Genomic DNA, 57376 nt, shown 5'->3' on the forward strand with positions numbered 1-57376 from the left:
CATCGGCTCGTTTCGGTGGTTCTGGTATAAGCGGTTTGATTACTTTCCATTGTTCGTCTGTAAGGTCCATCGGCTCGTTCCTCGTGAGGATTTGAGCCTGAGTTTACCATTTTTGAGATAGCTTCTAATCAACGCCATAAGAGATATTATTTTACCAGCCCAAATGGGTTGGCAGGCAAAAATGGATGGTAATAAATAAAGGGGAAAATTAAAATTGAACCAGTGTAAAAAATCCCAGGTTCCATTCCATAATGCAATTGCGCCCGGCGCGTTTAGCGGCATACATGGCCTGGTCGGCGTGTTCGATCAATTGCTCCAGATCGTCCTCTGCTTGCCGGCTCGCCAGCCCAACGCTAAGATTAATCTCGATAAACTGGCGGTCAATCTGGAAAGGGTGTTTTGAGACGCGCTCGAAAAGGCGCTGGGCAATGGCGGATGTTTGCGCAGGGGTGGCGCCAGGCAGCAAAATGATGAATTCTTCGCCGCCAAAGCGGCAGACCACATCCATCTCGCGCACTGCTTCGGCCACCCTCGCCGCGCATAGCTTGAGCACCTGGTCGCCCACCAAGTGCCCGTAGGTGTCGTTGATTTGCTTGAAATGATCGAGGTCGAACAGAATCACCGAGATGGGCAGTTGCTGCGCGCGCGCATTATCAATTTCTATCTGGGCTATCTCGTAAAAGAAACGCCGGTTCGTGATCCCGGTCAGCGGATCGAGCTGTGCCTGGCGGCGATAGAGATCTTCGCTTTTGCGCAGCGCGTCTTCCACTCTACGGCGCTCGATTATCTCGCGTTCCAACTGTAGATTCTTGAATTGCACAATTTCCGCTTCTTTTCGCGCGTTCTGGGCTCGAAACAAGGCTTCATTCGTGCGCAGGCGGTGAGCAGTGATTTCGGCAGTGATTTCGGCATCCAACCGGTGAAACTGGCGGTGATGTTCGAGCGCCAGCTGATATTGCTGCATTTGATCGTAAATCTGCGAGAACAGGTCGTGCAGTATCCGTAAATGCATCTTGTACTGCGTATCTTTGATTAACGTGTAGGCTTCTTTCACGCACTGCAAGGCAGCCTGTACCTGGCCAATAGCCAGCAAAGAGCGCGACTTCAACTGCAACAATTCCACTTTTTCGTCCTGCAAGCCCTCGGCCTCGGCAATGCGCAAGCCAATATCATAATGGTCTATCGCGGCGGTATGATTTGACTGCCTGGCTTCACACGCTCCATTGGCTAAATGGCTGTGCAATTCCATGATGGGCGCGAGCTGTGTGTGGCTCACCTGCTGGAATTGGGCCAGATATTCGAGCGCCAAAGGGTAATCTTCAATATCTAATGCGGTTTGGACTAAATTCATGAACGACATTCCATACCACAATGTATTTTGTGTTCGTTCAAACACCGCGGCGCTGCTTTTGAAAAAACGGGTGGCTTCTTCATGCTCTTTCAGGTACAGGTATAACCCCCCCAGATTAATGAGGATATAGCCTTGCAAGTCAGCATCGTCGAGCTGAATGGCCAGGTTTTGAGCGTGAATCAGGGTTTCCATCGCCAGGCCGTATTGGTCCTGGCAGATATAGGCGCCGCCCAACCCGCACAGGGCGTGCGAAAGCAGCCAGGAGTGATCCAGTTGGCGGGCAATTTCAAGTGAAGTGAGGTATTTCTCCTGTGCTTCTGCAAAAAGGCCCTGCCGCAGCAGGATATTGCCCTGCAGCATCAGCCCGCGCCCGGTTTCAAAGATCAATTGAGGGTCGTTCGCGATCCACGCCAACGCCTGCTCAACCCACTGGTTGCTCACTTTGGGATGAGAGTCTTGCAAGCGATCGGCCAGGTCTAAAGCCAGCCTGACTTTGTCGGGAATTTCTGTCGCCTGGTCAATCTTCCGTTCGAGAACTTGGTATTCATCCGATAAAGACATTTTCACCTATGTACAGGCATTTTCATTATTATCGGTAAATATGTTGAAAACTTCAACCCAATTTACATCCACCGGGTTTGGCCAGGATTCTTCTTTCTATTCAATGTTCAAGAAACAGATCAAGAAATGAATATCCTTCTTGTTCGCATTTACCATGAAGCGCCGAACGAAGAATGAGGGGGAATATCATGAAGGAGAACAAAGCGAACCGGATTATGTCCCAACGAATTTAGGCGAATGCCTTTTTGCCTGAAAGTAAAAAATACCAAAGCTTAAGGACGTACACTTCCTATTCCCAATCGTCCGAATGATAGTGGCGCAGGTGTTTGATTTCGCCGTGCTGTTTTTTGCTTGCCAGCCGCCGCGCTTTGGCAATGATGGTGGGATGGGTGGCCTTGCGCGCGCGGTTTTTTGGCGGCCTGGCCCAGCAATTTAGCCAGCCGATGCAGGGGTCGAAGTGGTTCTGCTCCTGGGTGCGGTACTGCGCTGCGCGGATCACCAGCTCACCGGTCTGTTGGCACGGTGGAACTACCCGGCCGGCCGGCAGTCTTTCATCTGCGAGATCAAAAACAGACTGATGAGCAGCAAAGCGGCGGCCAGCAACAGCGCCGGGGTGAACGCGCCATTTTCGGTTTTGAGCATTTCCATAATATAGACAAAGACCACCGAAGCCTGGCCAAACAACTGAATCAGGCCGTTTGAGGTGCCCTCAGGGGTGGGGTGAGTGATCTCCGCGGCGTACTGCATGCCGATGGGATTGGCGCTGACCAGGAAGAACCCGAAGGCAAAAGCGCAGGCGAACAGCAACCAGCGGTCAGCGGCGAAGGTGATTCCCAGCAGGAAGGGGATGGACAGCGCGAACCCCAGCAGAATGTAAGGCTGGCGCTTGTGCTGGCGGTCTGAGAAGGGGGGAATGATGACCGCGCCCAGCACACCGCCCACCAGCATTAGCGCGCCTAAAATGCCCGCGTCGTTGGGAGTAAAGCCGCGCGGGCGGATGATATTCTCGACCCAGGTGGTAACGCCGTTGAAGATGCCCAGGCCGATGAAAGAGACAAACAAATACAGCCAGAAGTTCTTCACCTTCAGGGCGTGTTTCAGCCCGTCCAGCATTAAGGCGCGAGTCTCCAGCCCGGCCGGGCAGGGCGGGGTCGCCGGTTTTTCACGGGCGAAGAGAACAAACAGCACGGCAGAGAAAGCGGCAATGCCGCCGTAAATCAGTTGAACGTTGGGAATGCTGATGGTTTCGCTCAATATCGGGGTCAGCACCATGCCCAGGGCGGTGCCTACCAGGTTGGCCAGCGTGACCAGCCCAACCGCCGTGGCGCGCTCTTCGATGCTGAACCACTGCGCGGGGACCTTGGTCCAGGCGTTGAGCAGGAAGGGCTGGGCGGCGGCGATACCAACCGTGGACCATAACACCAGGCTGTAATTGGCGCCTGCCAGCCCGCGCAAAATGCCAAAAACTCCCATCAGCACCGCGCCAATGCTCACCGTCAGGCGAAAGCCGTACGTGTCTATGGCCCACGAGACGGGAATGGAAAGGGGAATAAAGGCGATCATGAAACTCATCGCCAGAAAGCCGATTTGCAGATCGGTTACCCCGTAGAATTGCGCGGCAATGCCGGTGATCGGCGCGTACCCAATCCACAATACCTGAATGGTGAGATTGATGAACATGAACACCGCCAGTACAACCCAGCGGTAAGGATACAGGCGGAACGATTGGTCTGCAGGTTTATCCATTGGTTCACCCATTGAGCTGCTGATAAATGCTTTTCATCTGGCGGTAGGTGCGGGTAAAAATTTCAAAGCGCTGATTGTAAAGCGCGTGGTTGGCTGGGTCAGGTTCATAGACTTGCTTGAAGCGCATCAGAGAAGGCACATCCCGGAAGGTGATTTCTCCCAGGCCCGCTGCGCCGATCCACGCCGCGCCGACAGCGTTGGCGTAGATGGGATCGGCCACCTGCTTGATTTGCAGGCCCAGCACATCGCTGATGATCTGGCACCAGATGTCTGACTGCGCCCCACCCCCTACGATGTGAATGGCGGGGATGGGATGGCCGATGAATTTTTCCACGGGGGCCATTAACCAGCGTGTGTTGAACGCGACGCCCTCTAAAAAGGCACGGATGATGTCTTCGCGGTTATTGTGCAAAGACAGGTTGAAAAGACCGGCGCGCAGGTTTTTATCCTCCACCGGGGCGCGCTCGCCCCAAATCCAGGGGGTGTACAGCACACCGTTGGCCCCGGCCGGCACGCGCGCGGCGATTTTATCGAGGTATTTGAAAATATCCGGGATGTTCTCTTCTTGCAGGAGCTCGTCTTTGTTGTAGATGATTTTGTCGCGCAGGAAGGTGAGGTTGCCGCCAGCGGTGGCCTGCAGCGCGGTGAGCAGGTATCGCCCTGGCACGGCGCAGGGCAGCGAAGCGAGTGAGGCGACCACGTCGGTTTTTTTGTAGGGCACATGCGCCGCGATCCATGATGAAGTGCCCAGATAAAGGTGTGGAACGCCATCTTCCACCGCGCCAGAGCCAATTGCCGCGGCGGTGGTGTCGATGGCGCCGGCCACCACCTGCACCCGCGACGAAAGCCCCAACTCGGCGGCCACCGCCGGCAGCAGCGGCCCCAGCACGGTGGTGCAAGGCACAATTTCGGGCAGTTTTTCGGCCTCCACCCCGCAGCGGCGCACTAAAGCGGGGTGATAATGGATCTGATCGGGGCGGCGGTTGTCGGTAACCCACGATGTCATGATCGAATCGAAGGTGGCGGTAAAGCGCCCGGTCAGGCGCAGATTCAAATAGTCGAGCACGTTCAGGAATTTATAGGTGCGTTCGTAAATGTGGGGGTAGCGGTCGCAAATCAGGAGCATGTGGGCGGCGGGGTCTTTGCCCGTCATCGAGGGCATCCCGCCGGTCAGGTAGATCCAGCGGATGGTGTTCAGCAGGCCCGCGCCGGTCGGGTTCACCAGCCCTTTGAACTGCTTTTTCAGCGAGGCGGCCCCGCGCATATCCATCCACAGCACGCAGTTCATCAGCGCGTTGCCATTTTGATCGACCGGCACGGTGCCTTCGCCCTGGGTGGAACAGCAAATGGCTTGCACATTGTCTGCCGAGGCCAGCCCGCGGCTCATGAGCCGTTTGGCGGCTGTCAGAAAGGCCTGCCACCATTCCACCGGCGACTGCTCCACCCCGCCATCAGGGGTGAGGTAGAGTTGAACGGGGACGCTTTCCCAGCCCAGCACCTGCCCGCCAAGGGTGATCAGGGCCACTTTCATGCTTGAAGTACCAAAATCAACCGCCAGAAAAACGCGCTCAGAGGGCTGTTTCAAGGGCACGGCTCCTTGTGTATGTGGATTGTATCGAAAAGGGCGGCTTACTGCACGCCCTCAACACTGGAAAGCACCTGTTCAAAACGCGCCAGGGCGTCATCGATCACTTCGTCGGTATCGGCCATGCTGGTGTACATGCGGCTGCCCGCCAGGGTGATCAGGCCGTTAGCCATATAGGCCGCGCCCATTTCTTCCATCATGTGTTTGCGCGTCTTTAATTCGCGCGCCAGACGCACCGGGTTGCGCAAATCCAGCAGCATCACACCCGAGGTTTCCAGATGCACAATCGAACCCTGGTTGAAGACCACAAACGGCAGGTTATATTTGTCAATGATGGCTTGCAGGCCTTTGGTCAGGCGGTCACCGGCGCGCCCGGCGATCACCGCCGCGTTGGTGCGCTCCATCTCCAGCAGGGCGTGATAGCCCGCCACGCAAGAGATGGGGTTGGCTGACAACGTGCCGCCGATATAAGCGCGCTCGCCCGTACCGCCAATGCCCGCGGCAAAGCGCTGAATAACTTCCGCCCGCCCGCCAACACCGCCTGCCATGGGGTAGCCGCCCGTGAGGCATTTGCCGAAGACGGTCAGGTCGGGTTTTACGCCGAAATAACCCTGCGCGCCGCCCAGCCCCACCCGAAAGCCGGTTACCACCTCGTCAAAGATCAGCAGCGCGCCAAACTCATCGCACAGCTCGCGCACCTTCTGGTTGAAATCAAACGGCACAGGCCGGGTGCCGCTTTCAGGGCCGAGCGGTTCCACGATCACCGCGGCGGTGCCGCCGGTCAATTGATTCAGGAATAAGCGCCGGCGCAGCGCGCCCAGCGCGTTGGGGAAAAACTCCTGCGTATTGGCGCTGGCCCCCGCCGGAATGCCTTTGGCTTCCAGGCGGCCGGTGCCGGGGATGTGCAGGCCGTAGACCATTGAATCGGACCAGCCGTGATACGCGCCGCCGACCTTGATCACCTTGCGCCGCCCGGTGAAGGCGCGCGCCGCGCGGATGGCGGCCATCACCCCTTCGGTGCCGGAACCCAGCATGCGGAACATCTCAATGGAGGGCATGAATTTCTGGATCAATTGGGCAAGTTTTAATTCATATTCATGAAACAAACCGGTAACCGGCCCGCAGGATTGCAGCATTTCGATCACCTTCTCGCGCACCGGCAGGTAATTGCTGCCCAATATGGTGGGGCCGCCGGCCTGTAAAAAGTCGATGTAGCGGTTGCCGTCCACGTCCCACAGGTGGGCTTCGTCGGCGCGCTCAATGGCAATGGGAAAGGGGTAGTTAAACGCCAGGTTATGCTGAACACCGCCGGGGATGACCTTTTTGGCCTCATCGATCAGCGCTTTGGAGCGCGCGCAGCGGGTGTCAAAGTATTGCAGGTAGGCTTGCATGCGGTCGCGTCTCACCGGGCGCAGCGGCTGGCTGACGAGCCGGTTAAGCTGGCGGTAAACTTGATCTACATCTGGGTACTGCAAAATCGCGTAGGATTGGGTGTCTGACATACTTCCTCCATCAGGGGCTGGTTATTCTCCGCCGGTTTCAAAGTCTCCACGCTCGACCTTTTGCTGGTCTTTGCGCAGTTTGGCAAAGGCCACCTCACGCACCCACAGAGGTACTTTGCTGGCTTTCTTTTCTGCGCACAGGGAAAGCAAGTAGGCCAGGGCGCATTTTTCCAGCAGGGCCACATTGTGCATGGCGCGCTCCAGGTTGTGGCCCAACAGCAGCGCGCCGTGGTTGGCCATCATAAAGGCGTTGTGGTGGTTTTTTACATGGCGGGCGATGTTATTTTTCAGCATGGGGGTGCCCGATGGGGCGTAGGGAATGATCTCCACACTGCGGCCCAAAAAGCGCACCTGCTCATCGAAGAGCGCGGGGATGGGCGCGTTGATGATCGCCAGCGTGCTGGGGTATACCTGGTGGGTGTGGATGACGGCGTTCACATCGCCGCGCGCCTGGTAAATGGCAGCGTGCATGGCGCTTTCCACCGAGGGCTTGTGCGGCTCTTCCAGCGGGTTGAGGTCAAACTGCAGCACGCAAATATCGGCGGGGGTCATTTTCAAATAATCGAAATTGGAAGGGGTAATGGCCAGGGCGTTCTGGCCGGGAACGCGCACCGAAAGGTTGCCCCCGGTGGTGCTCAGATATCCGTCGTGAGTGAGCTGGCGCACAGCGGCAACCACCTTGCTTTTGACTTCCTCAAAAGGCGACATAAGGCAGGTCCTCCTTATTATCTTGACACTGTAAAGATTATAGAATCGAATCTTGACAGTGTCAAGATGCAGACTTAAAATGAATTCATGCCTGCCAAAGCGTATCACCACGGAGACTTAAAAAACGCGCTGATCAAAGCCGGGATTGAGATTCTCTCCACGGAAGGGATTGAAGCCCTTTCACTGCGCCGGGTGGCCGGCAAAGCGGGCGTCAGCCATTCGGCCCCCTACGCTCACTTCAAAGATAAGCTGGAGCTGCTCGCCACCATTTCGACCGAAGGATTTCGCCAACTGTACGAAGTTCTGGAGCAGGCCCACAAGACCCATTTCGATCAGCCCGACAGCCTGTTAAAAGAAGTGGCCTACGCCTATGTGCAGTTCGCTTTGGAATCCCCCGCTTGTTTTAAGTTAATGTTTTCTGGAATTTTGGAACAGGAAAAAGCCTTCCCCGAATTGTTGGAAATCTCGCGCAAAAATGTCGCGTTGCTCTCGGCCACTGTAACGCGATGTCAGGAAACCGGGCTGCTGCGCGAAGGCCCACAGGACACGCTGGCGCTCAGCATCTGGAGCCTGGTGCACGGCTTTACCATGCTGCTGCTGGAACAGCAAATTTCCCACGAATTGCTGGACCAGTATTCCCTTCGCGATCTGCTGAGCCAAACGCTCAACCAGGTAACCGCGCGTAATCTGGCCTAACCAACCCTCTTATTCCCAATCGTCCGGACGATAGCGGCGCAGGCGTTTAATTTCGCCGTGCTGTTTTTTGCTTGCCAGCCGCCGCGCTTTGGCGGTGACGGTGGGACGGGTGGCCTTGCGCGCGCGCGGCTTTTCGGCGGCCTGGCGCAGCAATTCCGCCAGCCGATCCAGAGCGTCGAAGCGGTTCTGCTCCTGGGTACGGTACTGCGCCGCGCGGATCACCAGCTCGCCGGCCTGGTTGACGCGCCGCCCGGCCAGCTTCAGCAGGCGCTGGCGCACGTCTTCGGGCAGGGAGGGCGATTCTTGGATGTTAAAGCGCAATTGCACCGCGCTGGAGACCTTGTTCACATTCTGGCCTCCCGGCCCGGCGGCGCGAATGAAGTCGAAATGCAGTTCGCTTTCGTCAATGGCGAGGGTGGGGGTGATGGGCAGCATAGGCTAAGTATATCAATAATTGAATTTCTTATCATCAAAGCTTGACTTGAAGGACGCAGTCAGTCAGCGAATGGTATCCAATCAGGGTTGATATTGGATGAATTATATAGGATAATAGACTCAAAGCGTCTATTATGTTATATGAAATCAATCATTCTTTCTTCTTTTGATTCCTTGCCCTACTTCACCATGGAAGCGGTGAAACAGCTTCTCGGCGTTGAATCCGTTGCCGCCGGAACCATTCAAACCGCGCTGTATCGCTGGATGAAAGCTGGACAAATCATCCAGTTGAAAAAAGGCGTTTACATGACGCGCCGCTTTTTCGAACAGCACCGCGCGATCGTTGATTTTGCGCCCATGGTCAGTGCGATTTTGATCCCCCAGTCCTATCTATCTCTGGAATATATTTTGCAGCGAAATGGCATATTAACCGAAATGACGTATCCGGTCACGGCGGTCACCCTCAAGCAGACCCGTGTGTTCGAAAACACACTGGGGACTTTTGCTTACCGTAATATCAAAGCAGACCTCTATCGGGGCTTTCTTTTTTCCGAATACATGGGGATTCCAATCGCCCAGGCAACAGTGGCCAAGGCTCTTTTTGATTTTCTCTATTTCCGCCCCTGGAAGAGCAGCCGGCGGCTGGCCGGTTATGACCTGGCAGAAGATTTGCGTCTTAACCTTGACGACTTCTCAGAAAATGACCAGGTTGAATTTGAATCCTTTGTGGAGATCAGCAAAAGCAAAAAGATGGAGCAGATATTGAAAGCACTGAGGAAAACCGTATGGCAACCTTAATCCAGTTAATGCAAAACGTCCTGTCAAAAAAAGACCCGTTACTGCCCAATGAAACCAAACGGGTAATCCTCAAGGAGTTTCTGCAGGCCTATACCCTCGATTTTCTCTACAATCACCCGGTCTACCGCAAGCTCAATTTTTATGGCGGCACCTGTTTGCATGTGATCTACAACCTGAACCGGCTTTCGGAAGATATTGACCTGGATAACAGCAGTGGAATTGATCTCAGTGTGCTTGAAAACGACCTGCTGACATTCTACCGCTCTACCATTGGGTATGCCGATGTGACCGCCAAAACCCAGATTGGGGAGTGGGGCGTGCGGCGCACTACCTTGAAGCTCCCGATTCTCTATGCTCTGGGCTTAACTTCGCATGCCAACGAACCACTGCATCTAAAAGTAGAGGTCAGCCAGCACAGGCAAATATCGATCATTCGCAAAACGCCGGTACTGTTATTTGGCAGAAGTTTTGTGGCTGCCCATTTTTCGCTGGAAACGATGATGGCCGGGAAGATGCTGGCCTGCCTGGAGCGTAACTTTCAGAAGGGCGAAGGATCTGCGATCAAAGGCCGCGATTTTTACGACCTGCTGTGGTTCATGCAGCAGAAAATCATGCCACTGGAGGAAAAGCTGGCCAAAGACGGCCGCCAGTCCTACACCATTCCATCCGCAATGGAATTACTGGGCGAAAAGGTTGCTGAAATGAAGCTCTCGGACCTGGCGGAGGATTTGCTGCCTTTATTTGAACAGCGGTCTTTCATCGAAGCCTGGCTGGAAGGGTTCAAGGAGAATTTTAGAGCATATGTAAAGAGTTATTATTGAGTATTCTTGTGAATCAAAATTAACAGCAAAAAAATGCTCTCAATAATTCGGTTGGGTTTTGATCATGTAATTCTTGGGCGATTTGAGCCGGCGGCGCGGATGAAGTTGAAATGCAGTTCGCTTTCGTCTCTGGTTCTTTCCTCAATACCAACATTGCAGGGATAAAAACGAGCTGTGTGCCGGACGCCAGCATTCCTTTTGGCGCTCACTCCTTCCCTCTTCACTTCCCTCCTTGGCCGGCTGGTGATTCTAGTATAATAAAACTATGCCCAAAGCAAACACGCTGTTAAAAGTATCCAATCTAACCAGGGTGTACGGAAGCCTGGCGGCGCTGGCTAACCTGAGCTTCACGCTGCAGCCGGGAGAAGTGTTGGGGGTGGTGGGGCAGCGTGGTTCGGGCAAATCCACCCTTTTTCGCCTGCTGAGCGGGGTGGAAATGCCCACGCACGGCGAGATCTGGCTGGCGGGCAGCCCGGTTATGCTCAGAACGCCTGCCGAGGCGCAAAGCCTGGGGATTGAAACGGTTCACCAACTGCCTGAGATCGCTGAAAACCTGAGCGTGCTGGAGAATGTTTTTCTGGGGCGCGAGATCAGCAAGCCGAAGGCGGTTCAAGTGCTGCCCAACATTGCAGAAATGTTGGAAGAGGCGCGAGAGCTGTTCAACGCGCTGGGCGCTGAGGACGACTTGATCTACGCGCGCTCGGCGAATCTCTCAGACGAGCAGCGCCAGATTGTGGCCCTGGCCAGGGCAATGATCCGCCCGGGGCGCGTGCTGCTGCTGGATGATCCGCTGCCGGTGCTGAGTTACGAGCGCCAGCTTAAGCTGCTGGAGTGCATCCGTGATTTCTCTGACAAGAATATTTCCGTGGTGCTCAGCAGCGATGATCTAAACCATATTTTCGCCGTGACCGACCGCATTCTGGTGTTGTATAAAGGCACGCCGGTGAAGTTCTGCCGCACATCAGAGACTACCCCGCGCGAAATTGTGGAATTGATTGTTGGCTCTAACCGCCAGGCGCAGGTTACGCCGGTGATTTGGGCCTTTGAGAACTATCACATCGCCCAGCAGCAGGCCGAAGAGTTGCGCCTGGCGCAGAATACACTGCGCCAGAATCTGGAGGAGCAAGATTCGCTCAACCGCCAGTTGATTGAAAAACTGCACGATCAGGTGGAAGCCGCCGACCGGCTGGCGCGCGCGCTGCAAGAGGCCAACCGCCGCCTGATCACCGAACGCGAGGCCGAGCGCAAGGCTCTGGCGCGCGATCTGCACGATCAGGTGATTCAAGACCTGCTCAGTTACAACTACCAGTTGGAAGAACTGGAAAATGAGACAGCCGAAACCCCGCAGCGTGAAGAGCTGGTGAAGATCCGCGACGGCATTCGCCAGGTGGTCAGCAGTCTGCGCGATGTGTGCAGCAATCTGCGCCCGCCCACCATCGACAGCCACGGCTTATCCGCGGCCATTCGCTCGCTGGCGCACCAATGGAGCGTGCAGACCGGCATTGAGGTGCATTTGAAAATTGACCCGGCGCTGGGGCGCCTGCCCGAGCCGATTGAGCTTTCGGTTTTTCGCATTTTGCAAGAGGGGTTAAACAATGTGCGCAAGCATGCCAACGCCACCCAGGTAAAGCTCTCGCTGCGGCGCACGCCCACCGCCAGCCTGGTGGTGCAGCTTTCAGATAACGGGCAGGGCATTTCCAAGCCGATCAACCTGGCCACGTTTTCAGAGGAAAAACATTTTGGTCTGGTGGGCATCAGCGAGCGCGTTTCGCTGCTGAGCGGCACCATGAAGGTCAACACCCAGTCCAACGGTGGCCTGGAGCTGTATATCGAAATTCCCAGCCCTTATCCTTCCATCAACAATTAATTTCCAGCGAGTCTTCAATGAGCTGCCGAAAGGTAGCTGCGTCGAGGTCTTTCTTGTCCAGAAAGGCAATCGCGCCGGCATCCAGCCCAATGCGCCGAAATTCGCGGTCGGGGTAGGCGCTGATTAGAATGATGCGCGTGGTTGGCGAAACCTGCTTGAGCTTGCGCACACAGCGAATGCCATCGTCTTCGCGCAACACCACATCTACAAACGCCAGCCGGGGAGCGATCTGGCGCGCCAGGCGCAAGGCCTCGGTGGTGTCTTCAGCTTCATACAGGCTGGCCGAGGGGTGAGTTTTCTTGAGCATGCGGCTCATTTGGGCGCGGTAGCGCGGATTGTCGTCAACCACCAGCACAGTCAGATCTTCCGAAGGAGCGATTTCTTCGCCCACGGCGGTTTTTTCCTGCGCGGGAATGGCCAGCAGCTCGGGGTGGTGGCTGGCGTAATTGTTGGCTTCCAGGCGGCTTTCAACCCCCAGAGCGCGGTACAACGCGGTGAGATGATTCTCCACCGTTTTAACACTCAACTCCATCACATGGGCGATCTTGTGATTGTTGTACCCCAGGGTGAGCAGGTAAAGCAGCTCGCGCTGGCGGCGGGTGAGGCTGGGCGCGGGAGAATCGTTGATCATGGTCTGGTGGTTAACCAGGCGGTTGACCAGCGGGTCAGAAATCCAGCGCCCGCCGTCGAGGACGCGCTGGACGGCCAGCAGCAGGTCAGAGAGGGGCTGGTCCTTCAGATGGTAACCGTTCACCCCTGCCGAGAGCAGGCCAATCACATACGACTGGTCGTCATAGGCGCTGACCACCAGAATTTTCAGGTCGGGGTAAAGCAGGCGGATGCGCTCCACGGCCTCGACCGGTTCAAAGTCCGGCATGTTGACATCCATCACCAGCAGATCGGGGGTCAGCGTTTTAATCGCCTGCATTAACTCCCGGCCGCTGCCCACTTCACCTACAATTTCAAGGTTAGAGAGGCCTGTCAGCGCGTCGCGCAATCCGGCCCGGATTAAGACATGGTCATCAGCGAGTAAGATTCGGTAGGTTTGCATGGGTCCATTAAGAGATGATTAAAAATTAGGGGGAATCCCCTAAAAAAAATTAAGGGATTAACCTGTTGTTAATTTAGGGAGGCAAGGGTTGTTTAGCCATCCGCGATATGGTTTCATTTAAATTATAGTGTATGCTTCTTGTCTGGTAAAGAAAGGAGGTTGGCTGACCACGGCTTTTTTCCAAACCCGTTCCAGGATTTGAGGAGACCCCGTAGGCAACACTAGCGCTTCTCATATCACCACGGGCAGCAAGCACACCTGGAGTGTTCCCCTCGTTGATGGAAAGCAGAGTGGTCCGCATGGTATCAGAAAAGCAGAAACCGGTTGTCGTCAAGATTTGACTCAATGTGTTTCAAAAAATTCTCAGGAGGATTGAACATGTTTAAGAAGAGATCGTTGTTTGTTGTGATGGCTATCATGATGATTGCCGCCACTGTTCTCGCGGCCTGCCAGCCGGCCCCGGCTCCCGAGGCTGCCCAGCCACAAGAAGGTGAAAAACTGGCTGTCGGTATTGTGCTGCCGACCAAAGACGAGCCGCGCTGGATTCAGGATGAAACCCGCTTCAAGGAAGCTCTTAACGCCGCTGGCTATGATGTTGAGATTCTGTTCAGCCAGGGTTCTTCGGCCAAAGAGAAAGAGAACGTAGAAGCCTTGATCACCAAGGGTGTCAAAGTTCTCATCATCTGCCCGCAGGACGGAACCGCAGCCGCTGCCGCTGCTGAAGCCGCTGGCGAAGCTGGCGTGAAAGTGATCTCTTACGACCGCCTGATCCGCGACACCGCCGCGGTGGACTACTATGTGACCTTCGACAGCCTGGCTGTGGGCGCGCAGCAGGCGCAGTACCTGGTGGACAACGCCACCGGCACCGGCAACCCGCTGTACCTGTATGCTGGCGCCGCGTCGGACAACAACGCCTTCATTTTCTTCCAGGGCGCGTGGGAAGTGCTGCAGCCCAAGATTGCTGACGGCACGTTCGTGATCAAGAACTCCAGCGAGGCTGTTGCTCTGCAAGACAAACTGGAACTGACCCGCGACGAACAGGCCAAGATCATCGGCCAAATCACCACCAACTGGGACTTCAACACCGCCAAGAACCTGGCCGAAGCCAACCTGACCACCGCCACCGCCGCCGACAAGGGCAAGGTCTTCATCCTGGCCCCGAATGACGGCACCGCCCGCGCCATCGCGGATGTGTTCGGAGCCGATCCCGACGTGACCGAGTACTTCGTTTCTGGTCAGGACGCCGAAAAAGCCTCGGTGCAGTACATCATCGATGGCAAGCAGTCGATGACCGTCTTCAAAGACGTGCGCACTCTGGTGAATGACGCCATCGCCGCCGCTGTGGCGCTGCTCGAGGGCAAAGAACCGGCCGCCAAAGGCTCTTACAACAACGGCGCCAAAGACGTTCCCGCCATTCAGTCGCCTGTGGTGACGGTGGACAAAGCCAACGTCAAAGCCGAATTGATCGACTCTGGTTACTACAGCGCAGCAGACTTCACTGGCCTTGAAGAAGGCGCCGCGGCCCCCGTTGAGGGTGGCAAGCTGGCTGTCGGTATTGTGCTGCCGACCAAAGACGAGCCGCGCTGGATTCAGGACGAAACCCGCTTCAAGGAAGCTCTGGATGCCGCTGGCTACGATGTAGAAATTCTGTTCAGCCAGGGTTCTTCGGCCAAAGAGAAAGAGAACGTAGAAGCCTTGATCACCAAGGGCGTCAAAGTTCTCATCATCTGCCCGCAGGACGGAACCGCAGCCGCTGCCGCCGCTGAAGCCGCTGGCGAAGCTGGCGTGAAAGTGATCTCTTACGACCGCCTGATCCGCGACACCGCCGCGGTGGACTACTATGTGACCTTCGACAGCCTGGCTGTGGGCGCGCAGCAGGCGCAGTACCTGGTGGACAACGCCACCGGCACCGGCAACCCGCTGTACCTGTATGCTGGCGCCGCGTCGGACAACAACGCCTTCATTTTCTTCCAGGGCGCGTGGGAAGTGCTGCAGCCCAAGATTGCTGACGGCACGTTCGTGATCAAGAACTCCAGCGAGGCTGTTGCTCTGCAAGACAAACTGGAACTGACCCGCGACGAACAGGCCAAGATCATTGGCCAAATCACCACCAACTGGGACTTCAACACCGCCAAGAACCTGGCCGAAGCCAACCTGACGGTTGCCACCGCCGCCGACAAGGGCAAGGTCTTCATCCTGGCCCCGAATGACGGCACCGCCCGCGCCATCGCCGACGCCTTCCTGGCTGACCCCGACGTGACCGAGTACTTTGTTTCCGGTCAGGACGCTGAAAAAGCCTCGGTGCAGTACATCATCGATGGCAAACAGTCGATGACCGTCTTCAAAGACGTGCGCACTCTGGTGAATGACGCCATCGCCGCCGCTGTGGCTCTGCTCGAGGGTACCGAACCGGCCGCCAAAGGCTCTTACAACAACGGCGTCAAAGATGTTCCCGCCATTCAGTCGCCTGTGGTGACGGTGGACAAAGCCAACGTCAAAGCCGAATTGATCGACTCTGGCTACTACAGCGCAGCAGACTTCACTGGCTTAGAGTAAACTTAATGTAGTCCAATCTGGATCGTGATGGCTCCGGCCATCACGATCCATCCCATGCTTTTTTTACAACCGGAGCTTCTATGAAACCTCCCATTTTAGAGATGAAGAATATTACAAAAGAATTTCCCGGTGTGAAAGCCCTGAGCGATGTGAGCTTTGCGGTAACCGAAGGGGAAATTCACTGCCTGGTCGGGGAGAACGGGGCAGGAAAATCGACCCTGATGAAGGTGTTAAGTGGGGTTTACCCGCATGGAGAATACTCCGGTGAAATTACCTTCAACGGCCAGGTGCAGAAGTTCTCAAGAATCAACGACAGTGAAAAAGTGGGCATTGCCATTATTTACCAGGAACTGGCGTTGATCCCCGAGTTGACGGTTTATGAGAACATCTTTCTGGGCAACGAAATTCGCAAAGGCATGATGGTGGACTGGAACGAGACCATCAAGCGCGCCACCGAAATGCTGAAGAAAGTCAAGCTGGATATCAACCCCGCCGTCAAAGTTAAAGACCTGGGGGTTGGGCAGCAGCAGTTGGTGGAAATTGCCAAGGCGCTCAGCCGCGAAGTGAAATTGCTGATCCTGGATGAGCCGACATCCGCCCTGAATGAAGATGACAGCCAAAATCTGCTGCAGCTTCTGCGTGATTTGAAAGAACAGGGCGTTACCTGTATTATGATCTCGCATAAGCTCAAAGAAGTCATCCAGATCGCGGATACTGTGACCGTGCTGCGGGATGGAAAGACCATCTGTACGCTGGACGCGCACAAGGGTGAAGTTAACGAAAACGTGCTGATCAAACACATGGTCGGGCGCGAAATTGAGAACATCTACCCGCCTAAAGAGCACCAGGTCTTTGATGAGGTTGTTTTTGAAGCGCGAAACTGGAACGCTTATAACCCCGTTCTGGGCCGTAAAGTGGTGAAAAATGCAAACTTCAAGGTCAAGAAGGGAGAAATTGTTGGTTTTGCCGGGCTGATGGGTTCTGGGCGCACTGAATTGGCCTTGAGCCTTTTCGGCAACCCAGAAGGTTACCATGTGGAAGGCGAAGTGTACTTGAAGGGCAAAAAGCAGCACTTCACCCACCCGCAGCAGGCCATCAATGCCGGCATTGCCTACCTGAGTGAAGACCGCAAAGCCAAGGGTCTGGTCTTGATTCAAGACGTCAAAGAGAACATCAGCCTTTCCAACCTGGCCGAAATTGCCAAACGCGGTGTGGTTGATAAAAACGCGGAAATTGTGGTCGCCAATGAGTATAAGAACTCGCTCAACATTAAAACGCCGACTGTTGCGCAAAAAGTTCAAAACTTGAGCGGCGGCAACCAGCAAAAGGTTTGCCTGGGAAAATGGCTGTTTGTAAAGCCGGACGTATTGATTTTGGATGAGCCGACGCGCGGCATTGACGTGGGTGCGAAGTACGAAATTTATACCATCATGACGCAACTGGTGCGCCAGGGAATGAGCATCATCATGATTTCGTCAGAGCTGCCCGAAATTCTCGGGATGAGCGATCGCATTTACGTTGTATCCTCCGGCAAGATCGCCGGCGAAATGCCGGTTCACGAAGCAACCCAAGAAAAAATTATGGAACTGGCAACAGAGTATTAATTGAGGAGGTCCAGATGTCGCTTTTCCAAAACGCCCAAAAAGTACTGCGCGAAAATATTCGCGAATACGGTATGTATATCGCCCTTTTCGTGATCATGGCCATCTTCACGGTCACCACCAAAGGGGTATTTGTCTCGTCCCGTAACATCAGCAATCTGCTTAACCAGACCGGTTACATCGCTGTGCTGGCGGTGGGCATGACCCTGGTAATCGTCATCCGCCACATTGATCTTTCGGTTGGGTTTCTGGCCGGTTTTCTGGGCGCCGTGGCAGCCATTGCCCTCGTCTTCTGGAAGCTGCCCACCATTGTGGTCATTCCCCTGGTGCTGGCATTGGGTGTGGTGGCCGGTATGATCACCGGTTTCCTGGTCGCTCAATTAAAAATCCCTTCCTTTGTGGCTTCGCTGGCGGGCTGGCTGATCTACCGTGGGGCGATCCTGCTGGTAACCGCCGGGACGGGCACCATTATTATTCCCGATAAAATCTTCAATGCGATTGGCAATGGGTATATTCCGGATATCAAGGTCATTCCTGGCGTGCACAATCTTACCCTGTTGTTAGGTGTTGCCGCCATTATTCTCTTCATTGTCAGCGAGATCAGTGACCGGCAGAAGAAACAAAGCTACAATTTCGAAGTTCTCACCATGGATATGTTTGTGTTCAAGCTGGTTTTCGTCTCCGCACTGATTGGCGCGATTACCTGGATTCTGGCGGGTTACAACGGCCTGTCTTGGACGGTAGTGGTGATGCTGGTGGTGGTGGCCATTTATCACTTTATCACCACCCAAACCGTGCTAGGCCGTCACATTTACGCCATCGGCGGTAACCCCGAAGCGGCAGAGCTGAGCGGTGTGAGCGTGAAGAAACTCATCTATGTGGTGTTCGGCTCGATGGGCATGCTGTCCGCCTTATCTGGCATTCTCTTCTCCTCACGCTTGCAGTCGGCTACCACCACGGCTGGCACCCTGTTCGAGATGGATGCCATTGCCGCGGCTTATGTGGGCGGCGTTTCGGCGGCAGGCGGTGTGGGTAAAGTAACCGGCTCTATCATCGGCGCGTTGGTGATGACCTCGCTGACCAGTGGTATGAACCTGATGAGCATCGATATCTCGGTGCAGTACATTGTGCGCGGCGCGGTGCTGGCCGCCGCGGTGATCTTTGACGTCACCACCCGCAGCCGCGGAAAGTAATCCGCCGGTTTGCCATTCAAGAGCGCGGTTCGCAAGGGCCGCGCTTTTTTATTTGGAGTGATAATAGCGAATCAAGAGGTGGTGGGGGAACCAGGGCTGTCCGCAGCAGCGCTGAATAGATGAGCAGACAGGAGAAAAAGCCACCCCCATTTCTTGTCAGCATGAAATGGGGGTGTTGATTAAACATGGGCGCGGCGAGGGAACAGTGCGGCGAAATCGGTTTTCTGATTATTGCCGAATGGGCAACACAGCCTTACAGGCGGCGTTGACAATGGGATAGGCTATCGGTGATGAGGTTAAGGCCGGGTGGGTGCCCATCTGGAACTTCACAATATCGTCTGCGGTCATCCTGTGCATAATACACGCACTCAACACATTCACCATTTCGCCAATCGACTTGCCGCCAGAGATGGATCCGCCAATCAGCACGCCGGTTTCCTTGGCAAACACCAGTTTCACTTTAATGAGAGTGGAATTGGGCATTCCGCCGGGATGCGTATCGGGTGCTTCTGCCTTTCCAATCACGATGTTCATCCCGTATTGCCTTGCTTGCCGTTCGGTGAGACCTGCAACCGCAAATGCGCGGCCGTTGACGATGGTGGAAAACACGCTGATGGCGCCGCAGTTCTGGTGGACCGTTGAGTACAGATTCGCGCCGGCAATGCGCGCTTCCGATGTGGCGATAGAAGCCAGCATAACGCCTGTTGGGCGGCCAGTGAAGAACGATTGTTTCTCGGCACAATCGCCGCAGGCAAAAACATTCGGATCGGTGTAGGTCTGCATATAGCGGTCGACTTTAATGGCGTTTCTGAAGCCAAGTTCAAGCCCCGCTTTTTGGGCCAGTTCTGTATTTGGCGTAGCGCCAATACCAAGGATAACCATATCCGCCTTAATCACAGTGCCATCGGCGAGTTTAACGCCGCTCACAGCCTCGTCACCCACAAACGCTTCTACCTTAACGCCAGTCATAATTTTCACGCCGGTTTCCAACAATTTTGCTTCGGCTTCAGCGCAAAATTCATCATCCAGAGCCATCTGCAGGCAATGCGAAAGCGCTTCGATAACCGTTACGTTGATGTCTCTTCCTTTTCGGCATTCGTCGGCAAACTCAACGCCAATAAAACCACCGCCCACAATCACCAGATCCTTGACCGATTTCATTTCATCAAGGACGGAATCGAGGTAGTTGAAATCCTTCTTGATGGCGTAGATGTTTTTCTTGTCTACACCGGGGATGGGCGGAACCAATGGGAGGGAACCTGTGGCGAAAACGAGCTTGTCATAGAGAATGGTTTCCCCATCTTTCAAAGTTACCAATTTGTGTTCACGATCAACGGATACTGCCTCACCCTTGACGAGCTCGATGTTGTTGGTTTCGAGTAGTCCGTCTGGAATCACATTGTTCTGGGGCCCGCCAACAGTCCCATAAATATATGGAATACCACAAGGGATCAGCACTGTCCCTTCTTTACGAACCAGCACAACCTTCTTGTCTGGATAATGCCGCCGGCAGCTTAAACCCGCGGTAATACCGGAAAGACCACCTAAAACAAGCACATCTGTTTGAATCATAAAAAAGCCCTCCCTGATTAATTTTCTACTATCATACAACTATTTTAATAGAATAAAAATATGAATTAATACTAATATATTAGTTACAAAATTAATGGATCAAGGCTTTGTGGAAAAATGGATGACTGATGGGTTAGTAATTTGTCTTTAGAACGTATTTTCTGCTAAAACGAGCAGTGAAAAAATACGATTATCCGAAAGGATGAAGCGCATGGCTAAAACCCAGACATGTCATGTTTGCCAGGAATGCGGGCGCGTCTCCGCCCGCGCGATGGGCCGCTGCCCCGGCTGCGGCGCGTGGGACTCGCTGATAATGGTGGCGGCGATTGATCACTCTGTAACCACCCGGACGATGCTGGCCGCCGCGGTGACCTTTGACGTAACCATCCGCCGCCGCGGGAAATAATCCGCCGGTTTGCCATTCTGAGCGCGGTTCGAAAGGAACGCGCTCTTTTCGTCTCCGCGGCAAACATCCTGTATAATGGGGGTAGCCCAGACACCCCAGGCGAATTTTCCAATCGTTCAACCGGCTCATTACCTTACCAGGCCTATTTTTCACCTCTTTCCATTTACCCGTTATGGATTCATCCCCTAAAACTATTCTTCTCATCCTCATCCTGCTCAGCGCGGGATTGTTCTTGCTGTTTTATTTTCCCAATGCCGCCGGCTCGGAAAACATTCAGATGGTGGCAGTGTTTGAGCCGGATGAAAGCGTGCCGCTGCCGTATGTCTTTGACATGATTAAACCCACCGAAACCGTCAAGCAGGCGCTGATCCAGTTCGCGTTTTATGAATACTACTTTTACGGATTCCCGTACTTCGCTGTTTCGGCGCTCACCCTGCTGCCGCTGCAGTGGCTGGGCCAGTTGGAGAACACGCCGCTGGTCATGGCTGCTCTGCGCCAGGTAGTCAGTGTGCTGCCCATGCTGCTGTCCATTCTGCTGCTGGTATATCTGCAAACCGGTTTTCGCAGCTATAAAGCGGTGGCTTTGTTTTTGCTGCTGGTCAGCCTGCCGGCGGTGATGCAGAACAACCTGTGGTGGCACCCCGACGCCCTGGCCATTTTGCTGGCCATGCTGGTCATTTTCTTCCTCTACCGCGACAACCTGCGCCTGGGGTGGAACTTTACCCTGGCCGGGGCGATGTGCGGCTTCTCGGCTGGAACCAAGGGGATTGGATTCTATTTCTTTCTCACCATCGCCGTTACCCTGCTGATGGCCCTTTTTTGGAAGAAAGTTGAACTGCGGCGCGTGGTTTTGGCCGCGGCCGGTTTCTTGCTGGCCATGGCGGCCGCTTACCTGCTGGCCAACCCGATACTGATCTACGCCAGCGTGCGGCGCGATTACTTTCATGTGATGAGCGAACAGTCGCGCCTGCTGTTCAGTGGGTATGAGATTTACTATGAGAAGGGGCTGGCCTCAGCCTGGCGCGACCTGACCAAGCATTTTGGCTCGGCGATCTTTTTGCTGGCGGGCTTGAGCGCTTGCCTGTGGGGCGTGGCGCGCGGTGAAAAACGTCTGTTGCACATTCTCATCCTTACCTGGGTGATTCCCACCTCGGTGATGGTATTCAGCCTGATCCATTTCAAGTTTCAATACTGGATGCCGGTGGCCCTGCCCCTTTTCTCTTGTCTGGTCGAGGCTTTACCCGGCGCAGGCTGGCGCGCACGCCTGAGAGGTCAGGCTGGCGCCCCGGCGCGCGCCGCGGCCTGGCTGCAAGGGGCGGCGGCGCTGATACTGCTGGCACAATTTGGCGCGTTCAGCGTGCAGAACGTTAACCGCTACGTTGACGACCTGCACCGCGCGGAGTCGAATCCTTCCATTTTATTCTATGAGCAGGCGGTAAAAGCCCTGGCCCCTCTGCCGGACGAAGACGCTTACTCTGTCTACCACGATGTGCGCATCTATGCTCCACGCACCTCAGGGTGGGTTACCGAAGCTGCTTTTGAGACCCTTAGTTATCAGTTTGTGGAAGACCGCGATTATGATGTCCTGTTATTAATGCAGCAGCGCATTGCCGATTACACCAATCCCAACGCGGTGGGCATTGATGAAGAGCAATTTGCCCAGAGCCGCACCTTTTACGCAGACGCGGACGCAGACCGCCTGCGGGGCTTTAACCTGGTTTATCGCGACGAGTACGGCCTGGTGTTTGTTAAAGAGTCGTATTACCGCGGCTATTTCGCTCCCCGACCGTAAAAGCGGAAACCGTCAACCCTCAGTGATAGAACGAATTTTCTGATAAAATAGAGCGAAGGGGGCTGCCCCCTGATTGATCTTGAAAGGATGAAGCGCATGGCTAAAACCCAGACACGCTATGTTTGCCAGGAATGCGGGCGCGTCTCCGCCCGCGCGATGGGCCGCTGCCCCGGCTGCGGCGCGTGGGACTCGCTGGTGGAAGAGATCATCACTGCCCCTTCCGCCAAAAAAGATCACCCCGGCGGCTCCAGCCTGCTGCGCTCTACCCCGCGCCCCATCGGTGAAATTGAAGGCGACAGCGAAGACCGCCTGCCGCTGCCGATGGGCGAGTTCTCACGCGTGCTGGGCGGCGGGATTGTGCCCGGCTCGATTGTGCTGGTGGGCGGCGACCCTGGCATTGGCAAATCGACCCTCACCCTGCAGATGGCGCTGCTGATGGCCGGGCAGGGCAAGGTGTTGTACGTCTCCGGCGAAGAGTCTGAAAAGCAGATTAAAATGCGCGCCCTGCGCCTGGAGCGCGATGAAGAGGGCAACCTGCGCCCGCTGCCAGAGACGCAGCTGCTGGTGACTGAAACCAATCTCAATACCATTCTGGAGCATATCGCCGCGGTGAACCCCGGCCTGGTGATCATCGATTCGATTCAGACCGTTTACCTGCCGGAGATGGACTCGACCGCCGGTTCGGTGAGCCAGGTGCGCGAGTGCGCCTCGCGCCTGCGCGAGCTGGCCAAATCTTCAGGGATAGCCATGTTTCTCATCGGCCATGTAACCAAAGAGGGCGTGATTGCCGGGCCGCGCGTGCTGGAGCATATTGTGGACACGGTGCTGTATTTGGAAGGCGAGCGCTTCCAGTTCTTCCGTTTGCTACGCTCGGTGAAAAACCGCTTTGGCGCGACTTCGGAGGTGGGGGTGTTCGAGATGCGCGAACGCGGCATGGTGGAAGTGCCCAACCCCTCAGAGGCGTTTCTGGCCGAGCGGCTGGTCAACGCGCCGGGTTCGGCCATCGCGGTGACGATGGAAGGCACGCGCCCGCTGCTGGTGGAAGTGCAGGGCCTTACCAGCGCCACCAGTTACGGAAATCCGCGCCGCACGCCCAACGGCGTGGATTTTAACCGCCTGCTGCTGACCACCGCGGTGCTGACCCGCCGCGTGGGCCTGAAGCTGGGCGAGCAGGACGTGTTTGTGAATGTGGTGGGCGGGCTGAAGGTGAGCGAACCGGCCGCCGACCTGGCCGTGGCGGCGGCGATTGCCTCTTCCATGCGTGACGTGCCGGTGCGCGCCGATACGGTGCTGATTGGAGAAGTGGGCCTCTCTGGCGAGCTGCGCTGGGTGAGCCAGATGAGCGCGCGCCTGAACGAAGCCGCCAAACTGGGCTTTAAGGCGGCGGTGGTGCCGCGCCGCGTGCGGCGCAGCGAGCCCTGGCCGCCCGGCATTGAAATTCTGGAAGCACGCTCGATCCGCGAGGCGATCAAACTGGCACTGGTCAGCGAAGAACGCTGAAAAAAGCGTTATAATCGGGGCAATTCTTCGGCGCGCCAAACGGGCGCTGAATGATGCCTGTATTGAGGTTGCGCCATGGCCAGTCCCATTTGGTTTGTCCGACTATTGCAGCGGTTCTTTTCCCAGCGCTTCGCGGTTGCGCGATTATCCAAACACAGCTTTGTTGTGCGCCGGTTCTTTGACCGCGTGCTTTTCCCTGGCGACCATATCCTCTACCTGCCCAAAGATAACGTGATTCAAGTGCACGAAGCGGTGCAGCCGCCGGTCAGCACGGTGCTGCCCTCGCAAATTGTGGAGCACTTCATTGAAAAAGCAGACGACCACTTTATCATGAATCGCTGCATCTGCCGTGAGGCGGCCGGCTGCCAGCATTACCCGGTAGACCTGGGCTGCCTGTTTTTGGGTGAGGCGGTGAAAGGCATTCACCCCGAATTGGGCCGCCGGGTGAGCAAGGCCGAGGCGCTGGCTCACCTGAAGCGCGCGCAGCAGGCCGGGCTGGTGCAGATGATCGGGCGCAATCACCTGGATACGGTCTGGATGGGGGTCGGCCCCGGCAATAAGCTGATGACGATTTGCAACTGCTGCGAGTGCTGCTGCCTGTACAAAATGCTGCCCGATATGCACGAGACGGTCAGCTCGCGGATTCAAAAGATGCCCGGCGTAAGCGTGAGCGTGGGTGATGCCTGCGTGGGCTGTGGAAAGTGCGCGCAGGGGGTGTGCTTCGTCCGCGCCATACGGTTGGAAAACGGCCGGGCGGTGATTGGCGAGGAGTGCCGCGGCTGCGGGCGCTGTGTGGAGGTTTGCCCGACCGGGGCGATCACCCTGCATGTGAGCGGTTGGGATTTTGTGGAAACTTCGATTACCCAACTGGAACCGCTGGTTAACCTGAAAGCCTCTTTGCCGGACGGCAGGGTTGTGGAGAAGGAGGCCGAATGTCCAAAATTGGAATGGGACTCGGCAGTCAGCAAATCGCAGACCTGGCAGCGCTGACCTGCCAGACAGACGCGCTGGAGCTGGAAGACTTTCTCAATCCAGCGGAATTTGACCGCCTGGAGCCGCGCCTGGCAGAGGCGCGCGCCGCGCTGCGCGATTACCCCGGAGAGCTGCTGCTCAGCGGGCCTTACATTGATCTGAACCCGGCCAGCCCCGACGCGCTGGTGCAAGAGGCCTGCCGGCAGCGATTTCGCCAGGCGCTGGATTGGGCGAAGCAATTGGGGGCGCGCGAGATCATCTTCTGCTCTACGTTCATTCCCATTATTTACCTGGAATTTTATGAAGCCGATTGGGCGCGCCGCAGCGCGGATTTCTGGTCGGCGTTTCTGGATGAAGTACCAGGCGGGGTCACCATCAGCTTATGCAACACGTTTGAATTTGATCCGCGCTGGCTGGTGTGGGTGGCCGGGCAGGTGAACCGCCCCAACTTCCGCCTGGCGCTGGACCTGGGGCATTTTCTGGTTTACGCGCGCATTGGGCTGGAAGACTGGCTGCGGCAGACCGCGCCTTTCCTTTCCACCGTGTATGTGCATTCCAATCACGGACAGGTGGATGAGCACCTGCCCCCCGGAGAGGGATTGTTAAGCGCGGAACAGGTGCAGATGGCGGCGCGTTACGCCCCGGCGCAGGCGCGCTTTGTGCTGAAGCCGTTTGAGAAAACCGCCCTGCCGGCCAGCCTGGCCTGGCTGCGCCGGGTGTTGGAAGCAAAATCGAGTACAATGGGGGGCGTATGAGCGAAGCAGAGCAAGAGACCATTCCGCTCAGCGAGCGTGAAATCGCGGTGATGGTGCGCCAGCTCAGCGGAGGCGTAGACCCTAACGATGTCGCTTCGGATTTGTGCGTGGCCAAGAACATGCCCTGGCGCGAGGCCGAAGCCGTGGTGGCACGCGTGCAAGCCGAGCACGGGCATCACATTCGCCGCTGGAACAAGACCAGCCTGACGGTGATTGGCGCGGGGATTGTGGTCGGCGGTGGGCTGCTGAGTTTTGTGCCCGCGCTGAACATTTTCCGCATCATCCGCTACGCGGTGCGCACCGGTCAGTTCAGCCTGCGGCCAATTTTTCAGGGCGATGATTTGAGCTATCTTTCGGTGGCCATGCCGCTGCAGCTGCAGCCTTATTTTCTTTTTATCGGCATGGCAATGATTATGGGCGGTCTGGTGGGAATTTATTTTGCCCTGCGCGAAGAATCGCTGGAGTAGCCCCTTTCGTGAATCATAGAGAAAATCTCTTGCGCGGACGGCGCAAGTTAAGGAGAAAACCTGTATGCGAATGAGTCAATTGTTTGGTCACACCCTGCGCGAAGTGCCCTCCGACGCGGAGATTGCCAGTCACCAATTACTGCTGCGCGCCGGATATATGGTGCAGTTGGGCGCGGGCATTTTCAACACCCTGCACCTGGGCAAGCGCGTTCAAACCAAGATCGAAAAGATCCTGCGCGACGAGATGGATGCCATCGGCGGGCAGGAGATCAGCATGCCGGTGGTGCAGCCGGCCGACGTGTGGAAGCAGACCGGCCGCTATTATCAGATCGGCGCGGAGATGAGCCGCTTTAAGGACCGCAAAGACAGCGACATGGTGCTGGCCATGACGCATGAAGAGGCCACCGCTTACCTCACGCGCGCGCTGGTGCAGTCATACAAGCACCTGCCGCGCCTGGTTTACCACATTCAGACCAAGTGGCGCGACGACCCGCGCCCGCGCGCCGGGCTGATCCGCGTGCGCGAATTTACGATGAAAGACAGCTACAGCCTGGACGCGGATTATGAGGGCTTAGAGCGCCAGTACCGCGCCCATTACCAGAGCTATTTCAATATCTTTCACCGCTGCGGCCTGCCGGTGGTGGCGGTGAAATCGGACACGGGTATGATGGGCGGCAAGCTGGCACATGAGTTTATGTACCTGGCGCCCATTGGCGAAGACACGCTGATCCACTGCGAAGGCTGCGGCTATATTGCCAACCGGCAGATTGCCAGCTTCCGCAAAGCGGCTGCCGCGCCCGAAGAGCCCCGCCCGTTGGAGAAGATCGCCACACCCGGCACCAAAACCATCCGCGACCTGGCCGCTTTGCTCAACATCCCCGAGGCAAAAACCGCCAAAGCGGTGTTTATGGTGGCAACCATTAGTGAAGCGGATCAAGACCGCGATGTGCTGGTGTTCGCCGTGGTGCGCGGGGATATGGACGTGAACGAGACCAAGCTGACCAACGCGGTGAAAGCCAAAGACTTGCGCCCGGCGCGCGACGAAGAAATTCGCGCCATTGGCGCCGAGCCGGGCTATGCCTCGCCGATTGGCTTGAAGGGCGCGCTGATTGTGGTTGACGACAGCGTTGCCAGCTCACCCAACCTGGTGGCGGGCGCCAACGAAGAGGGCTTCCATTTGGGGAACGTCAACTACGGGCGCGATTTCAGCGCGGACATCGTCACCGATATTGCCGTGGCCGAAGAGGGCTACGCCTGCCCGGACTGCGGCGCGCCGCTGCGCGCCTCGCGCGGAGTGGAAGTGGGCAACATCTTTAAGCTGGGCACGCGCTATTCGGACGCGCTGGGCTGTGTGTATACCGACGCGGAAGGCAAAGAACGCCCGGTGATTATGGGTTCTTACGGCATTGGCGTGGGGCGGCTGATGGCCTGCGCCGCTGAAGAGCATCACGATGAATACGGCCTGATCTGGCCAATCTCCATCGCGCCGTACCAGGTGCATCTGGTGTCGATTTTTGGCAACGACGCCGATGCCGACGCGGTCTACCAGCGCCTGACCGCCGCCGGAATTGAGGTGCTGTACGATGACCGCAACGAGCGCCCGGGGGTCAAGTTTAATGACGCCGACCTGATCGGCATCCCCCTGCGCGTGACGGTGAGCCAGCGCTCGCTGGAGGCGGGCGGGGTGGAATTCAAACGCCGCGCCGACAAAGACAAAACCATCCTCCCGTTGGAGGGCCTGGAAGAGCGCCTGCGCGCGGAGATCGCCGCCCTGCAGGCAGAGATCGACCGCGGTGTGGTGGAAGTGACTTATAGGGATTGAGATGCGGTAAAGAACAACAGGGTGCGGCGCTGCCGCACCTTTTTTGTCTGGGGGTTGAGTGTTCTGTTCAAGCCCCGCTGTTAACCAATGGTGGGTTGCGGGCAGCGACAAAATGGTTATGGCGCAGAGCAGAGTGACCGCACAAAAGAACCCAATCCGCGGCAGGGTGGGAGCAGGGCGGATTAACCCATTCAAAGGGAAACCGGCGTGGACACCCGCCCGAATCCCACCAACAAAAGCCAATGGTGGGTTGCGGGCGGTGATGAAAAGGTTTTGGCGCGAAGCAGATCGTCCGCCCTCCACGCCACCCTACGGAAGAATCCAATCCGCGGTAGGGTGGGAGCAGGGCGGCTAACCCATTCAAAGGTAAACCGGCGTAATGATCCGCCCGAATCCCACCAACAAAAGCCAATGGTGGGTTGCGGGCGGTGATGAAAAGGTTTTGGCGCGAAGCAGATCGTCCGCCCTCCACGCCACCCTACGGAAGAATCCAATCCGCGGTAGGGTGGGAGCAGGGCGGCTAACCCATTCAAAGGGAAACCGGCGTAATGATCCGCCCGAATCCCACCAACAAAAGCCAATGGTGGGTTGCGGGTGGCGACAAAAAAGGTTTGACGCAAAGTAAATTGTCCGCCCTCCACGCCACCCTACAAGAGACCCCAATCCGCGGTAGGGTGGGAGCAGGGCGGCTAACCCATTCAAAGGGAAACCGGCGTAATGATCCGCCCGAATCCCACCAACAAAAGCCAATGGTGGGTTGCAGGCGGCGATAAAATGATTTTGGCGCAAAGTAAATTGTCCGCCCTCCACACCACCCTACGGAAGAATCCAATCCGCGGTAGGGTGGGAGCAGGGCGGGTCAGCCGATTCAATGGTAAACCGGCGTGGACACCCGCCCGAATCCCACCAACAAAAGCCAATGGTGGGTTGCGGGCGGTGATGAAAAGGTTTTGGCGCAAAGCAAATTGTCCGCCCTCCACGCCACCCTACGGAAGAATCCAATCCGTGGTAGGGTGGGAGCAGGGCGGCTAACTCATTCAAAGGGAAATCGGCGTAATGATCCGCCCGAATCCCACCATAAGATAACGGTGGGTTGCGGGTGGCGACAAAATGGTTTTGGCGCAAAGCAAATTGTCCGCCCTCCACGCCACCCTACGGAAGAATCCAATCCGCGGCAGGGTGGGAGCAGGGCGGGTCAGCTCATTCAAAGGTAAATCGACGCAATGATCCGCCCGAATCCCACCAACAAAAGCCAGTGGTGGGTTGCGGGCGGCGACAAAATAGTTTTGGCGCAAAGTAAATTGTCCGCCCTCAACGCCACCCTACAAGAGACCCCAATCCGCGGTAGGGTGGGAGCAGGGCGGATTAACCCATTCAAAGGGAAACCGGCGTGGACACCCGCCCGAATCCCACCAACAAAAGCCAATGGTGGGTTGCGGGCGGTGATGAAAAGGTTTTGGCGCGAAGCAGATCGTCCGCCCTCCACGCCACTCTACCATAAATTGACGCCGCACCTTTTTTGTCACAACCTGTTAAACCCCTGTTTGCAACATCACCTCATATCAGTACAATAAAGATATGGAAATTTCAACGGCACGCTTGCGCTTGCGGGAATTTCTGGCCTCAGACGCGCCCGCGGTTTTGCGCTACCAAAATGACCCGGAATACCTGAAGTTCTACGAGTGGGAGAGCCGCACTCCGCAGGAAGTTCAGGAATTCATCAACCTGTTTTTAGACTGGCAGGCTGAGACGCCGCGCAGTAAATTCCAGCTGGCGATTACGCTGCGCCAGAGCGGCAAGCTGATCGGCAACGTGGGTATTCGCCAGATGACCGCCGAAAGCCGTGAAGCAGACCTGGGCTATGAACTCGATCCGCAGTATTGGGGCATGGGGTATGCCAGTGAGGCCGCCCACGCCATGCTCGATTTTGCCTTTACCACTCTGGGCATTCTCACCGTTACCGCCGAGGTGATCGCCGAAAATCAGCGCTCACAGCGCGTGCTGGAACGCATGGGTATGCAGCTCACCCAGCGCAGCCAGGCCGACCAGTATTTCAAAGGCCGCTGGTGGGACACGCTGCACTACGCTTTACCCTCCCGCGATTGGACGCCCGCGTCGAACGCTTGAGAAATGTAACTTTCCGGGTCCCAATTCCATCTGAAACGGTAACCGAGAGATTTCTTTAGAATTGAGACCAAATGCACGAGAAACGCTACGATAAAAAATTGGAAGATCTGCGCTCGCCGGCCCGCCTGGTGATGCTGGATGTGCAGCGCGTGGCGCAGCTGGCGCTGGAAAAATTTCACCCCGAATCGGTGCTGGATGTGGGCACCGGAACTGGCATTTTTGCTGAAGCCTTCACGCGCCTGGGTATGCAGGTTACCGGGGTGGACGCGAACCTGGAGATGGTTGAAGCGGCGCGTGAGCATGTGCCCCAGGCGCGTTTCATCCAAGCGGCTGCCGAGGCCATCCCTGAATCCAATAATTCCTTTGATCTGGTGTTTATGGGCCATGTGCTGCACGAGACCGATGACCCGGTGCGCGCGCTGAGCGAGGCGCGGCGCATTGCGCGGCGCGGGGTGGTGGTGCTGGAATGGCCCTACCGTGACGAACCGCTTGGACCGCCGCTTTCGCACCGTCTGCATGTGGAAGACGTGTGCCGGATGGCGCATGAGGCCGGCTTCCAGGGATTTGGAACGATTCATCTGGCCCACATGGTGTTTTATTACCTGGTGCAGTAGAGCAAAAGCACGCTTACAACCCGCGCTTTGCGGGTTTTTTTATTTAACTTCCCCTTCATAGTCAAAACTCAATTTCGGCGTTGATGAGCGTGTATATAATACATATACAACGTCTCTTCATTCGAGTTATCTTGTGGGAGGGAACCAAATGAGTAAAACGGTTGTGATGGTTGGATCGCTTGACACCAAGGGAGAAGAATTTGCCTTCGCGAAAAAAATCATCGAGCAGGCCGGGGTGAAAACCCTGGTGATCGATTTTGGCGTGATGGGTAAACCATTCTTTGAACCGGATGTTAAACGCGAAGATGTGGCCTCCGCGGGCGGCGGCGACCTGGCCAAGCTGGCTTCTGGCTCGCATAAAGACGATGCGATGAAAGTGATGACGAAAGGCCTGGCCGCGGTGGTGAAAAAGCTCTACGCCGAGGGCAAGTTGGACGGTATTCTGGGCATGGGCGGCAGCGGCAACACTTCCATCGCTACCACTGCCATGCGCGAGTTGCCCGTGGGCGTGCCCAAACTGATGGTCTCCACCCTGGGCGGCGGTGACGTGAGCGCCTACGCCGGCACCAAGGATATCACCTTCATGCCCTCGGTGGTGGACGTGGCCGGGATCAACAGCATCAGCCGCCGCATCTACGCCAACGCTGCCGGCGCGATTGCCGGGATGGTGCTGGCCGAAGCCGGTGAGGCTGGCGCGGTGAAGCCATTGATCACCGCCTCGATGTTTGGCAACACCACCACCTGCGTCAACGCAGCGCGCGAGATCATTGAAAAAGAAGGCTACGAGGTGCTGGTCTTCCATGCCACCGGCACAGGCGGCAAGACGATGGAAAGCCTGATCGCGGACGGCTATATCGCCGCCTCGCTGGATATCACCACCACCGAGCTGGCCGACGAGGTGTGCGGGGGCGTGCTCAGCGCCGGGCCGGAGCGCTGCATGGCAGCCGCCAAGGCTGGCATTCCCACTGTGCTGGTGCCTGGCTGCGTGGATATGGCCAACTTCTGGGGCATCGGCACCGTGCCAGAGAAGTACAAGGGCCGCAATCTGTATGAGTGGAACCCCAACGTGACCCTGCTGCGCACCAACGTGGAAGAAAATATTACGATGGGCAAAATGATCGCCCGCGCCGCCAACGCCTCGACCGCGCCGGTGGTGGTGATCCTGCCGCTCAAGGGCGTCTCCATGCTCGATAGCGAGGGCGGGCGGTTCTGGGACCCCGAAGCGGACCAGGCCTGCTTTGACACCATCAAGCAGAATCTCAAACCCGGCATTCCGGTGATTGAGGTGGACAACAATATCAACGATCCTGAATTTTCATCCAAAGTGGCGCAAACGCTGTTGGATCTGTTGAAGAAATAAGTTGGATCTTGTGTGAGATAGCGTAAAAAAGGAGAGAATGATGGCACTGACCAGACAGGAAATGTTAAAACGATTGCACGCCCAGGTGGCAGCCGGGAAACCGATTGTGGGCTGCGGCGCGGGCACGGGTATTTCGGCCAAGTTCGCCGAGCGCGGCGGCGCGGACCTGATTATCATCTACAATTCAGGCCGTTACCGCATGGCCGGGCGCGGTTCTCTGGCGGGCTTGATGCCCTACGGCGACGCTAACGGCATTGTGGTGGAAATGGCCTCCGAAGTGCTGCCGGTGGTCAAAGACACCCCCGTGCTGGCGGGTGTGTGCGGCACCGATCCCTTCCGCCTGATGCCCGTCTTTCTGAAACAATTGAAGGAGATCGGCTTCTCCGGCGTGCAGAACTTCCCCACCGTTGGCCTGATCGATGGCAACTTCCGCGCCAATCTGGAAGGCACCGGCATGGGCTATGGCAAGGAAGTGGAGATGATCCGCCTGGCGCACGAACTGGATATGTTCACCTCGCCGTATGTCTTCGATGAGGACGACGCCAAAGCGATGGCCGAAGCCGGGGCAGACCAGCTGGTGGCGCATGTGGGCCTCACCACGGCCGGCAGCATTGGCGCGGCGGTGGCCTTTACCCTGGAAGAAGCGGTGGAGAAAGTGCTGAAGATCGCCGAAGCCGGGCGCAAAGTGCGCAAAGACATTCTGGTGATCTGTCACGGCGGCCCGTTTGACGAGCCGGAAAACGTGGCCAAGGCCCTGGCGATGATGCCCAGCATTCAAGGCTTCTTTGGCGCGTCTTCGATTGAGCGCCTGCCCACCGAGCGCGGCATTCAGGGCCAGGTGGAGGCTTTCAAGAGTATCCAACTGCGCTGAGACAAAAAAGCGTGAATCGGTTTGACGGAAGGAGATTGCTATGGATGGGAAACCACGAGTGTATGAAAGCGCGGTGATAGCGGCGCCCAGAGAAAAAGTGTGGGAGCGGGTTCGCGATTTTAACGCCCTGCCCGTCTGGCACCCGGCCATCGCCAAAAGCGAGCTGGAAGGGGGCGAATGCGTGGGCTGCGTGCGCCATTTCTTTTTGCAAGACGGGGCCGAACTGCGCGAGAAACTGCTGGCGCTTTCGGACCTGGACTGCGCGTGCGTGTACGCGATTCTGGAATCCCCAATGCCGCTCAAAGATTATGTAGCCACCTTGCGGCTGTATGAGATCACGGCGACAAAACAGACCTTCGCGGAGTGGTTCGCTTATTTTGACGTAACCGACCCCAGCGCAGAGGCCGGCACCGTGGAAACGGTGCACGGCGTGTTTCGCACCGGGTTGGAAAGCCTGGTGAAATATTTTGCCTGATGGCGAAAGAGAATGAAGAAGCGGGGGTGCAATGCTGCGCCCCCGCTTTTTATGCCCAATGTCTTTTTTCGGGCGGATGGCCATTCTGGTTTCCTGTAGGGTGTCGTTGGCTGCGGATCGAGCCGGCGCTGGCGTAAACAGATTGCCGGTGATCAAATGGCGCGCAGCCAACGCACCGATTGTAAGCCATCGGTAGGGTGGGTGAAAGGCGGAAAAGCAGATTCAAAGTAAACCGGTGAATTGATCCGCCTGAAACCCACCAATGTGCTCATCAACGGTGGGTTTCGGGCGATACCAAAGGATCGGTTGAATGGGCATGGTTTAATCGCCCTGCATGTCATCGGTAGGGTGGGTGAAAGGCGGAAAAGCAGATTCAAAGGTAAACCGGTGAATTGATCCGCCTGAAACCCACCAATGAGTGTATTTGCCCCTACGGATGTAAAGAAACCGCCCTGCCGAAGGCAAAAATCAAAATTGCAAACTACTGGAAATGCGCCCCGCGCGATGCTAAAATAGTCTATACCTGTTCCCCCCAATTCATATTTTTGCACACACAGGTTTTGGATGCCATTGGGAGGCGCAGACTGGAACAAGGGGGATGCCGCTTTCATCATCGACGTTCCACTGCGCGCCTGGAAATGACCCGGTATTTGAGGCAGGTATACGCTGCGTAAATCCATTTCTCTTTTCCTGATTCTGCTGATCACCGCCCTGGGGTTAGGCGCGGCCTTCAGCCACGCCCGCGCGCAGGAAGAGAGCACCGGCCCCAAGCGCCGTGCCGAACTGACCATCGACACCACCTATTACCGCTGGTGGATGTCGCGCTGGGCAACCAACGAACTGGTCTGCGAAGTGTTTGTGGAGCACGAAGGCCTGCCCACCGGAAAGGAAATCTATTACGCCTGCGGCAAAGACCTGCACGAAGACTGGTTTGAAACCAGCGCCTGCAGCCAAACGGACGTGAGCCAATGCAGGGGCGTGTATTTACACCCGGCCGGCTCGGAAGCGCGTGAGAAGAAAGTGCTGGTCGACCTGCCCCCCGCCGAAGTGTGGATCTCGCTGGAGGGCTGCGACCCCCAGCCGCCCGAAAACCGCTGCGACACCCCGCCCCGCCTGCTGTTCGGCGCCGAAGAACCGCTGCCCAATGAGCTGATCATCCGCATCAACGGCCTGATCAACGGCGAACCCTTCTCTTGTGAAGGCGGCTCGTGCAGCATTCCCCTCCAGCCCACCGGCTTGCAGGGCAGCCAGGTGGAGTTCTGGGCTGACTCGAGCTACGGCGACTCGTCTGAGCATTACACCGGCCTGGTGCGCGTCATCCCCTGGGGCGACTTTATGGCCCCCGAAGGCAAAACCCAGGAAGATCAATCGTGGTATGTGGATGTGCTCAGCAGCCAGTGGCGCGGAAAGCCCATGGCCTCGGCGGCGGAGATCTGGCAGGTCTTCCCCACCCTGGGCGGCCCGGCGGAATGGCTGCGTTCGCCCGAAAGCCCCGAAGAGCTTGAATCAACCCTTTCTTACTATTATCTGGCCGGGATGCTGATCCGCAACGGCGCGGTGGATGCCAGCGGCTGCCCGATGGGCGGACTGGAAGGCGAACTGACCGCCAATGTGTGCGGCGTGCAGGCCGCGCTGGAACAGGTGCATGAGTGGCAGAACAGCTTCGACGCCGAAATTCTGCGCGTGGCCGAAGACACGGGCGTGCCCGCCCAACTGCTTAAGAATATCTTCAGCCGCGAGAGCCAGTTCTGGCCGGGCATTTACAAAAACTACCGCGAGGCCGGCTTGGGGCAGATGACTTCCAACGGCGCGGATACGATTCTGCTGTGGAATCCGGTGTTCTTTGAGCAGTTTTGCCCGCTGGTGCTGAGCGAAGGCGCCTGCCAGTACGGCTGGAACGAGCTGGACGCCTATAACCAGAACCTGCTGCGCGGCGCGCTGGTGCAAAAGGTCAACGCCACCTGTGTGGACTGCCCGCTGGGCATTGACATGACCCAGGCGGATTTCAGCGTGGGGGTCTTCGCGCAGACGCTGCTGGCTAACTGTGAGCAGACCGGGCAGATCATCTACAACACCACCAAACGCACTCCCGGCCAGTTGAGCAGCTACGAGGACCTGTGGCGCTTCACCCTGGTGAATTACAACGCCGGGGCGGGCTGCTTGGGCTATGCGGTTACCACCGCCTGGCGCGCCGGCGAGCCGCTGGACTGGGAGCATGTTTCCAGCCACTTGCAAGAGCCGTGCCTGGGCGCCATCCGCTATGTGGAAGAGGTTACCTCCACCGAGCCGCTGGACGTGTTCGCCGCGCCGGGCGAGCCAACGCCCACCCCCGGCCCAACCGCCACGCCTCTGCCTACCCTCACCCCCGGCCCGACGCCTGAGCCGGAAGATCCCTTCGCGCCGACGTAATCAGCGCGCCAGGTGCATCACAAAAACGAAAACGCCCGCATGGTTTTTACCTGCGGGCGTTTTTCTATTGGTTAAGCATCCCTGCGCTTAGCGGCCTCCCAGCCCCTGCGCCAGCATTTGCAGCAGCGTGCCGCTGACCAGCTTGCCGGACTGCGCGCGGTGAGCAGACTGGCCCATCTGGCTGCCGGCCATCACCGCGTCGAGCAGCGCTTCCATGGTGGATTCGCCGCGCTGGCGCGACTGCAGAAAGGCCAGCCCGCCCGCCAGCAGGTCAGCCATATCCAGGCCTTCCTGGCCTTGCTGGCCAGACTGCGTTTCACCACTCAGGCTGCCCAACAGGCTGTTGAGCAGTTCCGCGTTGGGGTCGACGGCTGGCTGCGCCTGGGCTTGCGAAGCAGCCGGGTTGCCCATCAGCAGCTCGATCAGCTCCAGGGCGTTTTCGGGTTGCAGGTCGCGGCCTTTGAACTGCTGGGCCGCGCGCGATAGTCCCTGCGCATACGCCTGGGCCGAACCGCTTTGCGCCTGCTTGCTCAGCATTTTGCTGGCGTAAGCCAGTTGGTCGGCGGCTGGCTTTTTGCCTTTCTTCTGCACCGCCTGGGTCACCAGGTTGAAAATCTCAACCATGTTGTCGCCGTGATTGTGATTATAATCATCGGCCTGGTTGAGCGCGCCCTGGTTGCTGGCCAGCGTTTGGGTTACGGCCTGAAATACCTGGGCCAGATCAATTTCGTTGGATGCCATAGGGCGCGCCTACTTTTCCGCGGGGAGTTCGGGGATTTTCAGGGTAACCCCTTCGCGCACAAAATTGGGGTTGTCGCCGATCACGTCTTTGTTGAATTCGTAAATGTGCATCCAGTTGTCGCGCACGGCGGAACCGTAGTATTTGAGGGCGATATGGCTGAGCGTTTCACCGGCTTTGACGGTATGCTCAGCGATGACTTTCACTTCGGGTTTGGCGGCTTTCATGGCGGCCAGTTGTTCGGCAAACTGCTCCTTGCGGGCTTCAATCGCTTCCTTGGCCTTGGCCTCTTCCTGCTGCTTCTTCATTTCTTCCATTTTCTTCTGGGCTTCTTCGGCCTGGCGTTTGGCCTGGTTGGCCTGAATTTCTGCCACCGCTTTTTCTTTGGCGGCCTTGGCAGCAACCTGGCGGGCTTCTTCAGCCGCTTTTTCGGCCTCGGCTTTGGCTTCTTTTTCGTCACGCGATGATAATGCGTCTACGGCTTTTTCAAAAATATTCTTTTTCTTGTCCTCGGGCATTTCGTTCCTCACTTTCCCATAGATTAATTTCAGTTAAATATGATTATAGCCATAAAGAACAACGAGGCAAAATACTGTATCGTTTTGTATAAAATTTGTATAATCTATCGCGTTTTGTGGGAAAATTTCGCGGCTGGCAACAAAAACTGCCCCCCACGCGGGGTGATCGCCGCCGGCCAACCAGCAAAGCGGGGAAAGAGGGGGTTAGAACTGCGCGCGGCGCGGCAGGCCCCAGCCGCCCAGGCGCACTTGCTCCGGTTTATCCGTCCATACGCCGGGGATGGGCGCGCCGCACTGCGGGCAGGTGCCGGCAGCGGTGATGTGGTATTCCTGCACGGTATACCCCCGGCGGGTGATCAGGCGCGCGCGGCAGTGCGGGCAGTAGGTATTCTCCAGCGGGCCAACGCGGCCGGGTAAATTTCCGGCATACACATAGCGCAGGCCGGCTTCTTCGCCAATTTCGGCGGCGCGCTGCAGGGTGGCTGCCGGGGTCGATTCCGTCTCCAGACGCTGGTAATCGGGGTGAAAGGCGGTTACATGCCAGGGAATGTCTTTAGACACCGAAACCAGAAAGCGCGACAGCTCCCACAGCTCTTCCGAGCTGTCGTTGAAGCCGGGAATGACCAGGGTTACCACCTCCACCCACAGGCCCAGGTCCAGCGCGCCGCGGATGGTGTCGAGCACGTCTTGCAGATGGCCGCCCAGCTCGCGGTAGCCGTCTTCGCGCATGCACTTCAAGTCAATTTTATAGGCGTCCAGGTGGGGTTGAAGGTAAGCCAGCACCTCTGGTGTGGCGAAGCCGTTGGATACATAGGCGGTTTTCAGCCCGGCCTGGTGGGCTTCTTTGAAGATGGCCGCCGCCCACTCGCTGGTGATGAGCGGCTCGTTATAAGAAGATACCACCGCTTGCGCGCCGCTGCGCAGGGCAAAATTGACCAACTGCCGCGGCGTAACGCGCTGCAGATGCTCGGCGCCGATGCGCGCGGAAGGCTCGCGCAGGGCCTGGGCCGAAACCCAGTTCTGGCAGAAATCGCAGTGGAAGTTGCAGCCCACCATGCCAAAGGTCAGCGCGTCTGAGCCGGGTAGCAGGTGCGCGAAAGGCTTTTTCTCAATCGGGTCCACCTGCGCGGAGAGCACATAGCCAAAGGGCACGCGCAGCTCGCCATCCTGGTTATAGCGCACCCGGCAGATGCCGCGCTGGCCGGGTTTGAGCAGGCAGCGGTGCGCGCAGGCGGTGCAGCGCACGCGCTGGTCTTCTTCGCGAGTAAAAAGCTCACCGGGGGCGGTGAGCTGGTCTATCACTTCTTGCAAGGCAGCCATCTCGCCTCCTTGCTTTGATTATAGCTGGTTAACAACGCAATGATTCTGGTTAAAGCCCGAACTCGGCGATGAGCTGCTGCACCCAGGCAGCCACACGCTGGGGTGTTTTGCCGGCTTCGTTATCATCGTCGAGCGCCAGGCCGACAAACATGTCGCCTTCCACCGCGGCCGAGGCGTCAAACGAATAGTCGTCCGTGGGCCACATACCCACCAGTTCGGCGCCCTGCTTGCGCGCCGCTTCGGCCAGCAGCGCCAGCGCGTCTTGAAACGTATCCGAAAAGCCGACCGAATCGCCCAGCCCAAAGAGCGCCACTTTTTTGCCCGCGAAACTGAGGGTTTTCAGGGTCTTCCAGGCGCTGTCCCAATCATCCTGCATTTCACCCGCGCCCCACGAGGAGCAGCCCCAGATGAGCAGGGAATAGTCGTTCATTTTGGTCAGGGGATCGCCGGCCACATTGAAGAGATCCACCAGGCCGGGCTGGTGCTTATCAAATTCTTTCTGGATGAGCTGCGCGTCTTGCTCGGTGTTGCCGGTGGTGGAGCCGTAGAAAAGTCCGATTTTTGCCATAAAACACTCCTTTTTTCAAGCCGGTAAATTAGATAATATAGATAAATATTACCTATATATCCGATTATAGCGCGAACTTCTGCGTCTGGCAAGCCTGCCCTATGGACTTTTTTTTCAGGCGGGTTACAATGAGAGTCACAGGGACACTCCCTTGTGGGCAAGGAGAGAGCCATGAGCGTTCATCCTTTGGTCGCCCACCAGCACACGCAAGAAGCCATGCGTCTGATTGAGAGGGGGGAGTGTGAGGTGGGTTTTGGTTTGCTGTTGGATTTGCTGAAAGCAGACCCTCACAATCGCTGCGCCAATCGCGCGCTGGTAACCCTGGCCACCCGTGGAGAGTTGAAATTTCTGCAACTGGGCGCGTTCGCCAGGGCCGCGCCTGGTTTTACGCGCTGCGGCAAGTTCATCCGCGCCGATTGGCCGGGCAGGAAACCCAGGGCGCAGTAGATTTTCAATGCGGGGCGGTGAGGACCCTTCAGAAAGATCGTTAACCCGGTTTTTGAACAGAACCCCCATGCCAGTACGGCATGGGGGCTTTGGCTACTCCTTCAGGGTGATCTCCAGCAGGGCGGCTTTGCCGCGCAGGGCGGCCAGGGCCGCGGGCAGGTCTTCGGCGCGGGAAACGCGCTCGACGGTCAGGCCGGCCGCTTGCAGTCGGGCGAGGGCCTGCGGGCTGGCGGCGCCGCCGGGCTGGCACAACGCCACCCACAGCAGACCGCCCGCGGCGGGCAGGGAGGCCGGGCCTGGCTCACCGACAGGCAGGGTGTGATGCACGGCGACCATCTGCCAGGTGGGGCGGGCGGCCTGCGCGCCCTGCATGGCGGCCCAGTCCAGCCGCGCCAGGGGCAGCACGCCTGCCGGTTCGTCTACCGGGTAGTGCGGGGCGGCCAGCGCAGAGAGATAGGGGCTGCCAGTCTCGTACAGCAGGGTGGTCTCGCGCCCCATTGCCTGGCGCAGCGCGCTGAGGGCGGCAGCCGGGGTGAGCGCGCCGGGCGGGTCGGCGGCCAGGGCGGCAGCTTCGGACTGCAGCTTGACCCTGGCCCAGTGCGCGCCGCGGATTTGCCACTCCGGTTTGGGCTGCACTTCTGAAAGGATGGCGGAAAGAATATCGGCCAGCACCAGCTTGGCGTCGCCGAGAATGGGCAGATCGGGCAGCCAGTCGCGGCCCAATTCAAAGGAGTCAATGTCAATCTGAATCCAGCGCGGGCCGGGGCGGTGCTCTACCTCACGCGCGCCAACCGTCAGCACCAGGTCGGCGGCCTGCAGGGCGTTTTGGGCGGCAGCCGAAGCCCAGCCCAGCGAAAGGGGATGGTCTTCGGGGAGGATGCCGCGCCCGCCGGAGGTGGTGAGCACCGGCATGCCGAGCAGCTCGGCCAGCGCGCGCGCGTCATCGCCCGCGTTTGAGCGCAGCGCGCCAACCCCGGCCAGCAGCACGGGGTTCTTTGCCTCTACCAGCAAAAAGGCCGCCGCGATGACGCGCGCCAGGTCGCCTGAGGAGCGGATGCCGCGCTGCGCGGGCTGGTAGGCAGAAATTTCGGCTTGCACACCGGCAACGGTTGGGGGGAGGTGCAGCAGCACAGGCCCCGGCTGGCCGTTGGCCGCCAGCGAAAAAGCGCGCCGCAGGCTCCAGGGGATCTGCTGCGGGGACGATACGCGGTCCGTCCATTTTGCCGCGCCGCCCGCGTCCGCGCCGGTGGGATCATCCAGGCAGACCGCCAGCAGCGGGGCGCAGCTCTCGCGCGCCTGCGCTAGAGCGGGCAGCAAATCGGGCAGCGACCCCAGGCACACCGCCGGTTCGCCGCTGGCCAGGGCGCAGCCCAGCGCCATCTGCGCCGGTTGGGCGGCTGCGACCAGGCGCAGGGCGGGTTCCTGGCCCAAAGCGGCGCGCAAACCGCCCGCCAGGGTTGGCGGCGAGAAGACAAATTGAATTTTTTCGCTTTTCAGCGCCGTGGTGAACGCTTCCCATCCGTTGGTGAAAGGCATGCTTACCTCCTGATTCGAATGGGGAGATTATATCACCTGGCAGAAAAATACCCCCGGCGAGGCCAGGGGTGGTGTGTACGGGCTGCATACTATGCAGCCCGCTACGATGCAACTGTTCCAACTAAATCAAGAAATTGATACAATGCGAGGATGGAAAAAGTAGCCCCTACGATACAGCCCCTACGATACAGCCCCTACGATGCAGCCGCTACGATGCAGCCCCTACCCCGTCCGATTTTCCTGCATCTTCCTTTTTTCGTTTTTCTTCCTTCATTCTGTAAACAATTTTCTCGATGGCATCAACAAATTCATCATCCGACATGCCCCGGTCAAAAACATGAAAGACCGGTTTTTCAGTCTGATCTTCTTTTTTGCCCTTAAATTCCGGGCTGGACTGTTCATCAGGTTTTTTCATTTCCCCATCCTTTCCTTGTATTGCTTCGCCTGTGTCCATTGTCTGTGTAGCGGGCTGCATACTATGCAGCCCCTACAAATACAGCCCCTACAAATATAGCCGCTACAATGCAGCCCCTACGATGCTATGATGCAGCCCTTACGTCTGAATACCCTCGCGCAAACTACCCGCTACTCATATACCTCGCGCACGGCCCAGGCGTGGCAGGCCAGGCTGAGGCGCCGGATGGCCTCGGCGGGTGGCAGCCAGCTCACCTGGCTGGCGGGCGGGTCGCCGCCGGCGGGCAGTTCGAGCAGGTAGAGATTGCACTGCAAATAGACCGGCTCGCCCGCGGGCTGGCTGGTGAAGTATTCGTCGGCCTGGGCGATCAGGTCGCGGATTTCGACGGTTTGGGCCAGTTGATCGCGGGTTTCGCGCAGCAGCGCCTCGCTGTGGGTTTCGCCGCCGCGCAGCGCGCCGCCGGGCAAAAAGCAGCCCTCCGGCAAATCGAGCACGGCCACCTTGCCCAGCGCGTTGGCAATTATGCCATACGCGCCCAGGCGCGGCTGGTAGGTGAGGCCGGCTTGCTGGCTGCCAAAGACCGGCATGGGAATGGGTTGCGACATGCGTCACCTCTTGGAAGAAGAAATTTCCTTATTATTGTATCTCACAATGGCCGGGCAGGCGCAAGGCGGCCTGTTTTTGCGCCCGCGAAGATGAATGCCAGATGAGCGTTGGGAAAACATCAAGCAAAATTTGGCAAGTTGCCTTAAAATGAGTACGGTATGATGAATCGATTTCGCACCCAACGGGCTCTTCTGCTGACGGCGGCGCTGTTGCTGACGGCGGTTCTGCCCGCGCGCGCGCAAGCGAACCCGCCCGCGGTGACCGCCTACCCGCCCGACCTGAGCGCCTTCCCCACCATCACCTTTGAGGTGGAAGCGCAGGACGAGCAGGGGAACTTCCTCTCCAACCTCAACCGCGCCGATATCACCGTGCTGGAAGACGGCGCTGAGATTGACCTGGATGAGCTGGAACGCTACGAGCCGGGCATGCAGTTTCTGGTGTCGATCAATGCCGCCCCCATCTTGGCTAACCGCGTGGCGGGCGTCTCGCACTTCGACTCGATCCGCCAGGCGCTGGCCGAATGGGCGCAAACCCGCCCCAACCCCGGCAGCGACCGCCTGACCCTGGCCACCAGCGAGGGCGTGCTCTCGGCGGCAGAAGAATACCCCGAAGACTGGCTGGAGGCGCTGCAGGCCTACCAGCCCAACCTGCTGGCCAGCCAGCCTTCTACCATCAGCTTCACGCAGGCTTTAGACCAGTTAATTGAGCCGGGCAGCGACCCGCGGATGAAGCGCGTAATCCTCTACATTACCCCGCTGCCCACCGGCGCTTTGCAGGGCGCCATCCCCGGCCTCACCGAGCGGGCGCGCCAGTTGAACGCGCGTGTCTTTGTGTGGATGGTGGGCCCGGCCAGCCACGCCAACTTCCCCGGCGCCGAACCGCTGCGCCAGATGGCTGAGCAAACCGGCGGACAATTCTTCCACTATACCGGCGTAGAGGCGCTGCCCGGCCTGGAAGAATACCTGCAGCCGCTGCGCTACCGCTATCTGGCCAGCTACACCTCGCGCGTGAACCAGAGCGGCGATCACGAGCTGCAAGTGCGGCTGGAACGCGGCGGAGAAATGGTTACCTCGGCCGCCCAATCGTTTAATGTGAACGTGCAGCCCCCCAATCCGATCTTCCTCTCGCCGCCTGACCAGGTGCAGCGTGGCTGGGTGGAAGCGGAGCTGGAAGGCCAGCCCGAAAATCTGGAGCCGAAAAGCTACCCCATCCGCATTCTGATCGAGTTCCCCGACGGCCACCCGCGCGCCCTGGCCTTCAGCCGCCTGTATGTAGACGGCGAGCTGGCGCAGGAGCGCACCGAAGAGCCGTTTGACCAGTTCGACTGGCCGCTGGAGAGCATTACCGAGACCGGGCGGCGCGAACTGCAGATTGAGGTGCAAGACAGCCTGGGCCTCTCGCGGCGCAGCATCACCCACAGCGTAGAGGTGGCCGTGCAGCCCGCCCCGCGCGACGTGCTGCTGGAGATGTTTACCAACGGGCGCTTTTTGCTGCAACTGGCGGCGGTGCTGCTGCCGCTGGCGGCGCTCATCCTGCTCATCCGCCGCACGCGCCGCAAGCGCGCCCAAACCCACCAGCGCCGCGGCTGGAGAGAAGATCCGCTCACCCAGCGGGTGAACATACCGCAAGAGAAACCGCGCAAACTGGCCTCATCGGCCGCGCAAACCACCGTACCGGCCGGCGCGCCAGCGGTGGGCATGGCTAACCCCAACGGCGCGGCGCAGGCCTTTTTGCTGCGCCTGTCGGAGCAGGGCAGCCCCCTGCCGGGCGAGGTGATTGAGCTTTCCAAAATTGAGACCACCTTTGGCAGCGACCCCAACCAGGCGGTTTGCGCGCTGAACGACCCCTCGGTGAGCAGCCTGCACGCGCGCATATACCAGAGCAGTGAAGGAAAATACGTGCTGGCCGACGCCGGTTCGGTGGCCGGCACCTGGGTGAACTACGCGCCCGTATCCAGCGCCGGCGTGCAGCTTCAGCACGGCGACCTGATCCACTTTGGGCGCGCGTCCTTTCGCTTTGAGCTGAAAAATCCACGCAAAGTACTCAAAGCGGTGGTTCTGCCGTACAATGAAGAGTAATATGATCCGAGTCGAAAAATCACATTACCCTGTGGCCGCCCGGTCGCACGCGGGCATGTCGGGCAAGAACAACGAAGACCGTTTTGCCGTGACGGCCTTTACGCTGGGCAAAGAGAAGTCCACGCCGGTGCTGCTGGCCGTGCTGGCCGACGGCATTGGCGGCCACCGCGCCGGTGAAGTGGCGGCCGAGATCGCCGTGAACCGCATTACCCAAACCGTGGCCGACAGCAGCGGGCAGAACCCGGTTGCCCTGCTGGAAGAAGCCATTCACCGGGCCAGCCAGGAGATTTTTGTTACCGCCGAGGGCGATTCCGAACGCAAAGGCATGGGCGCCACCTGCGCCGTGGCGTTGGTGATCGGCAGCCAGCTCTACGCCGCCTCGGTGGGCGACTCGCGCATTTACCTGCTGCGCGAGGGGCGCATTCAGCAAATCAGCAACGATCATACCTGGATTCAGGAGGCGCTGGACCTGGGCCTGCTGGACCCCGAACAGGCGGTGGGGCACCCCAACGCGCACGTCATCCGGCGCTTTTTAGGCGCGCCGCACCCGCCGGAGGTGGATTTTCGCCTGCGCCTGAGCGGGCGCGAGAATGACCGCCAGTCGCTTTCGAACCAGGGCATGCACCTGCAGCCGGGCGATCAACTGGTGCTGTGCAGCGACGGCCTGACCGACCTGGTATCGAACAGCGAAATTCTGGATATTTGCAGCCAGCATCCGCTGGAAGCCGCTGCCGACGCGCTGGTAGAGCTAGCCAACACGCGCGGCGGGCACGACAACATCACCCTGATCACGTTTCAGGCCAACGGGCAGGCCTACAGCGAAGAGCAGCCCGCGCGAAAAGGCAGCCCGGTGCTGGGGCTCACCTGCCTGGGGCTGGTTCTGCTGGCGCTGATGGTGGCCGGGGCAGTGTGGGGCTGGAACGCCCTGCGCGGCAGCCGGCAGCCCACCCCCACGCCGGGGCTGATCGCTACCCCCGAGGCGTCTGTTCAACCGGAGATCTTTGAAAGCGACGTAACCCCCCAACCGCTGCCCACCAACCCCGCCCCGCTGGATGAAACCACCCCGCCCGCGGGCGTTACCCCCGAAGCCGGGGCGACTCTCCCATCCGGGGGAGAAACCCTCCCATCCGGGGGGGCGACTCTCCCTGACGGGGGGGCAACCCTCCCTGGCGGGGGGGCGACCCTCACCCCGTGGCCAACCAACACCGCGCCGGCGCCCTGAGCGCGCGGTTCGCGGTCTCTTGCCGGTGCGGGGGAACTATGATAGAATTTGGAACGCGTAGGGTTTAAGGGCCTCGGAGGGATGGCCGAGTGGACTATGGCGCTTGTCTTGAAAACAAGTGTGGGGCAACTCACCGGGGGTTCGAATCCCTCTCCCTCCGCCTGAGGTTCTTGCCTTAACAAAAGAAAATGGGGAGGTGCCAGAGTGGCCGATTGGGCTCGCCTGCTAAGTGAGTGCTGGGGTTAACTCAGCCGCGGGTTCGAATCCCGCCCTCCCCGCAACTACAACTTTTTTGCGTCACCAGGGGCATAAACGAATCGGTTAGCTGAACGGCCACGATTACGTTGCCTCGGACAAAAGCTGCTTGGACTGCCATCCGGAGCAGCTTTTTCTTTTCGATTGGTAATGTGCGGTCCCAATTTTCCAGCGCAGGCCGGATAGAGTTAACTAATGTTATTATAGCATTGGGATTTGAATAAGACAAGGTGCTTTGGATATGCTCGTATCGGTCCGATTCTTTTTTGAACTCGTCGCGATCAAGTTCTCCTAAAAGATACAACTCTTTCGCTCGCTCATAGCGCGCTTCGGCTTCCGCAACTACTGCCTTTGATCGCTCCAAACCCTGATCTGCAGTCCAGTCTTTCAAAGTGTCTAGTAGAACATCTGCAATTTGACGTTCAACTACCTCTGCCCTAAGGGTGTCCTGTTGGCAATTCGTGGACCGCTCGATCCGCGATGCATCCCGATAGTACCGCCTTCCAGAACTAGACACACCTCTCATCGCTTTGCCGCAGTAACCGCAGCGCAAAATGCCGGTCAGTGGGTAGATTTGCGCTGTCGGCTTTTCAGCCCGCCAGTTGCTGCCCAACATCAGCCGCATCTCCTTCACTTTTTGGAAATCCTCCTCGCTGATTAAGGGAGGATGTTTCCCTTCGTACAAAGTCACTTCATCCAATTCGCTGCGCTTTGTTTTTCGTGCACCAATCTCGCTGGAGGCTTTGTACGGAAGTTTCCCAGTATAAAAGACCCGATTGAGCATATCGCGAACCAAATCCTTTTTGAACGGTCCGGCAACCGATACGCCAGGATGACCCTTTTGGCGCACCTGGATGGTAAAGCCATCTGGAAAGGTCAATTGGTAGGAATTTAGTTTTTCCGCGATGCTTGCATCCGATTGATTTCCACTTAAGTACCAACTGAATACCAGCTTGACGACCTCACTATCTACTGGATGCAATACCAAACACTTGCCATCTGATTTGTTCGGCTTTCCAAAGTCTGGGCAGTAGCCTTTTCCATTGGAATCTTCACAAGCAGAACACAATCCTTTGCAATATCCATAAGGTGGGAGGCCGTTCCATAATCCCTCTCTGGCTCTTTGTTGTTTTCCTTTAATAGTCTCTTGGCGGAGATTATCCAAATAGATTTCGGCGAGGATACCTAATACTGTGAGCATCAGCTTCCCCCAGGGCGAGGTAAAGTCCAATCGCTCTTGGACAGATGCAAAGGAAATATCCATTGACCGGAGTTGATCTAAAGCCGTGAGCAGGCCTGCCAGGTGGCGATAGAACCGGTCAATTTTATCAACCACAATTACATCGAACTTCCTGGCTTCCGCGTCACCCATCAAACGTTCCAAATCAGGCCGATGGCTATCTTTTTTAGCCGAGATTCCAGCGTCAGTATAGATCTCGATTAAATCCCAACCTTGTGAAGTGGCATAATCGCGAATGTTCTTCTCTTGCGCATCAAGGCTGTGCCCATCGATCTGCTCTCGCATGGATACGCGGCGATACCCCACTGCTCTCAACCTCGGTTTTTCCATGACTCCTCCTAATGCTATAATAATATTGGGATAGATTTATTTCTTAGACGAAACGAACCGTCAACCTAACAATATTTATACGCCGCGAATGCCCAGGTGAAAAATCATGGAAAAACCGATCGCACAAGCACAGCGAGAAGCAAAAAACAAGACCATTGATCTCGGCCCTTTTATTGCCAGACTCACCGAGTTAATGGAAAAGCATAATGAGAGTTATCGGGAAGCGGGGATGAGCGCCGGTCTGGATCATCAAGCGATCCGGCGAATCTTATCTGGTCAGCGCCCGGCGATGGTGAACTGTATATTATTAGCCGATCATTATGGCGTGAATCCGAATGAATTTTTAGAGTTGGCTGGTTGGCCAACTCTGAAAGTGTTTGATGTTCGCGGCTTAGAAACAGATCGTCTTCCCCCTGAGGCTGTTGATGTTGCCCTGGTATTGAGTCGTGTTCCAGACCCAGGAGTTCGAAAGCAGTTAGCCACCGCAGTGATTACGCTGCTGCAAAAGTATTTTGAGTAATAGAGATCATCCGGCAATGCCTAATAATATGTCAAAAGGAGCATTTACCAGCATTTGCCGCACAACTCCCCGTTGATCGAAGTAAATCGCTTCAACCATAACTTTCAGTAAGGTCCTTTGTTCCCTAGAAGTCATCTTTCTCCATGTCGTCGAGAAGTCTTTAAGGAAGGGTAAAATCTCGCGCACCTCCGCCTTTGCGGAAGGCTGCATTTTTTGCAGCTCGCTGGTGATGGTTGTTGCCCGATCCTTGAATTGGGCTTGTGTCAAAAAGCCGCTGGTATACATTTCCTGTAATCTCTTCAGTTCCTGGCGCAGGTTGTAGTTCTCGCGCTCAAACTCCTCTATACCATGGTTACTCAGAAAATAGGCCATGATCATCTCATACCAGGCTGGCGGTATGACCAGGTTGGCAATTGAATCATGGATCTGTGCTTCGAGTTTATCTGCCCGCAATGTGGAGGAATGGCTCTCAATTAGCTTGTTCCAGGTATTGGGTTGGCTGCTTGCAACCCCTGCTTCGTTGGCGATTTCCAATGGCGCACTTTGCATCCCACCTTTCTTTCCTTTATCGTGAATTGTTGCGCAGCGGTAATACTGTGTTCCGGTATTTCCTGTAGATCCGCGTAGACTAGCCTGCGCGCCGGCCTGCTCCATGCAGACCCAACACCTACCCACACCAGTCAACAGGTAATCACGCTTTGGACGATTCCTTGTCACTGGAGAAATCCCTTTGGATTGGCGCAGCTGCATATTTTGCTCCCATAGTTCATAAGGATAAATTGCTTGATGCAGACCCTTTTGCAAAATCTGCGGTTGTCGTTTGTTTTGTAACGGCTGCTGGGTTCCTTTTCGCTTCGGATTTTCCACATCGTCATCCATATCCAAAGGCCGGGTAGGATAATGAGCAACCAATCCCACATAAAACGGGCTGCGGATAATATCGCGTACATTATCCCGGCTGAATGGCCCAGGCAGCGTCTGGCCAGGTAAACCCTTCGTTCGAAATGCCACCTCTGAGTTATCTGGCAAACGGAACGTGTGGCTATTGAGATCGCTGGCGATTTCCAGATCGCTTTTGCCTCTGCTGTACAACTGCGCAGCGAGGCTGACGGCATGCATCTCAATGGGATGGGGAACGGGTATTCGTCCGCGCTGACTTTCAACCCGGTCAACACTGCCATATAGCGGGCAATAATCCTTTCCGTTCGGATCTTTGCAGGTAGAACACAAACCTTTGCAGTAGCCAAACCGGAAGGAAGCATTGGACAGGCCATTCATTACACGCTCCAATTTAGCCTCGCGTGTCCGGGCGCTTGATTGCCAGATATACATTTCGGCCAAAGCGCCCAGAACATAAAGAACCAAACGGCCCCACCAATTGTCAGTGTCAATCTGCTCAGTGACGGATACCAGGCGCACTTTATATGTTTTGATCATCCGGATGAACTTCAATAATGATTCGAGATTGCGGTAAAGGCGATCCAGGCGATGAACGACTACCACCGTGACTCTACCAGCCCGGATATCTCCAATCATCTTCTGCAAAGATGTGCGCCGGCTGTTCCTGCCTGTCTTGGCCGGATCGGCATAAATTGCATAGATATCCCAACCCTTTGATCGCGCATATTCTTCAGCTTTGTCCGGTTGAATGTCCATCGAATATCCGTGGTGCCGTGGATCGATTCGGGAAACACGCGTGTAGATGGCTGCCTTTTCCTCGCTTTCTGGCCTGCTAACATCGCGTACAAACCCCTGGATTTTTTTATTCAAGTCGTCAATGCTATTTGGAAAAATATCCATTACTCACCTCGTAAAAAGATGCCGGTGACACCAGCATCCTGGTAACATTTCACTTGTTCTGAGTGTCCGTTGTTTTCGCCTGTTCGCTAATTCCGAGATCTTCTGGAAGGCATAATTCCGCATCGCTCACTATGCGCCCGGTAATCCTGCGCAACACCAGCGCCAGTTCATAGCAGAATTGACGGATTTTTTCCTGGGTGGCTGGGTCTTCAACTGAGAAGTTTTTCGGTTCTCCCATGTTTACAGATCCTCCCACTCCGTGGCAATATTGCTAAGCGCAGCCTGCACACGCTGGCTTGCCTGCTCCATGCCACCCAGTTCTGCAACAGGTATGGTACGCAGGATTTGCTTGAGCGAGCGGAGTGACGTGGACAGCTTGGCGCAGCAATGCAATGTCTTTTCAACATTCTCTTTGACCTGATCCTGGAGGGTTATTCGCCGAGGAGAAACTGCCTGGCAACTCTGTCCGGATTGCTTTAGCGCCAGCGCCAGCAGTTCCGCGCAGCTAAATGCGCCCATGCTGATTCCTCGCAGCGTTTCAATCGTTTCTTCCGCGCCAGGAAATTCAATATCACTTTCAAACAATTGAAGCGTGTCCGCAAACTTGCGGATTTCTTCTCGCAGATTGCCCAGCTCGTGATACATACCTTTTGAATGAGATTGGTGATTCTTGTGCATAACCGTTGCTCCTGATAAAAGTATTCAGAACGTATGTTCTTGACAAGAATTTAGCATTTGTAACCATCAAAAACTACCTGTCTAAATGGACATATTTAGCCTAAAGAATATGTCTATTTAGACAGGTTGACAAAATGACAGAATTTTTAACTCAAACTTTATGTCGGGTATCTTGCGTTCCAATAAATGATCGCCTATAATTAGTACATAAGTTCTATATTTTAGCACCTCTCTTAGCAGAAGGTACCTCCCTTGCGCATCCAAGCCTTTTATCGTCTGACAACGTCCTGGGCAATCGAATACAGAAATTTCCCCGATTTTGCGAAATTAGGTTGGTCCCCTTCTGCGGAAAGCACGCCGAGGGGTTTTTCGATTTTCTGCTGTCCATCCTGCCAGGAGGTCCTTCGTTGATGACCCGCGTTTTCTTCTTCGATGAGAATGGGACGTTCTTCCTGAAAGAGGATCCAAGCTCATCTCAGGAGTTGAAAGGAAAGATTGTTAACAGGACCTGGTCATCAGACGTGCAGTTGCCCTGGGCGGATAAGCCCATAGTGGTGCATAAAATTGGAAATATAATACTTATCACACCACCAGGTTTCTCGGATGAAGGACCGGAAGTGCCGGTTCCCAGTTTAACGGCTCGAGAAAATGAGGTTCTAGAATCGCTTGCTGATGGATTAGGGTATAAGGAAATAAGCCAGCGACTTTCCATTAGCCCTTTAACCGTAAGAAGTTATGTAGCCGCTTTGAAGAAGAAGCTAAATGCCGATACATCAATCAATACGGTGGCTAGAGCAGTCGCGTTAGGGCTTTACAGACCAAAGTTCGATCAGAATAGGTAGCTTTATCGAGCGATTTGATCACCGAAAATTGATAATGGGGAGCAAAAAGGTTTCGGTCAACTTTCGTTGTCAGAAACCTTTAATTCGTTTATGATTAACCTGTCTCCTCCTGACAACAAATTGTTGTCTCCTGGCAACGACGTTCGACTATCCTACCCTTAGAGTGTCGAGTATTATGCCCCGCTTCTCGGATTGGCTCACTGAAAAATATACCTCCTGGGAAAATACGCAGGGTTCAACGCAGACTTATGCAAAGTATGCGACCTACCTGTGCGTAGATGCGAAGGTTTTGGTTAATATTATGTTAGGCAAGGCGCTTCCTAATACCGGCGATCTTATGGCTATTGCTGCAAAAGAAGGCTTGGAAGTGTATGATGTTCTTGAAAAGGATCGGCCGGAAGAAGGGGTGATCGAAGTTTTCTCATCGCTTGGTACGATGCCCACAGATTTCCGGATGCGCATGGCCCACGCCATTTATGAAGCGGAAGAAACCGTAAAGGGCCGGAACATTTCCACAGAATCGGACGAGGCCAAGCAGGTTTTTATTGAGGCATTTGAACGATGGGGGTTTCATTATCAGGGCAACTTCGAAAAGAAGAATTGAATAAGGTAGATCAACTCACAGTAATTGTCTGCGGTTTTTTGTTTGCTATTTCTAAGGCGAAAAACGGCTGTTGTGATCATCATTGATCAGGTATGGCGCTATAATAGTTTTATCTCCCTGTCAGGTTGTGGCTGTGGAAAGAAAACCGCCGGAATTCTTGACGATTGAAGAAGTATCCGAATACTTACGTGTACCGCTCTCTTCTCTTTATAAGCTGGCACAGCAAGGGAAGATACCGGCGTCAAAAGTGGGCCGGCATTGGCGTTTTCGGCGAGAGTTTATCGACCGTTGGGTTAATGATCAAATACAGACCAAAGTAACACAAAGCCGTTGAATAACATACACAAGGGTTTATCTACGATGGAGCTCAAACCGGGGGATTGGATCGAAGGCCCTTATTGGCAGGATACGGTTCAAATCATCCACATACAGACGCAAACCGGCTATGATGTGGTGACCGTTTACAGCCGCGCCCACGATCTATCCCGCCCGTACATTCTGACAAAAGATGACTGGCAGCAGGTGAAACCTATCGCCAGAGCAAGCCGTATAGACCTCTCCTTTGATGGAGACCCGGCCCGCTTCCGTCTAGCGATCCAGGCACAGCGTCTGAAATTAGCTCACGCGATTGACCCCTACGCCGGTCTCAATTCCAGCCGCATAGATCCTCTTCCCCACCAGTTTGAAGCGGTTTACCAGCACCTACTTGCCCGACCAGTGGTGCGCAATTTGCTGGCTCACGATGCCGGTGCAGGCAAGACAATCATTGCTGGGCTACTAATTAAGGAATTGAAACGTCGTCAGGATATTAAGCGTGTGATGATTGTTTGCCCGGCTGGGCTGACGATCCAATGGAAGCGCGAGTTGCTGACCAAGTTTGGGGAAGATTTCTCGATCATCTCCCGAGAGTACATGGACGAAACGCGCCTGGACCGGTTGGACGTTTGGCGAAAGACGGACCTGGCGATTACCTCCGTGGCCTTTGCCCGCCAGCGCGAGATGTGCCGCGCGCTCGAAACGGTCGAATGGGACTTGGTCATCGTGGACGAGGCACACAAACTGGCTGCGTACCGCAAATCCTCTGGATCCATCGAGAAAACACAGGCGTATGAGTTGGGTAAAATTCTCTCGCGGCGCGCCAAGCATTTCCTGTTAATGACCGCGACGCCTCACAAAGGCGATCCGGAGAACTACCGCCTACTGATCCGCTTGATCGATCCCGAATGGGGCGACGCCGCTGCATATGCACCGGGCAGCAACCCGATGATGCTGCGCCGCACCAAAGAGGAGATGCGCACAGCGGATGGCAGGCCGCTGTATCCAGAGCGCATTGTTGAGACGCTGCCCTACAGTCTTTCACACGACGAAGGCGAGCTGCTCGAGCAGGTTTACAAGTTCATCCGCAAGCGCTTTGAAAAGGCCAAGTCATCAAACAAGCAGAGCGCCGCGTTCGCGTTGATGACCCTCAGCCGCCGGTTGGCATCCAGTCCATCCTCGCTGTTGTGCTCTTTGCAACGGATCAAGGCCAAGGCGGAAGCTGGCAATGCCCAGCTTGCGTCCGGAGAAGCATCCAATAACGACACCTTCGACCTGGAAGACTGGGATGAACTTAGTGATGAAGACCGCGGCAAGCGCGAGCAAGACGCGGAAGCGCAGGCCGCTCAAATGGTGGATCTAAAGCAGCTGGAGACCCTGATCACCAAAACCGAAGCGCTCGCTAAAAAAGGCAGCCAGAAAATTGTTGAGCTGCGGAAAGCGGTCGATTTGTGGGTGGGCGAGCGCAAAAAGCAGCTGATTATCTTTACCGAGTTCAAAGATACCCTGGATGATTTGGACAGGCATCTCAAGGATTGGGGCTATACCACCACCCAGATCCACGGCGGGATGGCGATGGAGGACCGGCGGGTAGCCGAAAAGGTCTTCTGGCAGGGAAAAGCCCAGGTGCTGGTGGCTACCGAAGCCGCAGGCGAAGGCATCAACCTGCAATGCTGCAACGTGATGATCAACTTCGACCTGCCTTGGAACCCGACCCGGCTTGAGCAGCGCATGGGCCGCATCCACCGTTATGGGCAGAAAGAGCCGCAGGTGTTTATCTTCAACCTGCTGGCCCGCAATTCAATGGAAGACCAGGTAAAAGAAACGCTGCTGACCAAGTTGAAGGAAATGCGGAAAGACCTGGGCGACAAGGTCTTTGATGTTGTTGGAGCCGTGTTGTGGGGTGAGGAGCTGCGCTCTATTCTGGAACGGGTTGCCCTGGGCGATATTACTGCTGTAGAACACGCCCGCCAAGCTATTGAATCAGCCGAGCAGCCTTTGCGAGCGGCGATCGACACGGAGCGGGAAATTGCTGCAACCAGCGAGCCCTTAGATATCGCCGCTTTCCAGCAGAATCAGGCGCAGTTCAAGGCCTACCGGCTCAGCCCGGAAGATGCAGAGGAATTTTTACGCGCGGCCGTTCCTTTTGTGGGCGGCACGCTGCGCGAGTTCACCGTTCCTTCTAAAAACGGGAACCGGCTCGCTTTTGAAGTCATCCTGCCACTGGATTTAGGACGGGGAAAGGTCCGCCGCCGCAAGCTGTGTTTCTGGCCGGAAGCATGCTCTGATGATGACACTGATCCAGAGGCCGTTCTGTTTATCTCCCCCGGCAGCACCCTGTTTGACCAGCTGGTAGAGAAAGTCTTGTTAATATGCCGCGAGGACCTTGCCCGTGGTGCAACCTATTTCGATATTCATCCCGACAGCAGCTCACCTTACCTGGTCTGGTTCATCCACACCTTCCTCCGCGATGGCCTGGATCACCCATCCGGTGAATTTCTGACCGCGCTCCGCCACCGGGCAGACCAGGAGAAAGTGGAACGCCTGCCATCTGAAGTGCTGAATGGGTTCGATTTTGGCTCTGGGCATGAGATGACCGAAGGCGTGCAGCGCGTGCGGCCGATGCTGGCTGGTCAGCGCGAGGTCGTTGACCAATGCGTCCAATCTGTCTTCTTGCCAGACCTGATGGAACGGCGCAAGCAGCATGAGGAAACGGTCGCGAAAGACTGCCGGTTTCTCACGGATGGCCTCAACCACCTGGTCGATTACCTCAACGATGCGTTGCTCGAAGCATACACCTCAGATAACAGCGAGGAGGGCGACTGGATTACTGAACAGATGAACAGCACCCGTCAGCGCATGGATAAGCTGCAAATCGATATGACCAACGCCGGTCACCTAGCCATGTTAGAGCCCGAAGTGCTGGGCGTGGCGCTCGTTCTCCCAGCCCCCATCGTCATAGCGCCGGAAGAGACGCCGCAGGTCAAGCATGGATCCTCCGTTTCGATGCGCCGCAACCCAGAAGTTGAAAAAGCGGCCATGAAAGTGGTGATGGATTTGGAAGAGGAGCAGGGCCGCTATCCCAAAGATGTCAGTAAAGGAAAATCCTGGGATATCGAGTCGTGTGATGCAGCCGGGAAAGTAGCCCGCTATATTGAAGTTAAAGGACGCGGACCAGGCGAGGCGGAAGAGGTTTGGCTGACCGAACCGGAATGGGAGGCTGCACGCCGCCTGGGCGACCAGCACTGGCTGTATATCGTCCGGCTGGAAGATGGGATGAAGTGGATGATTCAAAACCCCTATGTGAAGCTGCACCCGAAGGAAATGAAACGATGGGTGGTTTCCATTGATGAAGCGGCCGAAGTGGCCAGTCAGGACGGGCCGCCTGGGAAGTAAAGTATAATGATTCTTTCGCGATAGAACCAAAATTATCCCGAGTAAGCGAAAGCGTTTTACCGGATTATGCCAAAACGATACATTGAAGATATTTTGCCCTTAAATGAGCTGAACAAATACGCCCAGGTGGGAGGCGGCATTGGATCATTGAATGTCATGCACCCATATTTCGCGCGCCGCCCGCTGACCGCCTCGCGCGCGATGACCCTGGCTGCTTTAGTGGACGCGCCCAAGAATGAGCAAGAACGCAAAGAACTGGAGAAAATTCTGGTCGAACTCAGTAAAGATGAATGGCCTGAACGACCAGATCTTTTAGAAAAGGCTCGCGAGCTGATCCGAAAAGCACACGGGGGGCAGTCGCCTAATGTACTGGACCCCTTCGCGGGCGGTGGCTCAATGCCCTTTGAGTCCTTACGCCTGGGCTGTAATTCGACTGCCCTGGACCTTAACCCAGTCGCTTATTTAGCCTTGACTGGTTCCCTAGTCTACCCTCAAAAATTTGGGAAGAAACGCTATGAAGTTGGGTCATCATGGCGAGAAGTCTCTAAACGAATAGCCGAAAAAGGCCCTGCGTGGTTTGACGAGGATGAAAATACTCCTACCGAGGAAATTTCGGTCGAACTTTTCAATGACATAGCGACAAGTAAGAAAAAGCCCTCACAAAGCCAATTGGTCGAAGATGTGCGCTACTGGTCTGAATGGGTATTGAGCCAGGCGGAAACGCAAATTGGGGATTGTTATCCATGCGATCCCGATGGGGCAACTTCCGTAGCATATTTATGGGCAAAAACAATTCCCTGTCCTCATTGCCAAGGTGAAATACCACTGCTAAAACGCCGCTGGCTACAAAACGGGCGAGGAGACGAGCCTGTTGCCTATCGCTTAAATGTAAATCCCGAAAACAAATCTTATGATATTGAGATAATTCGGGGACAAGAAGCTATTGATGACAAGCCCGAACAAGGAACGATGCGTGGTGCAACCCTAACCTGCATCTACTGCAACACACCCCTTGAGAGAGAAAGGATCGTGGAGAAAGCGCAAAAGGGGCAGATGGGACAACACTTAATGGCTGTAGTTATCAGCCGAGATGATACAACTGGGAGAGATTTCCGTTCTCCAAATCAAAAAGACCTCGATGCTTTTAATTTGGCCTTGGCTAAGCTCCCAACTATTGAACAAGAAGGCTATGATTTTTGGGGGCTAGAACGCTTGCTGTCTGTTGTACCAGATGAACCAACGCCACCAAGCAGGTCAAGAAGTGTAAGCATACGACTTTATGGCGTTGAAACCTGGGGGCAAATGTTTAATGATCGTCAAAAGGTTGCACTTCTGACAATTGGACAACAGATACGAATTGTTAGAGATACTTTAAACTCGGAAGACCCCGAATATGCGAAGGCAATAGCACTCTATCTTTCAATTATCCTGGCTCGTTTAATTACGAGAAATTCAAATGCCACTATCTGGGATTCCGGAACAAACAAAATAAGTTCAATTTTTGCTCGTCATGATATCCCAATGACTTGGGATTATGCAGAAGCGAATCCCTTTAGTGGGTTGGCCTCTAGCTGGGCTAGTCAAACAAATGCTTTGCTTGTATCTCTGAATAATGTTGTTTCTGTTGATAGCGGGGTTGCTGAGGTTAGGTTAGGGTCCGCTGTATCTCTGCCAGAAGATTGGTCGGGCAAGTTCGATGCCGTGGTCTGCGATCCCCCTTACTACGATAGTGTTACCTATGCCGATCTAACCGATTACTTCTACCCTTGGCATAAACGTATCATCGGAGATGATTACCCGGAAGCATTTGTTACTGAGATTACGCCTAAAGACGAAGAATTGGTTCAGGAAGAAATTTATCATGGCGAGTCAACGGCCCTAGCAAAAAAATATTACGAAGATGGCATGGCACAGGCATTCATGGAAATGCAGCGTGTGCTTCGCAAAGATGGCATCGCTGTAATCATGTTCGCGCACAAAAATTCAAGTGCCTGGGAGACATTAGTTGGAGCGCTTGTTCGAGCAGGATTCCAGGTTACTGCAAGTTGGCCCCTCAACACAGAAGGGCGACGTCTTCAATCTTACCGAGCAGTAGCGCTCGCATCAGCCGTTTATCTTGTTTGCCGAAAGCGTGATGTTTCTATTGGTACAGGATATCTTGAAGATATACAAGGTGATCTCCGCAAGACAATTCGCCGATACCTGGAAAGTTTCTGGGATGCAAGAATAGGCGGGGCAGATTTCTTTATGAGCGCTATCGGTCCAGGTCTATCCGTCTTCAGCCGGTATAAACGAGTCGAGCGTTATGACGGAACTCAAGTTACAGTGAGCGAT

Annotated in this window: 50 protein-coding genes, 2 tRNA genes and 1 pseudogene (1 of these 53 cut by a window edge); 32 read left to right on the forward strand and 21 right to left on the reverse strand. The window is 56.3% G+C overall.

Going from position 1 to position 57376, the window contains the following annotated elements; all coding sequences use genetic code 11:
• Positions 1 to 208: 208 nt before the first annotated feature.
• From ADN00_RS12740 to ADN00_RS20160, 6 genes are all read right to left on the reverse strand, one after another.
• Positions 209 to 1912, reverse strand: a complete 1704-nt coding sequence (locus ADN00_RS12740) for a tetratricopeptide repeat-containing diguanylate cyclase (RefSeq protein WP_075063380.1) — start codon at positions 1910 to 1912, stop codon at positions 209 to 211.
• 289 nt (positions 1913 to 2201) lie between these two features.
• Positions 2202 to 2411 carry a hypothetical protein gene (locus ADN00_RS12745; RefSeq protein ID WP_075063381.1) on the reverse strand — a complete coding sequence of 70 codons (210 nt, stop codon included), beginning with the start codon at positions 2409 to 2411 and terminating at the stop codon, positions 2202 to 2204.
• Between the two features lie 29 nt (positions 2412 to 2440).
• Positions 2441 to 3658, reverse strand: coding sequence for an MFS transporter (locus tag ADN00_RS12750; RefSeq protein ID WP_075063444.1), 1218 nt, complete (start codon positions 3656 to 3658; stop codon positions 2441 to 2443).
• Positions 3659 to 3662: 4 nt separating this feature from the next.
• Entirely contained in the window at positions 3663 to 5243 is a 1581-nt protein-coding gene (locus tag ADN00_RS12755; RefSeq protein WP_152966347.1) for a xylulokinase, read from the reverse strand.
• 44 nt (positions 5244 to 5287) lie between these two features.
• Positions 5288 to 6745, reverse strand: a complete 1458-nt coding sequence (locus ADN00_RS12760; protein ID WP_201781191.1) for an aspartate aminotransferase family protein — start codon at positions 6743 to 6745, stop codon at positions 5288 to 5290.
• Positions 6746 to 6766: 21 nt separating this feature from the next.
• Positions 6767 to 7453 (reverse strand): class II aldolase/adducin family protein, encoded by a 687-nt coding sequence (locus ADN00_RS20160; RefSeq protein WP_201781192.1) that lies wholly within the window; start codon positions 7451 to 7453, stop codon positions 6767 to 6769.
• 87 nt (positions 7454 to 7540) lie between these two features.
• Here ADN00_RS20160 and ADN00_RS12765 point away from each other — a divergent pair, with 87 nt between their 5' ends.
• Positions 7541 to 8149 (forward strand): TetR/AcrR family transcriptional regulator, encoded by a 609-nt coding sequence (locus tag ADN00_RS12765; protein ID WP_075063383.1) that lies wholly within the window; start codon positions 7541 to 7543, stop codon positions 8147 to 8149.
• A gap of 9 nt (positions 8150 to 8158) precedes the next feature.
• Here the strand turns inward: ADN00_RS12765 and arfB are convergent, their stop codons facing one another.
• Positions 8159 to 8584, reverse strand: coding sequence for an alternative ribosome rescue aminoacyl-tRNA hydrolase ArfB (arfB, locus tag ADN00_RS12770; RefSeq protein WP_075063384.1), 426 nt, complete (start codon positions 8582 to 8584; stop codon positions 8159 to 8161).
• Between the two features lie 141 nt (positions 8585 to 8725).
• On the opposite strand from arfB, the gene ADN00_RS12775 reads away from it, so the two are divergent.
• From ADN00_RS12775 to ADN00_RS12785, 3 genes are all read left to right on the forward strand, one after another.
• On the forward strand, positions 8726 to 9382 hold the full coding sequence (locus ADN00_RS12775; RefSeq protein WP_075063385.1) for a type IV toxin-antitoxin system AbiEi family antitoxin domain-containing protein: 657 nt from the start codon (positions 8726 to 8728) through the stop codon (positions 9380 to 9382).
• Positions 9370 to 10203, forward strand: coding sequence for a nucleotidyl transferase AbiEii/AbiGii toxin family protein (locus ADN00_RS12780; protein WP_075063386.1), 834 nt, complete (start codon positions 9370 to 9372; stop codon positions 10201 to 10203). The genes ADN00_RS12775 and ADN00_RS12780 overlap by 13 nt, the downstream gene beginning before the upstream one ends.
• Positions 10204 to 10468: 265 nt before the next feature.
• Positions 10469 to 12070 (forward strand): ATP-binding cassette domain-containing protein, encoded by a 1602-nt coding sequence (locus ADN00_RS12785; RefSeq protein WP_075063387.1) that lies wholly within the window; start codon positions 10469 to 10471, stop codon positions 12068 to 12070.
• Here ADN00_RS12785 and ADN00_RS12790 read toward each other — a convergent pair.
• Positions 12060 to 13121, reverse strand: coding sequence for a response regulator transcription factor (locus ADN00_RS12790; protein ID WP_075063388.1), 1062 nt, complete (start codon positions 13119 to 13121; stop codon positions 12060 to 12062). The two genes, ADN00_RS12785 and ADN00_RS12790, sit on opposite strands and share 11 nt — an antisense overlap.
• Positions 13122 to 13541: 420 nt before the next feature.
• Here ADN00_RS12790 and ADN00_RS20570 point away from each other — a divergent pair.
• The 4 genes and pseudogenes from ADN00_RS20570 to ADN00_RS12810 all read left to right on the forward strand — a co-directional run.
• Positions 13542 to 14474, forward strand: a pseudogene (locus ADN00_RS20570) (substrate-binding domain-containing protein); the annotation flags it as partial.
• 108 nt (positions 14475 to 14582) lie between these two features.
• Entirely contained in the window at positions 14583 to 15677 is a 1095-nt protein-coding gene (locus tag ADN00_RS20575; protein WP_407944720.1) for a sugar ABC transporter substrate-binding protein, read from the forward strand.
• An 80-nt stretch (positions 15678 to 15757) separates the two neighbouring features.
• On the forward strand, positions 15758 to 17281 hold the full coding sequence (locus ADN00_RS12805) for an ATP-binding cassette domain-containing protein (protein ID WP_075063389.1): 1524 nt from the start codon (positions 15758 to 15760) through the stop codon (positions 17279 to 17281).
• Positions 17282 to 17295: 14 nt separating this feature from the next.
• Positions 17296 to 18471, forward strand: a complete 1176-nt coding sequence (locus ADN00_RS12810; protein WP_075063390.1) for a sugar ABC transporter permease — start codon at positions 17296 to 17298, stop codon at positions 18469 to 18471.
• Between the two features lie 228 nt (positions 18472 to 18699).
• Here the strand turns inward: ADN00_RS12810 and ADN00_RS12815 are convergent, their stop codons facing one another.
• Entirely contained in the window at positions 18700 to 20043 is a 1344-nt protein-coding gene (locus ADN00_RS12815; protein ID WP_082390115.1) for an FAD-dependent oxidoreductase, read from the reverse strand.
• A 211-nt stretch (positions 20044 to 20254) separates the two neighbouring features.
• Between ADN00_RS12815 and ADN00_RS12820 the strand changes: the two genes are divergently transcribed.
• The 12 genes from ADN00_RS12820 to ADN00_RS12875 all read left to right on the forward strand — a co-directional run bounded on the left by ADN00_RS12820 (position 20255) and on the right by ADN00_RS12875 (position 33204).
• The gene (locus tag ADN00_RS12820) at positions 20255 to 20449 is read left to right on the forward strand and encodes a hypothetical protein (RefSeq protein WP_075063391.1); all 195 of its coding nucleotides are present in this window, start codon (positions 20255 to 20257) and stop codon (positions 20447 to 20449) included.
• Between the two features lie 172 nt (positions 20450 to 20621).
• Positions 20622 to 22241 carry a hypothetical protein gene (locus ADN00_RS12825; RefSeq protein WP_075063392.1) on the forward strand — a complete coding sequence of 540 codons (1620 nt, stop codon included), beginning with the start codon at positions 20622 to 20624 and terminating at the stop codon, positions 22239 to 22241.
• 96 nt (positions 22242 to 22337) lie between these two features.
• The gene (radA, locus tag ADN00_RS12830) at positions 22338 to 23741 is read left to right on the forward strand and encodes a DNA repair protein RadA (protein ID WP_075063393.1); all 1404 of its coding nucleotides are present in this window, start codon (positions 22338 to 22340) and stop codon (positions 23739 to 23741) included.
• 75 nt (positions 23742 to 23816) lie between these two features.
• On the forward strand, positions 23817 to 24731 hold the full coding sequence (locus tag ADN00_RS12835) for a 4Fe-4S binding protein (RefSeq protein ID WP_075063394.1): 915 nt from the start codon (positions 23817 to 23819) through the stop codon (positions 24729 to 24731).
• Positions 24674 to 25468: a sugar phosphate isomerase/epimerase family protein gene (locus tag ADN00_RS12840; RefSeq protein ID WP_075063395.1), complete on the forward strand. Its 795-nt coding sequence runs from the start codon at positions 24674 to 24676 to the stop codon at positions 25466 to 25468. Before ADN00_RS12835 ends, ADN00_RS12840 begins: the two co-directional genes overlap by 58 nt.
• Entirely contained in the window at positions 25465 to 25935 is a 471-nt protein-coding gene (locus ADN00_RS12845) for a hypothetical protein (protein WP_075063396.1), read from the forward strand. The genes ADN00_RS12840 and ADN00_RS12845 overlap by 4 nt, the downstream gene beginning before the upstream one ends.
• 70 nt (positions 25936 to 26005) lie before the next feature.
• Positions 26006 to 27757 (forward strand): proline--tRNA ligase, encoded by a 1752-nt coding sequence (locus ADN00_RS12850; RefSeq protein ID WP_075063397.1) that lies wholly within the window; start codon positions 26006 to 26008, stop codon positions 27755 to 27757.
• Between the two features lie 1578 nt (positions 27758 to 29335).
• A complete protein-coding gene (locus ADN00_RS12855; RefSeq protein WP_075063398.1) occupies positions 29336 to 29884 on the forward strand; it encodes a GNAT family N-acetyltransferase in 549 nt (182 codons plus the stop codon).
• 71 nt (positions 29885 to 29955) lie between these two features.
• The gene (locus ADN00_RS12860) at positions 29956 to 30498 is read left to right on the forward strand and encodes a class I SAM-dependent methyltransferase (RefSeq protein ID WP_075063399.1); all 543 of its coding nucleotides are present in this window, start codon (positions 29956 to 29958) and stop codon (positions 30496 to 30498) included.
• Positions 30499 to 30646: 148 nt separating this feature from the next.
• The gene (locus tag ADN00_RS12865; protein ID WP_075063400.1) at positions 30647 to 31858 is read left to right on the forward strand and encodes a Tm-1-like ATP-binding domain-containing protein; all 1212 of its coding nucleotides are present in this window, start codon (positions 30647 to 30649) and stop codon (positions 31856 to 31858) included.
• Positions 31859 to 31898: 40 nt separating this feature from the next.
• Positions 31899 to 32729, forward strand: coding sequence for a phosphoenolpyruvate hydrolase family protein (locus tag ADN00_RS12870; protein ID WP_075063401.1), 831 nt, complete (start codon positions 31899 to 31901; stop codon positions 32727 to 32729).
• Between the two features lie 40 nt (positions 32730 to 32769).
• Complete coding sequence (locus tag ADN00_RS12875; RefSeq protein ID WP_075063402.1) at positions 32770 to 33204, forward strand: SRPBCC family protein; 435 nt, start codon at positions 32770 to 32772, stop codon at positions 33202 to 33204.
• 152 nt (positions 33205 to 33356) lie between these two features.
• Here the strand turns inward: ADN00_RS12875 and ADN00_RS12880 are convergent, their stop codons facing one another.
• Positions 33357 to 33884, reverse strand: a complete 528-nt coding sequence (locus ADN00_RS12880) for a hypothetical protein (RefSeq protein ID WP_075063403.1) — start codon at positions 33882 to 33884, stop codon at positions 33357 to 33359.
• Between the two features lie 136 nt (positions 33885 to 34020).
• Between ADN00_RS12880 and ADN00_RS12885 the strand changes: the two genes are divergently transcribed.
• Positions 34021 to 35613: a hypothetical protein gene (locus tag ADN00_RS12885; protein ID WP_075063404.1), complete on the forward strand. Its 1593-nt coding sequence runs from the start codon at positions 34021 to 34023 to the stop codon at positions 35611 to 35613.
• An 87-nt stretch (positions 35614 to 35700) separates the two neighbouring features.
• On the opposite strand, the gene ADN00_RS12890 is transcribed toward ADN00_RS12885, so the two are convergent.
• From ADN00_RS12890 to ADN00_RS12905, 4 genes are all read right to left on the reverse strand, one after another.
• Complete coding sequence (locus ADN00_RS12890) at positions 35701 to 36354, reverse strand: hypothetical protein (RefSeq protein ID WP_075063405.1); 654 nt, start codon at positions 36352 to 36354, stop codon at positions 35701 to 35703.
• 9 nt (positions 36355 to 36363) lie between these two features.
• Positions 36364 to 36870, reverse strand: coding sequence for a LysM peptidoglycan-binding domain-containing protein (locus tag ADN00_RS12895; RefSeq protein WP_075063406.1), 507 nt, complete (start codon positions 36868 to 36870; stop codon positions 36364 to 36366).
• A 204-nt stretch (positions 36871 to 37074) separates the two neighbouring features.
• On the reverse strand, positions 37075 to 38190 hold the full coding sequence (gene amrS, locus ADN00_RS12900) for an AmmeMemoRadiSam system radical SAM enzyme (RefSeq protein WP_075063407.1): 1116 nt from the start codon (positions 38188 to 38190) through the stop codon (positions 37075 to 37077).
• A 49-nt stretch (positions 38191 to 38239) separates the two neighbouring features.
• Positions 38240 to 38758, reverse strand: coding sequence for a flavodoxin (locus ADN00_RS12905; protein ID WP_075063408.1), 519 nt, complete (start codon positions 38756 to 38758; stop codon positions 38240 to 38242).
• Between the two features lie 171 nt (positions 38759 to 38929).
• Between ADN00_RS12905 and ADN00_RS12910 the strand changes: the two genes are divergently transcribed.
• Complete coding sequence (locus ADN00_RS12910; RefSeq protein WP_075063409.1) at positions 38930 to 39205, forward strand: hypothetical protein; 276 nt, start codon at positions 38930 to 38932, stop codon at positions 39203 to 39205.
• A 93-nt stretch (positions 39206 to 39298) separates the two neighbouring features.
• On the opposite strand, the gene ADN00_RS12915 is transcribed toward ADN00_RS12910, so the two are convergent.
• From ADN00_RS12915 to ADN00_RS12925, 3 genes are all read right to left on the reverse strand, one after another.
• On the reverse strand, positions 39299 to 40741 hold the full coding sequence (locus tag ADN00_RS12915) for a thiamine pyrophosphate-binding protein (protein WP_075063410.1): 1443 nt from the start codon (positions 40739 to 40741) through the stop codon (positions 39299 to 39301).
• A gap of 208 nt (positions 40742 to 40949) precedes the next feature.
• Entirely contained in the window at positions 40950 to 41156 is a 207-nt protein-coding gene (locus ADN00_RS12920) for a hypothetical protein (protein WP_075063411.1), read from the reverse strand.
• A 170-nt stretch (positions 41157 to 41326) separates the two neighbouring features.
• Complete coding sequence (locus ADN00_RS12925; protein WP_075063412.1) at positions 41327 to 41761, reverse strand: NUDIX domain-containing protein; 435 nt, start codon at positions 41759 to 41761, stop codon at positions 41327 to 41329.
• 159 nt (positions 41762 to 41920) lie between these two features.
• Here ADN00_RS12925 and ADN00_RS12930 point away from each other — a divergent pair, with 159 nt between their 5' ends.
• The 4 genes from ADN00_RS12930 to ADN00_RS12945 all read left to right on the forward strand — a co-directional run bounded on the left by ADN00_RS12930 (position 41921) and on the right by ADN00_RS12945 (position 45340).
• A complete protein-coding gene (locus ADN00_RS12930; protein WP_075063413.1) occupies positions 41921 to 43840 on the forward strand; it encodes an FHA domain-containing protein in 1920 nt (639 codons plus the stop codon).
• Position 43841: 1 nt separating this feature from the next.
• Positions 43842 to 45062 carry a PP2C family protein-serine/threonine phosphatase gene (locus ADN00_RS12935; protein ID WP_075063414.1) on the forward strand — a complete coding sequence of 407 codons (1221 nt, stop codon included), beginning with the start codon at positions 43842 to 43844 and terminating at the stop codon, positions 45060 to 45062.
• A 75-nt stretch (positions 45063 to 45137) separates the two neighbouring features.
• Positions 45138 to 45222, forward strand: a tRNA-Ser gene (locus tag ADN00_RS12940).
• Positions 45223 to 45252: 30 nt separating this feature from the next.
• Positions 45253 to 45340 (forward strand) — tRNA-Ser (locus ADN00_RS12945).
• On the opposite strand, the gene ADN00_RS12950 is transcribed toward ADN00_RS12945, so the two are convergent.
• Positions 45310 to 46887: a recombinase family protein gene (locus tag ADN00_RS12950; protein WP_075063415.1), complete on the reverse strand. Its 1578-nt coding sequence runs from the start codon at positions 46885 to 46887 to the stop codon at positions 45310 to 45312. The two genes, ADN00_RS12945 and ADN00_RS12950, sit on opposite strands and share 31 nt — an antisense overlap.
• Positions 46888 to 46993: 106 nt before the next feature.
• Here ADN00_RS12950 and ADN00_RS12955 point away from each other — a divergent pair, with 106 nt between their 5' ends.
• Positions 46994 to 47407: a helix-turn-helix domain-containing protein gene (locus ADN00_RS12955; protein ID WP_075063416.1), complete on the forward strand. Its 414-nt coding sequence runs from the start codon at positions 46994 to 46996 to the stop codon at positions 47405 to 47407.
• A gap of 6 nt (positions 47408 to 47413) precedes the next feature.
• Here the strand turns inward: ADN00_RS12955 and ADN00_RS12960 are convergent, their stop codons facing one another.
• The 3 genes from ADN00_RS12960 to ADN00_RS12970 are packed head-to-tail and all read right to left on the reverse strand — an operon-like array spanning position 47414 to position 49852.
• Positions 47414 to 49207: a recombinase family protein gene (locus ADN00_RS12960; RefSeq protein ID WP_075063417.1), complete on the reverse strand. Its 1794-nt coding sequence runs from the start codon at positions 49205 to 49207 to the stop codon at positions 47414 to 47416.
• Between the two features lie 49 nt (positions 49208 to 49256).
• Positions 49257 to 49445, reverse strand: coding sequence for a hypothetical protein (locus tag ADN00_RS12965; protein ID WP_075063418.1), 189 nt, complete (start codon positions 49443 to 49445; stop codon positions 49257 to 49259).
• Between the two features lie 2 nt (positions 49446 to 49447).
• Positions 49448 to 49852 (reverse strand): hypothetical protein, encoded by a 405-nt coding sequence (locus ADN00_RS12970; RefSeq protein ID WP_152966348.1) that lies wholly within the window; start codon positions 49850 to 49852, stop codon positions 49448 to 49450.
• 443 nt (positions 49853 to 50295) lie between these two features.
• On the opposite strand from ADN00_RS12970, the gene ADN00_RS12975 reads away from it, so the two are divergent.
• From ADN00_RS12975 to ADN00_RS12995, 5 genes are all read left to right on the forward strand, one after another.
• Positions 50296 to 50727, forward strand: coding sequence for a response regulator transcription factor (locus ADN00_RS12975; protein WP_075063420.1), 432 nt, complete (start codon positions 50296 to 50298; stop codon positions 50725 to 50727).
• 175 nt (positions 50728 to 50902) lie between these two features.
• A complete protein-coding gene (locus ADN00_RS12980) occupies positions 50903 to 51331 on the forward strand; it encodes a hypothetical protein (RefSeq protein ID WP_075063421.1) in 429 nt (142 codons plus the stop codon).
• A 133-nt stretch (positions 51332 to 51464) separates the two neighbouring features.
• Positions 51465 to 51665 (forward strand): helix-turn-helix domain-containing protein, encoded by a 201-nt coding sequence (locus tag ADN00_RS20580; protein WP_075063446.1) that lies wholly within the window; start codon positions 51465 to 51467, stop codon positions 51663 to 51665.
• Between the two features lie 26 nt (positions 51666 to 51691).
• Positions 51692 to 55042 (forward strand): helicase-related protein, encoded by a 3351-nt coding sequence (locus ADN00_RS12990; protein WP_075063422.1) that lies wholly within the window; start codon positions 51692 to 51694, stop codon positions 55040 to 55042.
• Between the two features lie 66 nt (positions 55043 to 55108).
• Positions 55109 to 57376 carry the 5' portion of a DUF1156 domain-containing protein gene (locus tag ADN00_RS12995; protein WP_082390118.1) on the forward strand. Its footprint extends 585 nt past the window's final position, so 2268 of the gene's 2853 nt are visible here — the first part of the coding sequence; it begins with the start codon at positions 55109 to 55111; the stop codon falls past the right edge of the window.

Source organism: Ornatilinea apprima (assembly GCF_001306115.1).
Lineage (GTDB): Bacteria > Chloroflexota > Anaerolineae > Anaerolineales > Anaerolineaceae > Ornatilinea > Ornatilinea apprima.

What these genes read in the sequence shown, in the direction of transcription:
- ADN00_RS12960 (WP_075063417.1), bottom strand. Translation starts at nt 49,207, where the DNA reads ATGGATATTTTTCCAAATAGCATTGACGACTTGAATAAAAAAATCCAG.
- ADN00_RS12885 (WP_075063404.1), top strand. Translation starts at nt 34,021, where the DNA reads ATGTCGCGCTGGGCAACCAACGAACTGGTCTGCGAAGTGTTTGTGGAG.
- ADN00_RS20160 (WP_201781192.1), bottom strand. Translation starts at nt 7,453, where the DNA reads ATGTCGCCTTTTGAGGAAGTCAAAAGCAAGGTGGTTGCCGCTGTGCGC.
- ADN00_RS12765 (WP_075063383.1), top strand. Translation starts at nt 7,541, where the DNA reads ATGCCTGCCAAAGCGTATCACCACGGAGACTTAAAAAACGCGCTGATC.
- amrS (WP_075063407.1), bottom strand. Translation starts at nt 38,190, where the DNA reads ATGGCTGCCTTGCAAGAAGTGATAGACCAGCTCACCGCCCCCGGTGAG.
- ADN00_RS12785 (WP_075063387.1), top strand. Translation starts at nt 10,469, where the DNA reads ATGCCCAAAGCAAACACGCTGTTAAAAGTATCCAATCTAACCAGGGTG.
- ADN00_RS12760 (WP_201781191.1), bottom strand. Translation starts at nt 6,745, where the DNA reads ATGTCAGACACCCAATCCTACGCGATTTTGCAGTACCCAGATGTAGAT.
- ADN00_RS12870 (WP_075063401.1), top strand. Translation starts at nt 31,899, where the DNA reads ATGGCACTGACCAGACAGGAAATGTTAAAACGATTGCACGCCCAGGTG.
- ADN00_RS12750 (WP_075063444.1), bottom strand. Translation starts at nt 3,658, where the DNA reads ATGGATAAACCTGCAGACCAATCGTTCCGCCTGTATCCTTACCGCTGG.
- arfB (WP_075063384.1), bottom strand. Translation starts at nt 8,584, where the DNA reads ATGCTGCCCATCACCCCCACCCTCGCCATTGACGAAAGCGAACTGCAT.
- ADN00_RS12955 (WP_075063416.1), top strand. Translation starts at nt 46,994, where the DNA reads ATGGAAAAACCGATCGCACAAGCACAGCGAGAAGCAAAAAACAAGACC.
- ADN00_RS12935 (WP_075063414.1), top strand. Translation starts at nt 43,842, where the DNA reads ATGATCCGAGTCGAAAAATCACATTACCCTGTGGCCGCCCGGTCGCAC.
- ADN00_RS12950 (WP_075063415.1), bottom strand. Translation starts at nt 46,887, where the DNA reads ATGGAAAAACCGAGGTTGAGAGCAGTGGGGTATCGCCGCGTATCCATG.
- ADN00_RS12895 (WP_075063406.1), bottom strand. Translation starts at nt 36,870, where the DNA reads ATGCCCGAGGACAAGAAAAAGAATATTTTTGAAAAAGCCGTAGACGCA.
- ADN00_RS12775 (WP_075063385.1), top strand. Translation starts at nt 8,726, where the DNA reads ATGAAATCAATCATTCTTTCTTCTTTTGATTCCTTGCCCTACTTCACC.
- ADN00_RS12965 (WP_075063418.1), bottom strand. Translation starts at nt 49,445, where the DNA reads ATGGGAGAACCGAAAAACTTCTCAGTTGAAGACCCAGCCACCCAGGAA.
- ADN00_RS12980 (WP_075063421.1), top strand. Translation starts at nt 50,903, where the DNA reads ATGCCCCGCTTCTCGGATTGGCTCACTGAAAAATATACCTCCTGGGAA.
- ADN00_RS12845 (WP_075063396.1), top strand. Translation starts at nt 25,465, where the DNA reads ATGAGCGAAGCAGAGCAAGAGACCATTCCGCTCAGCGAGCGTGAAATC.
- ADN00_RS12910 (WP_075063409.1), top strand. Translation starts at nt 38,930, where the DNA reads ATGAGCGTTCATCCTTTGGTCGCCCACCAGCACACGCAAGAAGCCATG.
- ADN00_RS12820 (WP_075063391.1), top strand. Translation starts at nt 20,255, where the DNA reads ATGGCTAAAACCCAGACATGTCATGTTTGCCAGGAATGCGGGCGCGTC.
- ADN00_RS12975 (WP_075063420.1), top strand. Translation starts at nt 50,296, where the DNA reads ATGACCCGCGTTTTCTTCTTCGATGAGAATGGGACGTTCTTCCTGAAA.
- ADN00_RS12875 (WP_075063402.1), top strand. Translation starts at nt 32,770, where the DNA reads ATGGATGGGAAACCACGAGTGTATGAAAGCGCGGTGATAGCGGCGCCC.
- ADN00_RS12925 (WP_075063412.1), bottom strand. Translation starts at nt 41,761, where the DNA reads ATGTCGCAACCCATTCCCATGCCGGTCTTTGGCAGCCAGCAAGCCGGC.
- ADN00_RS12915 (WP_075063410.1), bottom strand. Translation starts at nt 40,741, where the DNA reads ATGCCTTTCACCAACGGATGGGAAGCGTTCACCACGGCGCTGAAAAGC.
- ADN00_RS12890 (WP_075063405.1), bottom strand. Translation starts at nt 36,354, where the DNA reads ATGGCATCCAACGAAATTGATCTGGCCCAGGTATTTCAGGCCGTAACC.
- ADN00_RS12930 (WP_075063413.1), top strand. Translation starts at nt 41,921, where the DNA reads ATGATGAATCGATTTCGCACCCAACGGGCTCTTCTGCTGACGGCGGCG.
- ADN00_RS12905 (WP_075063408.1), bottom strand. Translation starts at nt 38,758, where the DNA reads ATGGCAAAAATCGGACTTTTCTACGGCTCCACCACCGGCAACACCGAG.
- ADN00_RS12855 (WP_075063398.1), top strand. Translation starts at nt 29,336, where the DNA reads ATGGAAATTTCAACGGCACGCTTGCGCTTGCGGGAATTTCTGGCCTCA.
- ADN00_RS12850 (WP_075063397.1), top strand. Translation starts at nt 26,006, where the DNA reads ATGAGTCAATTGTTTGGTCACACCCTGCGCGAAGTGCCCTCCGACGCG.
- ADN00_RS12990 (WP_075063422.1), top strand. Translation starts at nt 51,692, where the DNA reads ATGGAGCTCAAACCGGGGGATTGGATCGAAGGCCCTTATTGGCAGGAT.
- ADN00_RS12865 (WP_075063400.1), top strand. Translation starts at nt 30,647, where the DNA reads ATGAGTAAAACGGTTGTGATGGTTGGATCGCTTGACACCAAGGGAGAA.
- ADN00_RS12740 (WP_075063380.1), bottom strand. Translation starts at nt 1,912, where the DNA reads ATGTCTTTATCGGATGAATACCAAGTTCTCGAACGGAAGATTGACCAG.
- ADN00_RS12790 (WP_075063388.1), bottom strand. Translation starts at nt 13,121, where the DNA reads ATGCAAACCTACCGAATCTTACTCGCTGATGACCATGTCTTAATCCGG.
- ADN00_RS12825 (WP_075063392.1), top strand. Translation starts at nt 20,622, where the DNA reads ATGGATTCATCCCCTAAAACTATTCTTCTCATCCTCATCCTGCTCAGC.
- ADN00_RS12920 (WP_075063411.1), bottom strand. Translation starts at nt 41,156, where the DNA reads ATGAAAAAACCTGATGAACAGTCCAGCCCGGAATTTAAGGGCAAAAAA.
- ADN00_RS12880 (WP_075063403.1), bottom strand. Translation starts at nt 33,884, where the DNA reads ATGGATTTACGCAGCGTATACCTGCCTCAAATACCGGGTCATTTCCAG.
- ADN00_RS12805 (WP_075063389.1), top strand. Translation starts at nt 15,758, where the DNA reads ATGAAACCTCCCATTTTAGAGATGAAGAATATTACAAAAGAATTTCCC.
- ADN00_RS12840 (WP_075063395.1), top strand. Translation starts at nt 24,674, where the DNA reads ATGTCCAAAATTGGAATGGGACTCGGCAGTCAGCAAATCGCAGACCTG.
- ADN00_RS12780 (WP_075063386.1), top strand. Translation starts at nt 9,370, where the DNA reads ATGGCAACCTTAATCCAGTTAATGCAAAACGTCCTGTCAAAAAAAGAC.
- radA (WP_075063393.1), top strand. Translation starts at nt 22,338, where the DNA reads ATGGCTAAAACCCAGACACGCTATGTTTGCCAGGAATGCGGGCGCGTC.
- ADN00_RS12835 (WP_075063394.1), top strand. Translation starts at nt 23,817, where the DNA reads ATGGCCAGTCCCATTTGGTTTGTCCGACTATTGCAGCGGTTCTTTTCC.
- ADN00_RS12860 (WP_075063399.1), top strand. Translation starts at nt 29,956, where the DNA reads ATGCACGAGAAACGCTACGATAAAAAATTGGAAGATCTGCGCTCGCCG.
- ADN00_RS12970 (WP_152966348.1), bottom strand. Translation starts at nt 49,852, where the DNA reads ATGTATCACGAGCTGGGCAATCTGCGAGAAGAAATCCGCAAGTTTGCG.
- ADN00_RS12815 (WP_082390115.1), bottom strand. Translation starts at nt 20,043, where the DNA reads ATGATTCAAACAGATGTGCTTGTTTTAGGTGGTCTTTCCGGTATTACC.
- ADN00_RS12810 (WP_075063390.1), top strand. Translation starts at nt 17,296, where the DNA reads ATGTCGCTTTTCCAAAACGCCCAAAAAGTACTGCGCGAAAATATTCGC.